Genomic DNA, 57671 nt, shown 5'->3' with positions numbered 1-57671 from the left:
CGACCGGCTACGGCGGTGACCTGGAAGTGAGCGTGATCGAGGCCGATGGCCGCCGCCGCGAATTCAAGGTGCCGTTCGGCTCGGTGCCGCAGATGCTGCGCGAAGGCGTGTCGCGCTACTCGCTGACCGCCGGCCAGGTGCGCAACAAGCTGCTGGCCGACGAACCCTGGCTGGTGCAGGGGACCTACCAGCGTGGCATCGGCAACCAGCTGACCCTGTACGGGGCCACTGCGCTGAGCGACGGCTACCTGTCGCTGCTGTATGGCGTCGGCCTGTCCACGCCGGTCGGTGCGTTCGCTGCCGACGTCACCCATGCGCGTACCTCGTTCGACCACTACGGCAGCCACACCGGCGCCAGCGTGCGGCTGAGCTACAGCAACATGATCGGCGAGACCGGCACCAATCTGACCTTGGCCGCCTACCGCTATTCGACCGAAGGCTTCTACAGCCTGCAGGATGCGCTGTATGGCCGTGATTCGGACACGCGCGGCATCGATCCGACCACCCGTGGCCGTCAGCGCAGCCAGTTCCAGATAACGCTGAACCAGCCGCTGGGACGTCGCGGCGGCGCGCTGTACGTGACCGGCTCGGTGCGCGACTTCTATGATCGTTCGGGCACCTCCAAGCAGTACCAGGTGGGCTACAACAACGCCTGGCGCTCGGTGAACTACGGCTTCTCGGCGCTGCGCACCGAAGAGGGCGTGCTCGGCCGTTCCGACACCCAGTACCTGCTGTCGATGAGCGTGCCGCTGGGCCGTGGCACTCACCCGGTATCGTTCAGCGCCGACCTGGGCATGCGCGATCGCGGTGGCTACGACAACAGCCGCGTCGGCATCACCGGGTCGGCCGGCGTCGACAACAACTTCAGCTACGGCGTGGCCCTGTCCGATTCCCGCGAGGGGGGCACCACGGCGGTCGGCAACGCCGAGTACCGCAGCCGCTACTCCGCGTTGAACGCGACCTACAGCCACTCGCGCGATTTCCGCCAGGCTTCGGTCGGTGCCAACGGCAGCGTGGTCGTGCATCCGGGCGGCTTCACCTTCACTCCGCAGCGGGGCGACACCATGGTGCTGGTGGAAGCGCCGGGTGCGCGCGATGCGATCGTCAGCAACGCCCCGGGCCTGCGCGTCGATGGCCGCGGCTACGCGGTGGTCCCGTACGTGTCGCCGTACCGCCTCAACACCGTCACCCTCGACCCGCAGGGCATGGCCCACGACGTCGAGCTGGAAAGCACCAGCCAGTCGATCGCGCCGTTCGCCGGTGCCATCAGCTACCTGCGCTTCGATACCCGCAAGGGCAACGCGCTGCTGATCCAGGTACGCAACCCGGATGGCCGCAGCATGCCGTTCGGTGCGCAGGTCAAGGATGAGCAGGGCCAGCCGGTGGGCATGGTCAGCCAGGGCGGCCGCCTGTACGTGCGCAGTGAAAAGAGCCAGGGCCGCCTGCTGGTGGAGTGGGGCGCCGGTGCAGACCAGCGCTGCACCATCGATTACCAGGTTCCGTCGGGCGCCGATGCGTCCAAGACCGGCTTCATCCCGCTGGAGGCAGCATGCCGATGATTTCTTCCCGCAGCCGCACGCTGCTTGCCGCCATGGCCGTGATGGGGGGTATCGCCGTGGCCAGCCCGGCGTTGGCGACCTGCTATATCACCCAGCAGGGCTTTGTCGCGCAGGACGTGCAGATGGACATGGGGCAGATCGTGATCCTGCCCAGCCTGCCCGTCGGTGGTGTGATCAAGGAGTTGATCGTGCCGATCAACCAGCGCGACAGCATCGGTTACTGCGATCGCTGGGGCGGTAGTGCCAACGGGCGTTTCGTCAACGCCGCACAGCAAAACGCAGTCCCGGGTTTCAGCAACGTCTATGCGACCGATGTAGCGGGAGTGGGTATCCGTGTCTATCGTGATTCGGGCACCATCCAGACCTACTACCCGCACACGCTGCAATTGGGGGGCAACCGGACGTTGACCCTCAATGGTGGCCGCTTCCGCGTGGAGCTGATCAAGACCGCCGCGCAGACGGGCTCGGGCATCATCGCGCCCAACGGCCGCTTCACCACCTACTATCTCGACGGCGACGGTCCTGGCCGTCCGGAGCTGACCTCGACGTTCAAGGGCTCGGGTACCACCGTGGTCAGCCCCACCTGCGAAGTGCAGGCCGGCAGCCGCAACATCGCCGTCGATTTCGGCAGCGTGCCCAACACCACCTTCACCGGTGTCGGCTCCAAGGCCGCTGATCGCGATTTCGAGATCCGCCTGAACTGCCAGGGCAGCAACGTGGCCGCCTACCAGAGCAAGATCGGCATCCGCCTCGACGCCGACCAGGACAGCTCGAACATGCCGGGCGTGCTCAAGCTCAGCGCGGCCAGCAACAGCGCCACGCGCATCGGCATCCAGATGGTCCAGCGCGACGGCAGCACCGAGCGAGAAGTGCGCTTCGGCCAGACCATCAACGTCGGCACTACGGCGCCGGGTACCAGCGTCATGGCGCTGCCGTTGCGCGCGCGCTATGTGCAGACCCAGGCAGGTACCGTCGGTGCCGGCACCGCCAACGGGCAGGCGACGTTCACCATCCAGTACGAGTAGCGCAGGTCTCCCATTGCTGAGTTTGGAGCCTCACCCCCCGCTCCGCGGGGGGCGTTGACTGCGTCTTGATCCCGCAGACGTGAAGATCAGGGCTATCATTGCCGTACAGACACATGAATGTGATGTGCGTCATGGAAATGATCCCCTCTCCACTGCAGCGCCCCCGCTGCCGGGCCGTCGGCCTGGGTGAGGGGCAATGAAAGGATCCGGCGTGCCAGCAACACACCTTGCCATTGCCGGACTGCCCACCGAACTGGTGGAGATGCGCAGCGGGGGCCTGTATTGGGTCGTTGCCGCGGGCAGCGCGCCGACGGATCTGCTCGGTGCCGGTGTGCTGGCCACGGCCGACGCACTGGATGAGGCCGTGCTGGTCACGCTGGGGCGGGGGGCCGAATCGATGCTGACGCTGCTGCCGGCCGATCAGGGGCCGGCCCGCCTGCGGCTGTTCCAGCGGTCGCATCACGGCATGCAGCAGGCGCTGCGCGGGCTGACCGGCGATCTGCCGCGCACCGCCTCGGTGCGCACCCGGCTCAGCGTGGTGCAGTTCCCGGTGGCGGCGCTGGACGGCTGGGATGATGCCCGGCTGGCGCGCTGGTGCCAGCAGCTGCAGGACTGGGCCGGGCAGGCGCAGCAGGTGCTGCTGTTGCTGTGCCATGGCGAAGTGGCGACCCTGGCACCGCGCCTGTTGTCATTGAACCGGAGCTGCGCCGGTGTGGCCCAGTTGCATCCGCATCGTGGTGCCCTGCAGCTGCTGCTGCACTACTGGTCCAACAGCCATGGCGTGGTGGCCCAGCGATCGTTCGGCGTCGAGCAGGAAAGCCGCGGGCTGCGCCATCTGGCCGAGGCCGATGCCGCTGGGACTGGGGTCGATGCCATCAGTGGCAGTGATCGCGATGTCTTCCTGGCCCAGACCGAAGTACTGGACGGTGCGCCGCCACTGTCGGCAGCCTGGCACCTGTATGACGGCTGGGCTGGATTGTTGCCGGCCGCGCTGCAGGCGCGCGAGGCCACCGTAGTGCTGGCCATCGACGAGAACGCCAAGGTGGATGCACTGGCCAGACTGCTGCACCGCTTGCGCCGGGAACGTGGCAATGCACTGAAACTGGTGGTGCGCGAGCTGCAGCCCTGCCTGCGCTACGCTGATGAGCGGCTGCTGATGCAGTGCGGCTGCAGCCTGGTAGTGCCGTCAGCCACGCCGTTGCCGCGCCTGCTGACCCTGCTGGAAACCGTGCAGCGTCAGCGTTGGCAGGGCCAGCTGGCTGACGATCCGGAGCCGCTGATCCGTGCGCATCGGCCGCCACCGGTAAGCGGCCTGGTCAACGCCGCACGCTTCCGCCAGATCGCCGGCGAACGCATCGACCAGGACGGCAGCGCGGTGGAAAGCGCCGTGCTGGCGTTGCAGCCGGTGGCCGGCCTGCGCGCCGAGCAGACGTTGCAGCAGCTGCGCATCCGCCGCCAGGGCGATCTGGCCTGTGTCTACCGCGGGCAGGTGCGCCTGTTCCTGTTCGGGTGCCGGCGTGATGCGGTCGAACAGGCCCTGGGCAATCTGTTCCGCCTGCCCTGGCGGGAGCTGTTCGATGGCTACCAGCGTCTGGCCGAATACGACATTGCAGCGATGAACGCCGGCAGCAGCGATCCGGAGGCCGAGGTCCTGCCCGAAGCCCCCGCCGTCCTGCCGCCGGTGGCCCCGGCGCTGGAGGCGCCTGTTTTCACTGTCCCGAAGCCGCTGCGACTGGGAGATCGCGCATGACCACCGACCAGCAACTCTGGACCCTGATCGTCGCCTGTGCGCTCGTGATGATTCCCTTCGGTGCCATGCTCGGTACGCTGTGGCGTGCGCTGCGCCGCCGTGCCGCGCGCTGGCTGCCCCCTCGCCACCTGCGCCGCGCCGGTGTACGCCTGCGTGCGCCGCGGGGGGCTGCATGAGTCCGCAGGTGGCTCCCGCATCGCCCTTCGCCTGGGCCGACCTGCGCGGGTGGAACCTGTATTTCCTGTCCAAGGTGGTACTGGCCTGGATGGGCGCGCTGGATCTGAAGATCCTGCCCAACCTGCTGTTCCTGGGCGCGCTGCTGGTTCCACTGCGCTGGCGCTGGGCACGCATCGCGCGTACTGTCGCTGCGGTACCGGTGGGCGTGGCGCTGTACTACCAGGACACCTGGTGGCCGCCGTTCCGGCGCCTGTTGGTGCAACCTGGCGTGCTGGACTTCTCGGCGGATTACTGGCTCGAGCTGGCCCAGCGCTTCATCAACTGGCAGATGGTGGCGGTACTGGCGATGCTGGTGCTGGCCTACGTACTGCTCAAGCCGTGGCTGCGCATCACCACTCTGAGCGTGCTGGGCATGCTTGGCCTGGCTGTGATGGCGATACCGATGCCGGCGGGCTGGAACTGGGGGCAGGGTACCGCCACCGCGGCCACCGCCAGCGCCGGAGGCACCTCAGGTGCCGGCCTGCCGCCGGCCAACAACGAGACGCTCAATGCATGGCTGGCCAGCTTCTACCAGCAGCAGGCCAGCCTCAAGACCAGCTTCCCCGCACCGGGCAGCGGCGCGCCGTTCGACGTCATCATCCTCAACATCTGCTCGCTGGCATGGAGCGATCTGGATGAAGTGGGGCTGCGCCAGAACAATCTGCTCGACCACATGGACGTGGTGTTCGACGACTTCAACTCGGCAACCGCCTACAGCGGCCCGGCGGCGATCCGCCTGCTGCGCGCCAGCTGTGGCCAGACCTCGCATACCGGGCTGTTCGATCCGGTGCCGGCCGAGTGCCAGCTGTTCTCGAACCTGCAGCGTCTGGGCTTCCAGAGCGAGCTGGCGATGAACCACGACGGTCACTTCGACGACTTCATCGGTGAACTGCACCAGTACGGCGGGCTGCAGGCACAGCCGATGGATATCAGCGCGTTTCCTAAAGCGCTGGTGGCGTTCGACAAGTCGCCGCTGCGCCGCGATGGCGATGTGCTGATGGCGTGGTGGAAACAGCGGCTGGCCGGGTCCAGCCAGCAGGTGGCGCTGTTCTACAACACGATTTCGCTGCACGATGGCAACCGCATCGTCGGCGCCGATGGCCGTTCGAATGCCGCCGACTACAAGGCACGTGCGGAAATGGTGTTGGGCGACATGGCCGGTTTCGTCGATGCGGTGGAGAAGAGTGGCCGCCGCGCGATGATCGTGGTGGTACCCGAGCATGGCGCGGCCCTGCATGGCGACCGCATGCAGATTCCGGGCATGCGCGAGATTCCCAGCCCGTCGATCACCCACGTGCCGGTGGGCGTGAAGCTGATCGGCATGGGCGCGCCGGCGGCCGGCGGCCCGCGTCATGTCCCCGAACCGAGCAGCTACCTGGCCGTGTCCGAGCTGGTTTCGCGCGTGTACGCGCTCAACGCCCAGTCGCCGCCGAGCGAGCGCAACTGGGACAGCCTGCTGAAGGGGCTGCCGCAGACACCGTCGGTGTCGGAAAACGAAGGCGCCAAGGTCATCGAGTACGCCGGCAAGCCCTGGCTGCAGCTGCAGGGCAGCCAGGCCTGGAGCCCCTACCCCGAGGAGGCACGCTGATGCCTGCCGACATCCTTGCCGTACCGGTCACGCTGTCCGTGGAAGAGGACGATATCGACCTGCTGCGGCGCAGCCTGGGCATGCCGGGGCTGCCCTACGTGGACTTCTCTGCCCAGCATGAGCGTGCCCAGGCGCTGGCGCGCTGGCCGTTGCTGGCCGAACTGGAGCCGCGCCGATGAGCACCGTGCTGTCGCTGCAGGGCATCCATGGCGGAACCGGTGTCACCACGGTGCTGGCCGCACTCGGCCAGGGCTTGCACGCGCAGGGCCAGCGCGTCCTGCTGGTCGAATGCAGTCCGGACCAGATGCTCGGCCTGCACCTGGGGCTGCCTGCCGACGTGGACAACGGTTGGGGGCGCGCGCAGCTGGACGGCACGGACTGGCGTGATGCCGCCTACGCCGTTGCAGCAGGACTTGCGGTGCTGCCCTATGGTCGCGTCGATAGCGAGGCCGCAATGCGCATCGAACAGCAGCTGCAACAGGCACCGGGCACCTGGGCCGAACGCATTCCGCTGCTGGAGACCCAGTTCGACTGGATCCTGTTCGACCTGCCGCAGCGCCTGCCGGCGCATGCAGCGGCCATCAACCAGCACGTGCGCTGCACGCTGCCGCTGCGCCTGGCCTGTGTCGATCCGGTCAGCCACGTGTTCCTGCAGCGGCAGCCGGAGGACACACGCCTCTTGCTGGCCAACCGCTATGACCCGGTCATCCCGGTGCAGCGTGATCTGATGCAGCTGTGGCTTCACGCGCACGGCCCGCGGCTGGTGCCGCAGCCGCTGCACGAGGATGCGCGGGTGCCCTCCGCGCTGGCCAGCAAGCAGCCACTGGGGCGCTATGCGACCGATTCGCTGGCCGCTGCCGATGTCGATGGCCTGGTGCTGTGGTGCCTGGCCGAGGCCGCACGGCGCCAGCCCGTTGCGGGGACACGCTGATGGGCGCCCGCGTCTACTACCTGGACTGGGGGCGCCTGCGCGAACGCGTGCATGCGCCTTGGCCAACCCGCTCGCTGCTGTGGCTGCTGCAGTGCGTGGGCTGGGCGTTCCTGCGCCTGGAAGGGCCGGCATGGCAGGCACAGGCCCCGCGCCTGCGCAACGCCTTCCCGCAGATCCAGGGTGACCGCCGCTGGCGCCCGGGCGATCCACTGCGGTTGTTGATCCAGGCCATGTGGCTGTCGGTGGTGCGGTTGGTACCGCAGCCCTCGCTGAGGCGGCAACGGTTGGCCCGGGCCCGTCGCGAACGCATTGCCGAACTGCGCGGTGCAGCCGGTCGCGGCCGCCTGCGCTACCTGCGCGCCATGCGCGATGCACCCAGTGAATTCTGGAACAGCCGCGTGGCGGCATGGTTCGGCCGGAAGATGGGCAGCCTGTCGCCGCGTTCGCGGCACCTGCTGACGCTGCTGGTCGGGTTGGCCACGCTGGGGCTGGCGGCGCTGTGCATCACCCAGCCGTTCACCTATCTGGCGCAGTTCGTGTTCGTGGTGCTGCTGTGGGCCATCGCGCTGCTGGTGCGGCGCATGCAGGGGCGCTATGCGACGCTGGTGCTGGTCGTGCTGTCGATCACCGTGTCCTGCCGGTACCTGTGGTGGCGCTATACGGCCACGTTGAACTGGAACAGCACCTTCGACCTGGTCTGTGGCGTGGTGCTGCTGGCGGCGGAAACCTACTCGTGGCTCGTGCTGATGCTCGGTTACGTGCAGGTGGCCTGGCCGCTGCGGCGCCGCCCGGCGCCGTTGCCGGCCGATATCCGCCAGTGGCCGACGGTGGATGTGCTGATCCCCACCTACAACGAAGACCTGGCGCTGGTGCGGCACACCGTGTACGCGGCGATGGGCCTGGACTGGCCGGCCGACAAGCTGCGCATCCACATCCTTGATGATGGCAAGCGCGAAGAATTCCGCGCATTCGCCGAGCGCACCGGGGTCAACTACATCACCCGTGCCGACAACCGCCATGCAAAGGCCGGCAACCTCAACCATGCGTTGACCCTGATCGATGGCGAGCTGGTGGCCATCTTCGACAGCGACCACCTGCCGGTGCGGTCGTTCCTGCAGATCACCTGCGGCTGGTTCCTGCGTGATCCCAAACTGGCGCTGGTGCAGACCCCGCACCACTTCTTCTCGGCCGATCCATTCGAACGCAACCTGCAGGTGTTCCGCAGCGATCCCAACGAAGGCGAGCTGTTCTACGGCCTGGTGCAGGACGGCAACGACCTGTGGAACGCGGCGTTCTTCTGCGGCTCCTGCGCAGTGCTGCGGCGCGAAGCCATCGATGCCATCGGCGGGTTTGCCACCGAGACCGTCACCGAGGATGCGCACACCGCGCTGCGGCTGCACCGCAAGGGCTGGAACTCGGCCTACCTGCGCATTCCGCAGGCGGCCGGCCTGGCCACCGACAGCCTCGGCGCGCACGTCAACCAGCGCATCCGCTGGGCGCGTGGCATGGTGCAGATCTTCCGCATCGACAACCCGTTGCTGGGCAAGGGCCTGAGCCTGTTCCAGCGCTTCTGCTATGCCAACGCGATGCTGCATTTCCTGGCTGGCATTCCGCGCCTGGTGTTCCTCACTGCGCCGCTGGCGTTCCTGCTGCTGCATGTGTACATCATCTACGCACCAGCGCTGGCCATCCTGTTGTTCGTGGTACCGCACATGGCCCACGCCAGCCTGACCAACGCACGCATCCAGGGCAAGTACCGGCGTCCGTTCTGGGGTGAGGTGTACGAGACGGTGCTGGCCTGGTACATCGCACGGCCCACCACCGTGGCGCTGTTCAGTCCGGGCCGCGGCAAGTTCAACGTCACCGACAAGGGCGGTACCCAGGCCGGCGATCGTTTCGACTGGCGCGTGGCGCAGCCCTACCTGGTGCTGGCGCTGCTGAACGTGCTGGGCCTGTGCTTTGCCGTGTGGCGCTTCGTGCACGGCCCACTTGACGAACGTGGCACGGTGATCGTGAGTTCGCTGTGGGTGCTGTACAACCTGCTGATCATCGGCGGTGCGCTGGCGGTGGCGGCCGAAGTGCAGCAGGTGCGACGCACGCATCGCGTCACCACCCGTCTGCCGATGGCGCTGCAGGTGCCCGATGGCCGCCGCCTGCGCGGCGTGCTGCAGGATTACTCCAACGATGGCGTGGGCGTCGAACTCGGCGAAGACGCACAGCTGGCCGAAGGCCAGCGCGTGCAGGTGCTGCTGGGGCGGGGTCGCCGCGAGTTCGCATTCCCGGCGCGCGTGCAACGCACGGTCGGCCAGCGACTGGGCCTGCTGCTGCTGTTCGAGGACGAGCGCCAGCGCGTCGAGTTCGCCCAATGCACCTTCGCCCGCGCCGATGCTTGGCTTGACTGGCACGCCGGCTACCAGCCCAAGAGCCTGCCGCGCAGCCTGTGGAGCGTGCTGGTCCTGGGCTGGCGCGGCTACCGGCGGATGGGTGATTTCGCACCGTTCGACCTCGACCGCCCCGCACATTGGAACCGTCGCCTGCTGCGATGGCTGGCCAGTTTTGCTCCGCAACGTCCGCTTCCTTCCCACCCGGCTGACCCAGCCGCTGATCCAGGGCTTCGTCCATGACCCGTCCGTCCTCTCTGCGTTGGCTGCTGCTGCCCCTGCTGGCCCTGCCCGTGGCGTCAGGCAACAGCGCGCCTGCCCCGGCGCCGGTTGTCCCTCCCACTACCGCGCCTGCCGCTCCGCCGGCGCCGGGGGTGCCGGCCGCGCCAGCCACCACGCCTGCCACCGGTACCGAGCCCGCGCTGGCGCAGACCTGGGCGGGCAGCGCCTGGCCCTGGCAGCGGCAGAACACCTTCGCGCAGCTGGGGCGCCGCCAGGACACGCTGCTGTCGGGCGTGCGCAATGCCACCACCTTCGAGTTCCAGGTCCGCCGTGACCGCCTGGTCCGCGATGCCGAGCTGGATCTGAGCTTCACGCCTTCACCGTCGCTGCTGCCGACCCTGTCGCACCTGCGGGTCTATCTCAACGACGCGATGATGGGTGTGGTGCCGATCAGCAACGAGCAGCTGGGCCGCCCGGTGCAGGCCAAGCTACCGCTGGACGCGCGCCTGATTGCTGATTTCAACCAGGTCCGCCTGGAGTTCGTCGGCCACTACACCGACATCTGCGAAGAGCCGACGCACAGCTCGCTGTGGGTCAATCTCTCCAGCAACAGCACGCTGCGCCTGGGCGGCCAGCCGCTGGCGATGCAGGACGACCTGGCCAACTTCCCGCTGCCGTTCTTCGATCCGCGTGATACAGCACGGCTGGAACTGCCAGTGGTGTTCGCCGCTGCGCCGAGCCTGGCACAGCAGCGGGCGGCGGCGGTGATGTCCTCGTACTTCGGCAGCCTGTCCGGCTGGTGGCGCCAGGCACGTTTCCCGGTCAGCTTCGGCACGTTGCCGGACAAGGGCCACGCGGTGGTGCTGGCGGTCAACGGCAGGTTCCCGCCGGTGATCGCCAACCATGCTCCGGTGAAGGGCCCGATGATCGAACTGATGTCGCTGCCGGAGGATCCGCAGCGAAAGCTGCTGCTGGTGCTGGGCCGCAACGATGACGACCTGCAGAAGGCCGTGGCTGCGATGGCGGCCGGCAACGTGCTGTTCCGCGGCCGCCAGGTCAGTGTCGATGAGGTCAAGCCACTGGCCCCGCGCAAGCCGTACGACGCACCGAACTGGGTGCGCACCGACCGCGCCGTCCGCTTGGCTGAACTGCTCGACTATCCGCAACAACTGCATGCCAACGGCGTGTCGCCGCAGCCGATCACGGTCAACCTCAACCTGCCGCCGGATCTGTTCATCTGGCGCAACCAGGGTATTCCGCTGAACCTGCGCTACCGCTACACGCCGCCGTTTGGCAGCGATGAGTCGCGGCTGGGCGTGGCGATCAACGACCAGTTCATCTCCAGCTTCCCGCTGGTGCGCCGCAACGGCAAGCAGGGCCTGGAGGAAATCCGCTTGCCGGTGCTGGCCGGCGATGCCGGTGCCGATGACGGTCGCCTGCTGATTCCGGCGCTCAAACTGGGCGACCGCAACCAGCTGCGTTTCGATTTCAACTTTGCCAGCGTGATGGGCAGTGCGCAGCGCGATCATTGCCAGACCGTGCTGCCGCCCAACCTGCAGGCAGCGATCGAAGACGACTCGACCATCGACTTCTCCGGATTCCATCACTACATGGGCCTGCCGGACCTGTCCGCGTTCGCGCTCAGTGGATTCCCCTTCACCCGCATGGCCGATCTGTCGGAGACTGTCGTGCTGGTGCCGCCCCAAGCCAACGAGGCACAGGTCAGCCTGCTGCTGAACCTGATCGGTGGGCTGGGCGTGCAGAGCGGCTATCCGGCCTATGGGCTGCGCCTGTCCGATGACTGGAAGCAGGCCAGCGCGCTGGATGCGGACCTGCTGATGCTGGGCGCCCTGCCGGCCGAACTGCGCGGTAGCCAGCAGCTGTCGCTGCTGATCGACGACCAGCGCACGCGCCTGCTCAATGGCCAGTCTCCGTCGCCGCAGCAGGCGATGGAACAGGCCCGCCGTGGCAGCCGCGATGGCGATCCAGCGGTGACCGAAGTGGCAGTGAGCGCGCAGGCACCGTTTGCCGCGATCATCGGCATGCAGTCACCGACGCATGCGCAGCGCAGCATCGTTTCGCTGGCCGCCAGCAATGCCGCCGACTACGGCCTGCTTCACGATGCACTCAGCGATACCGGCAAGCGCGAAGCCATCGCCGGCTCGGTGGCGATCCTGCGTACCTCGGGCATTCACAGCCAGTTCGTCGGTGATCACTACTACGTTGGCGCGCTGCCGTGGTGGCTGCTGCTGTGGTACCACCTGGCCGACCACCCGGCGCTGCTGGCGGTGCTGGCCACGCTGGTGGTGCTGATGGTCGCCTTCCTGCTGTGGCGCGCGCTGCGCTGGGTCGCGGCCAAGCGCCTGGACCCGGGGCACTGATGGCACGTACGCGGCATCCGCTGGTCACCGCGTCCGGCCTCGTCCTGTTGGGACTGGCCGGTGCCGGGCCCTGCGCGGCGCAGGCCTTGCCCGATACGCCGGGCGGAACCGTCGCCGAGCAGCGCCAGTGGCTGTTGCAGCAGGTGCGCATCGGTGAGGCCACCGGTCGCCAGAGCCTGATCGAAGACGCCCTGGCGCGGCTGCGCATGCTGGCACCGGATGATCGCGGCACCTTGGTGGCGATCCTGGAAGTGCAGCTCTCGCAACAGAAGCTGCAGGATGCCGAGGCGACCCTGAAGCGCCTGCGCGAGATCGGTACAGGTACCCGTGAACTGGCCGCCGGCGAACGCCTCTGGAGGGCCTACCGCGGTGATCTGCAGCAGGATCTGCAGCAGGCGCGCCTGTTCGCTGCCGGTGGTCGCAGCGCCGAAGCGCTGGCGATCTACCGCCGCCTGTTCAACGATGATCCACCCGGCCTGCAGCTGGGCCTGGAGTACTGGCGCCTGCGCGGCGGCCAGGCGGATGGGCGTGCACAGGCGATCCGTGCGCTGGGCGAACTGGACCGCAGTTATCCGGGCAATGTGCCATTGCTGCAGGCGCTGTCGCAGATGCTGTTCGCTGCCGGCCGCGATGCAGAGGCGCTCGCCGCGCTGCAGCGCATGGGGCGTAATCCGGAGGCCCGCGGCATGGCGGCGGACGCCGAATGGGCCTACCTGAAGGATCAGCCGGCCGACGACCGCAGCGTGCGCCGGCTGCAGGACTTCATCACCCGCAACCCAGCGTTTGCCGACATCGCGTTGGTGCGCGAGCGCTACACCGACCAGCACAAGCGGGTCAGCGACCCGGCGTGGCGCGCCGGCCTGCGCGGCCAGCAGCTGCTCGACGCAGGCCGCAATGCAGAGGCCGAGCGCGCTTTCCTGCAGGCGTTGCGCGGCTATCCGCGCGAGCCCGACCTGTTGGGGGGGCTGGGCATGGCGCTGATGCGCCAGGGCCGCCGCGAGCAGGCCATCAGCTATTTCCAGCGTGCGGTGCAGGCCACCCCGGCCGGCGACAGCAACGACAAGTGGCGCGACCTGATCGCCAGCACCCGCTACTGGCTGCAGCTGGACCAGGCCGATGCGGCGCTGGCGGCCGGCCGGCTGGACGAGGCCGAGCGCCTCTATGCGCAGGCGCATCGCCAGCAGCCCCGCGACGTCAATGCTGCACTGGGCCTGGTCGACGTGGCCGTGGCCCGCGGTGACGACGCCGCAGCCGAACGCCAGCTGCAGGTTGCGCGGCGGATGGCGCCCAACGATGCCAACGTGATCCGCAAGCTGGTGCAGCTGTACGGCCGCACCGACCCGCAGCGGCTGGAAGCCTTCATCAACGCATTGCCCGCTGCGCAACGCAGGTTGTATGCCGAAGACCTGCGCCAGCTCCAGATCAGCCGCCTGCGTGAGCGTCGCGAGCAGGCGCTGGCTGCCGGTGATGCGACCACCGCGATCACGCTGGGACAGAAGCTGCGCGGCGAACTGCCGGGCGATGCATGGCTGGCCTATGCGCTGGCCAACGAGCTGCGCGCCGCTGGCCGGCAGGACGAGGCCGACGCGGCGGTGGCCGACATGGCCACGCATAACGACAGCGCCGAAGCGCGCTACGCGCAGGCGCTCTACCTGTCGGGATCCGATCGGCTGCCGCAGGCGCTGGCGGTACTCGACGCGCTGCCGCAGGCGAAGTGGAACGACGACATCCGCGCGCTGTCGGCGCGCCTGCAGCGGCAGCAGCTGGTCGATCATCTGTGGGATCTGCGTGCGCAGGGCAGGGAGGCCGAAGCCATCGCGCTGCTGCAGCAGCAACCGCCCAGCACCGACAATGATCTGATGATGGCCGAGTGGGCGCGCCTGCGCGGCGATCACGCGCAGGCGCTGCACTACTACCAGCGCGTGCTTGCCGCACAGCCGGACAATGTGGATGCGCAGCTGGGCCAGGTCCAGGCCTGGATTGGCACCGGCGATCTGGCCAGCGCACGCCGCCAGATGCACGACGCACCGCCGGCAGTGGACGATGACGAGATCGGCCAGCAGCGTCAGCTCGCCACCATCTGGACCGACCTGCGCGAGGATACGAAGGCCCTGGCGATCCTGCGCGCGTTGCTTGCGCGCAAGACCGGGCCCGACGCACAGTCCTGGCGTGATGCGGCACGGCTGGTGCGCCGCGATGATCCGCAGCAGGCGCTGGACATGTACGCGCAGGCGATGGCCGACAACGGCGTGTTGGCTCCCGGCCAGGTCACGCCGCGCGACAACCGCGCGTTGACCCTGGCCAGCCGCGAGACAGCCGGCGATGACTGGTTGCGGCGCAGCTTGCGCAGCGATGTGGAAACCCTGTACCAGCAGGAGAATCCCACCCTGACGGTGATGCAGGACACCGGTCGCCGCAGCGATGGCACGCCGGGCATTTCGCGGCTGTCGCGCGATACCCGCATCGCGCATCTGGACGCGCCATTCGCCGGTGGCCTGGGCTGGGCGCGCATCGAGCAGGTCAGCTTCGATGCGGGCCGCTTCCAGACCGATGAGAGCGGCGCCTACGACGAGGATTTCGGCAGCTGTGACCTGGATCTGCTGCAGGCCGACGACAGCCGCCTGCGCGCACCGGGCTGCACCCGCTTCGTGCACCAGCGGCGCACCTCCGGTGCCGGCTTCGCCGTCGGCTGGCGCACCCTGGATGACCGCTGGAACGTCGATATCGGCCACACCCCGTCCAACTACGTGGTCGGCAACTGGCTTGGCGGTGTCACCCTCAATGGCGACCTCGGGCGCTTCGGCTGGGGCGCCACGCTGTCGCGGCGGCCGATGACCAATTCGCTGCTGTCGCAGGCCGGTGCGGTTGATCCGCGCAGCGGCATCAGCTGGGGCGGCGTCACCGCCAACGGCGTGACCTTCAGCCTCGGCTACGACCAGGGCGGCCGCGATGGCGTGTGGTCGAACTGGAGCTGGCATCGGCTGACCGGGCACAACGTGGTCGACAACACCCGCGCACGCGCGATGGTGGGCTGGTACCACAAGCTGATCCAGCGCCCCGACATGCGGCTGGATGTGGGTACCACCGCGATGTACTGGCGCTACCAGAAGGACCTGGGCGGCTACTCGCTGGGCCAGGGCGGCTACTACAGCCCGCAGCGCTATGCATCGCTGAGCCTGCCGGTCAGCTTTGCATGGCGCAACGACGTGTGGTCGGTGCGCCTGGATGGCTCGGTCAGTGTGTCCAGTGCGCGTACCTCGTCGATCAGCCGTTTCCCCGACCAGGCCTTGATCGAGCGCGTGATTGCACAGCTTGAGCCGCAGTACGGCCCGCTGCGGCTGGACGAGGCCGGCCTGTACACCGGTGACAGCAGCAGCACGGGCACCGGGTACCGCCTGTACGGCGCGGTGGAGCGCCGCCTCGGCGACCACTTCGTGCTGGGCGCTGCCGGCACCCTCCAGCGCAGCCGCGATTTCTCGCCGAATTCGTTCCAGCTCTACCTGCGCTACACCTTCAAGCCCTGGCAGGGAAACCTGCCGCTGCCCGTATCACCACTGGTGCCGTATGGCGAATTCCGCTGACCTGCGGCGACGGCGCCTGCTGCAGGCGGTCGCCACGCTGCCGCTGCTCGGCGTGTGCCGTGTGCAGGCCGCGCCCGCCCCGCGCTGGCCGGCGTGGCAGGTACTGCTCGACAGCAGCCTGAGCCGCGACGGGCGCATGATCGATCGCAGCCAGGACGATCAGCGCAGCACCTCCGAAGGCCAGTCCTATGCCTTGTTCTTCGCCCTGGTCGACAACGACCAGGCGCTGTTCGACCGCATCCTGGGCTGGACCCAGGACAACCTTGCCGGTGGCGACATGGGCAAGCGCCTGCCGGCCTGGCTGTGGGGACGCGATGACGCCGGCGCCTGGCGGGTGCTGGACGACAACCCGGCCTCGGACTCCGATCTCTGGCTGGCCTACGCGCTGCTGGAAGGCGCGCGGCTGTGGCGCCGTCCGGCGCTGAAGGCCATCGCGGAGGGCATGCTGGTGCAGGTGCGGGCGCGCGAGATCGTGGATCTGCCCGGGCTCGGCCCAATGCTGTTGCCAGGCCCACAGGGGTTCATTGAAGGGGACGCCACGCGGGTCAACCCCAGCTATCTGCCACTGCCGCTGCTGCGCCGCTTTGCGGCGGAGGATCGCAGCGGGCCGTGGCAGGCGCTGGCGCGCAACAGCGTGCAGTTGCTGCAGCAGAGCAGCCCGCACGGGTTCGCACCGGACTGGGCGGCGTGGAAAGGCGATCGCTTCGTCGTCGATCCGGTGCGCGGTGCGGTCGGCGGCTACGACGCCATCCGCTGCTACACCTGGGCAGGCATGACCGCATCGCGCGATCCGTTGTTCCGCGCGCAGCTGGCGGCGCTGTCCGGACCGCTGCAGCGCCTGCGCAGTGGTGCACCGATGTGGGAAAAGATCGACACCCGCAGTGGCCAGGGGCAGGGCGAAGGCAACTACGGATTCCGCGCGGCCCTGCTGCCCTATCTGATCGCGCAGGGCGAAGCGGAGCGCGCGCAGTCGCTGCGGGCCAGCCTGCCCAGCGCCGAGCAGCAGCGCGCCGATGCACCGGCCTATTACTCACAGATGCTGGCCCTGTTCGGCGTGGGTTGGGCCGAAGGACGCTGGCGCTTCGCCACCGACGGCCGCCTGCAGCCGCGCTGGTAGCTGCAGCGCTGCGGGGTCAGGTACCTACGCAGCGCAGTGGGCTCCGACCGACCCTCAGCCAGGCATCATTCCAGCGCGTAGCGCAGGGTGAACAGCACCGCCACCAGCCACACCGCCGGATGCACTTCGCGCCAGCGGCCGGTGCCCGCCTTCAGCGCGGCATAGGCGATGAAGCCGAAGGCCAGGCCGTTGGCAATGGAGTAGGTGAACGGCATTGCCAGCGCACACAGCGCGGCCGGCACCGATTCGGTCAGGTCGCTCCAGTCCACCTCCACCAGTTCGCGCAGCATCAGGCCGGCCACGAACAGCAGCGCCGGTGCGGTGGCATAGCTGGGCACCATCGACGCCAGCGGCGAGAACAGCAGCGCGGCCAGGAACAGTGCCGACACCACCAATGCGGTCAGGCCGGTGCGGCCGCCCACCTGCACGCCCGAGGCGCTTTCGGCAAAGGCCGTGGTGCTGCTGGTGCCGAGCACCGAACCGGCCACGATGGCGGTGCTGTCGGCCAGCAGCGCGCGGCCGAAACGCTTCTGCGCGCCGGGCAGCTTCAGCAGGCCGGCGCGACCGACCACGCCGTACAACGTGCCGGTGGCATCGAACACTTCCACCAGCACGAACACCAGCACCACCTGCAGCAATACGGCGATCGGCGCACCACCGTCATGGTGCAGCAGGCCCGGCAGGTCCAGCTGCAGGAAGGTCGGCGCCAGGCTCGGCGGCAGCGAAACCAGGCCCTGGTACTGCACATCGCCCAATGCCCAGCCGGCGCCGGTCACCGCCAGGATGCCGATCAGGATCGCACCACGCACGCGGCGCGCTTCCAGCACCGCGATCAGCAGGAAGCCGGCCAGTGCCAGCAGCGGCGGCGCCGTGTTCAACGGTCCCAGTGCCACCAGCGTATCTTCATTGCCGACAATCACGCCGGATTTCTGCAGCGCGATGATCGCCAGGAACAGGCCGATGCCGGCCACGATGGCCGAGCGCAGCGACGAAGGAATGCCCGATACCAGCCATGCCCGAACGCCGGTCAGTGACAGCACCAGGAACACCAGGCCGGAGATGAACACCGCCGCCAGCGCCTGCTGCCACGGCAGGCCGGCAGCACCAACCACGGTGAAGGCGAAGAACGCGTTCAGGCCCATGCCCGGTGCCATGCCGACCGGGAAGTTGGCGGCCAGCGCCATCACCGCCGAACCCAGTGCAGCAGCCAGGCAGGTGGCCACGAACACCGCGCCGGCGTCCATGCCGGTGGTGCCGAGGATCTCGGGGTTCACGAAGACGATGTAGGACATCGTCAGGAAGGTGGTGACACCGGCCAGCAGCTCGGTGCGCACGGTGGTGCCGTGCTGCTGCAGCTGGAACAGGCGCTCGAACAGGGACATGGGGAATCTCGACCCGTTGGTGGTGGGTACCGACCGTTGGTCGGTACGCCTTGAAGCGTCACCACCAACGGTGGTGACCTACCGAAAGGAGAAAGGCCGCGCGAGCGCGGCCTTTCCGGTTGCCTTACTTCAGCGCCTTGAAGCGCAGGCGCTTCGGCGCAGCGTCGTCGCCCATGCGGCGCTTCTTGTCTTCCTCGTACTCGCGGTAGTTGCCCTGGAAGAACTCCACGTGCGAGTCGCCTTCGAAAGCGATGATGTGCGTGGCGATGCGGTCCAGGAACCAGCGATCGTGCGAAATCACGAAGGTGTTGCCCGGGAACTCCAGCAGCGCATCTTCCAGCGCACGCAGCGTTTCGATGTCCAGGTCGTTGGACGGTTCGTCCAGCAGCAGCACATTGCCACCCTGCAGCAGGGTCTTGGCCATGTGCAGGCGGCCACGCTCACCACCGGACAGCGAACCGACCATCTTCTGCTGGTCCTGGCCCTTGAAGTTGAAGCGGCCGATGTAGGCGCGCGACTGGATCTCGATGCCGTTGATGTTGAGGATGTCCAGGCCGCCGGCGATTTCCTGGAAGACGTTGTGGTTGCCTTCCAGCTTGTCGCGGCTCTGGTCCACGTAGGACAGCTGCACGGTCGGGCCGATCACGATCTCGCCCGAATCCGGCTTTTCCTGGCCGGTGATCATCTTGAACAGGGTCGACTTGCCGGCGCCGTTCGGGCCGATGATGCCGACGATCGCGCCCGGCGGAATCAGCATCGAGAGGTTGTCGATCAGCAGGCGGTCGCCGAACTTCTTGGAGACGTTCTTGAACTCCATCACCATGTTGCCCAGGCGCTCGCCCGGCGGAATGAAGATTTCGTTGGTCTCGTTGCGCTTCTGGTAATCCTGCGACTGCAGCTCTTCCAGGCGGGCCAGACGGGCCTTGCCCTTGGAGCGGCCGCCCTTGGCGTTCTGGCGCGACCACTCCAGTTCCTTCTGGATCGCCTTCTGGCGGGCCTTTTCCTGGTTTTCTTCCTGCTTCAGGCGCTCATCCTTCTGCACCAGCCATTCGGTGTAGTTGCCCTTCCACGGAATGCCGCGGCCGCGGTCCAGTTCCAGGATCCACTCGGCGGCGTTGTCCAGGAAGTAGCGATCGTGGGTAACGGCCACCACGGTGCCGGTGTAGCGCGCCAGGAACTGTTCCAGCCATTCCACCGACTCGGCGTCGAGGTGGTTGGTCGGTTCGTCCAGCAGCAGCATGTCCGGCTTCTGCAGCAGCAGGCGGCACAGCGCCACGCGGCGCTTTTCACCACCGGACAGGTTGGCGATCTTGGCATCCCACGGCGGCAGGCGGAGCGCATCGGCGGCCACGTCCAGCTGGTTTTCCAGGGTATGCGCATCACCGGCGGCCAGGATCGCCTCCAGGCGCTCCTGCTCCTTGGCCAGCGCGTCGAAGTCGGCACCTTCCTCGGCGTAGGCGGCATACACCGCTTCCAGCGCAGCCTGCGCCTGCAGCACTTCGCCCACGCCTTCCTCGACCGACTCGCGCACGGTCTTGTTCGGGTCCAGTTCCGGTTCCTGCGCCAGGTAGCCGACCTTGATGCCCGGCTGCGGGCGGGCCTCGCCCTCGAAATCGGTGTCCACGCCGGCCATGATCTTCAGCACGGTGGACTTGCCGGCGCCGTTCAGGCCCAGCAGGCCGATCTTGGCACCCGGGAAGAAGGACAGCGAGATGTCCTTGATGATCTGCCGCTTGGGCGGGACCACCTTGGACACGCGGTTCATGGTGTAGATGTATTGCGACGACATGAGGTCTCCGTAGGCGCGGCCCTGCACCCGACCCGTCACGGGAACACCCCGTTGCGGCAGCGGGCACAGACTGGAATGGAATACCGCCAATTATAGCCGGAACCGGTTCCGGGCCGCGCCCGGCGCAGGGGCGCCGGCTGGCCGTGGCCTGAATACTCCGTCACAGTCCTGCAGCGGGAAGCGTTTCCAGCCGGAAACGGTTCAGATCGGTTGCGCAATATGGGCTCACCACCACCCAAACAGAGGTCTGACATGCGCATCAATCGAGTAATGGCCAGCGCCGTGGCCTCTGTGCTGGCGCTCGGTGCCGTGGCTCCCGCCTTCGCCGACAACGACCACCGTCGCGGCCACGACCGCCGCGAGTGGCGCGAGGACCGCCGCGAGTGGCGACAGGACCGCCGTGACTGGGAACGCGACCGCCGTGAGGCCCGGCGCGACTGGGAACGCGACCGCCGCGACTGGCACCGCGACCATGACCGCTACTACCGCCCGGCACCGCCGCCGCGCGTGGTCTATCGACCGGCCTATGGCCCGGGCTACGGCTGGAAGGTCGGCCACCGCTACCGCGACTACTACCGTGGCCCGATCTACGTGGTGAACGACTACCCGCGCTACCACCTGCGCCGCCCGCCGCATGGGCACCACTGGATCCGCGATGACCGCGGCAACATGCTGCTGGTGGCGGTGGCAACCGGCATCATCGCCGACTACATCATCAACAGCCGCTGAGCCGGCGGCCACGTCCACGCATGGCGTGGATCCACTGGCATGCACGGGGCCGGATTCCTTCGGAAGTGCCGGCCCCGTCCTTTTCGGCCCCGGCGGGCCGGTGCGGGGCTACAATCAGGGGCTGAGCCGTACCCCTTTCCCTGCCTGCTGGAGTACCCGATGTTCCCGCGTGACGTCCGCATCGAATCCTACGATCCCGAACTGGCCAAGGCCATTGCCGCTGAAACCCAGCGCCAGGAAGACCACGTCGAGCTGATCGCCAGCGAGAACTACACCAGCCCGGCGGTGATGGAAGCCCAGGGCAGCCAGCTGACCAACAAGTACGCCGAAGGCTACCCGGGCAAGCGCTACTACGGCGGCTGCGAATACGTGGACATTGCCGAGCAGCTGGCGATCGACCGCCTCAAGCAGCTGTTTGGTGCCGACTACGCCAACGTGCAGCCGCACAGCGGCTCGCAGGCCAACCAGGCCGTGTACTTCGCCCTGCTGCAGCCGGGTGACACCATCCTCGGCATGAGCCTGGCCCACGGCGGCCACCTCACCCACGGTGCCAAGGTGAATGCCTCGGGCAAGCTGTTCAACGCCGTGCAGTACGGCGTGAACGACCAGGGCCTGATCGATTACGACGAAGTCGAGCGCCTGGCCCTGGAGCACAAGCCGAAGATGGTCGTTGCCGGCTTCTCGGCCTATTCGCAGGTGATCGACTGGGCGCGCTTCCGCGCCATCGCCGACAAGGTCGGTGCCTACCTGTTCGTCGACATGGCCCACGTGGCCGGCCTGGTCGCCGCTGGCGTCTACCCAAGCCCGCTCGAGCACGCCCACGTGGTGACCTCCACCACCCACAAGACCCTGCGCGGCCCGCGTGGCGGCATCATCATCGCCAAGGGCGCCGACGAAGACCTGGTCAAGAAGCTGCAGTCGATCGTGTTCCCGGGCATCCAGGGCGGTCCGCTCATGCACGTCATCGCCGGCAAGGCCGTGGCCTTCAAGGAAGCGCTGGAACCGGCCTTCAGGACCTACCAGCAGCAGGTGGTGAAGAACGCCCAGGCGATGGCCAACACGCTCATCGCGCGCGGCTACAAGATCGTCTCCGGCGGCACCCAGAACCACCTCATGCTGGTGGACATGATCGGCAAGGACGTGTCCGGCAAGGACGCGGAAGCCGCGCTGGGCAAGGCCCACATCACCGTCAACAAGAACTCGGTGCCGAACGACCCGCGTTCGCCGTTCGTGACCTCGGGCCTGCGCCTGGGTACCCCGGCGGTGACCACCCGTGGTTACGTCGAACAGGACTGCGTGGACCTGGCCAACTGGATCGCCGACGTGCTGGACGCGCCGAACGATGATGCTGTCATTGCCCGCGTGCGCGACGCCGTCAGCGCGCAGTGCCGCAAGTACCCGGTCTACGGCTGATCGGGTTGGGGTCGGACCTCTTCCCGCAGGGAAGGGCTCTGACCCCGGCATTGCAGCGATCGCGCATGGATGAGCGCCGCCTCAAATACCTGTACGCCACCCTGGCCGTGCTGTTCGGCCTGCCCAGCCTGGTGGCCGGCGGCGTTGCGGCACTGATGCTGCTGCTGACGGGGCTGGGCCAGTTCGGCCATGGCACGCTGGCTGCGGTGACCGTGATGCCGCTGTGGGGCCTGGCCGGCATTGCCGGCTGCCTGGCTTGGTTGTGGCTCAGCGCCGGGTATCTGCTGCAGGGGCGTGCCGGGCTGCAGGTGCATCGCCTCTGGTGGTGGATGCTGCTGGCCGGCGGTCTTGCCGCCGTGCCCCCGCTGGGGCTGGCGCTGTGGTGGAGCAGCACCGTCCACGCCGAAGGCATCGCCCTGCTGCTGTTGGGCCCGTCGATGCTGGTGCCGGCTGCGATGCTGGTGTGGATCAAGCGCCGGGCATGACGTGGCCCATGGAAGGACATCGAACGCATGGATGAGCGCCTGCACAAGCGCGGGATGGCCATTGCTGGCCTGCTGGTGGGCCTGCCCACCGTGGCGGCAGGCGGTACGGGTGCCGTGCTGGGGCTGATGGCCGTATGGGACGGCAAGTACCTGACGGGCGACGAGTACACGCTGTTGCTGCTGTGGTCGTCGGCCGGCATCATCGGCCTGCTGTCGTGGCTGTGGCTGAGCGGGCTGTTCCTGTGGCGCGGTGTTGCCGGCCTTCGCCAATCACCGGTCATGGCCTGGGTCGGCCTGGCGTTGGGTGGCTTGGCCGCGTCGGGCGTGGTCGTCGCCACGCTGTACTCCACGATCAGCAATGGCGAGATCTCGACATTGGGCTTCCTCGGGTTTGGCCCGCCGCTACTGGTGATGTCCGGGCACTTGGCGTGGCTGCGCTGGGCACGCATGGCATCGCCGCCACCCGCACCCGGTTGAGCCGGGCATCCGACCTCGCCGGACACGCTGGGTAGCCAGAATGCAGGCGCTTCCGCGCAGGCAGCATTTGCTGCGGCGCCCTTTCTCAGGTACCTTTGCGACGCTGCCATGACCATGGCAATTGCTCCCTGAGCCAGGCGTTCCATGCATTGCCCCTTCTGCCAACATGCCGATACCCGGGTCATCGACTCGCGCGTCTCTGAAGACGGCGCGACGATTCGCCGTCGGCGGGAATGCGAAGCCTGCGGCGAGCGCTTCAGCACCCTGGAAACGGTCGAGCTGAAGCTGCCGGCCATCGTCAAGAGCGATGGCACCCGTGAAGCGTTCGACCAGCGCAAGGTCCGCGCGGGGTTCGATCGCGCGCTGCAGAAGCGCGCGGTGCCCGAAGAAAAGATCGAAGCAGCGGTACGTGCGGTGGTGCACCAGCTGCGTATCAGCGGCGAGCGCGAAGTGCCCTCGATCAAGGTTGGCGAGTTCGTCATGAACGAACTGCGCAAGCTCGACCACGTGGGCTACGTGCGCTTCGCTTCGGTGTACCGCAGCTTCGAGGACGTGGCCGATTTCCGCGAGGAGATCGAGAAGCTCGAGCGCGAGCTGCCGGCCAGTACCGAACAGCTGCAGCTGCTGGGCGATGTGATTGCCCTGACCAAGAAAAAGAAAGGCTGACTGCCTCTGCCTTGGGGGTGCCAACCTTGGGGGGCACCGGTGGCCGCATTCACTGGTGGGTGCCAACCGTTGGTTGGCACTGACGGCATGGATCCACACCGGCGGCGTTACCATGGCCGCATGACCACCCCGTTCTCCGCCCTCGACCACCTGCACATGGCCAACGCGCTGCGCCTGGCCGTGCGCGCTGCCTACACCACCCGTCCCAACCCGATGGTCGGCTGCGTGATCGCCCATGGCGAACGCGTGGTCGGGCAGGGCTGGCACCAGCGCGCCGGTGGCCCGCATGCTGAAGTGTTCGCGCTGCGCGAGGCCGGCAGCGACGCCCGTGGCGCCACCGCCTACGTCACCCTGGAACCCTGCGCGCACTACGGGCGCACGCCACCGTGTGCGCTGGCACTGATCGAAGCGGGCGTGTCGCGTGTGGTCGCGGCGATGCGCGATCCGTTCCCCAAGGTCGATGGCGGTGGCTTCGATCTGCTGCGCAATGCCGGCATCGACGTCGCCGAAGGGCTGATGGCGGCACAGGCGCGCGAGCTCAACAAGGGTTACCTGTCGCGCGTGGAGCGCAACCGCCCGTGGCTGCGGGTGAAGCTGGCCGCCAGCCTCGATGGCCGCACCGCGATGGCCGATGGCAGCTCCAAGTGGATTACCGGGCCGGCCGCGCGCGAAGACGTGCAGCACTGGCGCGCACGTGCGGGTGCAATCCTGACCGGCGCCGACACCGTGATTGCCGACGACCCGATGCTGACCGTGCGCCTGGCCGATACCGAGGTGATGCCACCGCTGCGCGTGGTGCTCGATTCGCGCCTGCGTTCGCTCGAATGCAGCCGCGTGCGCGAAGGCGGGGCCCCGACGCTGTACCTGCACGATGCGGCGGTGAGCGCGCCGGATGCGGCCGACGCCGAATTCGCCAGCGTGCCCAGCGCAGAGGGACGGTTGGATCTGGGCGCGGTGCTGGCCCTGCTGGCCGAACGCGGTATCAACGAAGTGCATACCGAAGCCGGCGCGACGCTGGCCGGTGCCTTGCTGCGCGGCGGCTGGGTGGACGAGCTGCTGCTGTACCAGGCCCCCACACTGCTGGGCGACGGCGGACGCCCGTTGCTGACCGGCCTCGGCATCGATGGCATGGACCAGCAGCGCCGCCTGCGGGTGGTTGACCAGCGCCAGGTCGGCGAGGACATCAGGCTGCTGCTGCGGCCGTGAGGGAATGGCGGTATCTCCGGCGTCGTCAGGTGCCCTTGTCCTCGTCCTCGTCTTCGTAGGCGGGGCACTGTTCTTTCCACTGCTGCTTCCACAGCACGTGCAGGTCGCGGCAGTAGGCACTGAGCGCTTCCCCCGCCAGCTCTGTCGACTTCGACCGTAGTCTGCGGCGGCTGATGCCGTCGTCGTACTCGTCCGGCAGGACCGTCGGTGCACATCGATCGTGGTACTGCAGGAAGGCGCGGCAGTCGTCGTTCTCGCTCAGCTGTGCATCGATGTCCCTGTCACGTAGCTGGTTCGACTCGAAGGCAACCGATGGACGGACGATGAAGGTCTTGGGTCTGTACGCTTCGGCCTGCCCACTCACCATCAGCGCCAGCAGCATGACGGTAGTCGACGTCGTACGATGTTTCATGCGGTTGCCCCGGTGGAAGAGGGCAACAGCATTGACCATGCGGGCCGCGCAAGGCCATGCAACGGTTCTGAAAGTGCGCTCGCCGTTGCCGCAGGTAACGATGAGCCGAGCGTGGACCCGGCTCTAGCTCGCGCTTACGCGCATTCGTCGGTCCACATCATTTCGGCGATCGGGCGCAGCGCCTTGCACTCCTGCGTCATCTCATCGGCTGACTTCACCTGCGCCTTGGCCTTCAGTTCCTCGGCCATCGCATCCACGCCGCTGATCTGGTCCGGCGCGATCTTCGCCACGCAGGCGCGGTGCTGCTGCAGCAACAGGTCGCAATCCGGAACGCCGGTCACCTTCGGCGCGTTGGCCGCCTGCGCGTCCTGCATCCAGTCCTCGAACGGCGCCAGCGCACCGGCTACGGTGCCCACCAGATCGTCAAAATTACCGCTGTACCAGTAGCCGTTGTCCTTGGCCGGGTACAGGGTGAAGGTGCCGTTGACCGGCACGCGCATGCCACTCAGCAGTGCCTGGGTATAGGCATCGGTGAACTGCTTGCGCGCGGCCGGGCTGGCATCGTCGGCCAGGCTGGCGGCGAACAGCGGGCGGACCTTGCCCAGGTCGGGCACCTGGCAGCTGTAGCTGATCCGCGCCAGCTTCTGGTCTTCAACGTATTCGTTGTCTTCGATCACGCTCTTGGTCGCGCGGCACTTCGAATCGCGCAGCGCCTTGGCATACAGCGCTTCGGTGCCCGCAGCGTCGACCTTGGCGCCGGTGCTGGCCAGTACCGTCTGCCAGGGTTCGGCCAAGGCCTTGGCCAGCGCACCCGGGTTGGGGGTCACGGCATCCTGGCCCTCGAACGCCGGCTTCAGTGCGTCGTTGAGCGTGCGCGTGGCGGTGGCATCGTCCTCCAGCAGCACGCGCGCATACAGGTCGAAGGCCTGCTCGGGTGCCAGTTGGGCCGGTGCAGCGCTGGCAATCAGCGGGGCGCACAGCAGCACGCTGGCCAGAAGGGTACGGGTGGGGGTCTTCATGACGGTGTTTTCCTGTTCCAGAGGCGCGCAAGCCTAGCGCATCCAGCACTACTTTCGATGGCGGCCAGAGGTCACATGGCGGTGTACCCCGGCCAAAAAAACGGGCCCCTTGCGGGGCCCGTTCGATCGCACGACGAGGAGCGATCGTTGGATCAGAAGCTGGCGCGGACGCCGGCCGAGTACTGGGTGACGTCGCGGTAGCCGGAGATCTCGCCCACCAGACCCCAGGTCCTGGTGAAGTTGATCTGGCCGCCGACGGTGCCGACCCAGGTGCCCTTGAAGTTGTTGCCGCCGTCCATGTAACCGGCCTTGACCCAACCTTCGGTCATGCGCGACGGCTTGCCACGGATACCCAGGGTGACGCGGCCCAGGTTGGTGTGGTCCTTCTGGCTGAAACGCAGGCCGTCGTAGCGGACGGTGGCTTCGGCGTTCTGGCGCACCCATGCGGCATCGGCGGTGAAGTCCAGGCGGTCGGTCCACGGCATGTGGTAGCCGATGCCGAGCTCCGGCTGGTTCAGTTCCAGCTTCAGCGAATCATTGCCGTAGTGATTGGTCTTGCTGGTGCGCGACCAGCCACCGAACACGTAGACCTGTTCGGCGATGGCCACGGAGCCACGCAGGTAGCCGCCGTCGACCTTGGGGTCGTCCAGTGCGTTGTCGTCAACCTTGACCTGCGTCCAACCGCCTTCGACGTAGGTGTAGCTCAGGGCGTCGGCCGAGGCCGAGAGCGGGGCGGCGGCCAGCAGGGCGGCCACGATCAGCATCTTGCGCATGGGAATTCCTGTGAATTTCAGTCCATTGGCGGGCCAGCCCTCTCGGCTACCCGTGGGCGACCTCATGTCGTCCGCTGCGAATTTTAATGAAAGTTTTACAAATTGCGAGCGACGGCCGTCACAGCTGTGGCATCCAGCCCCGTTCAGCCCGGGCTGGTACACTGGCCACGCCGGTTCGCCGGTACACAAACGTCTTCAGGGCGGGGTGCAACTCCCCACCGGCGGTAGGTGCGCAAGCACGAGCCCGCGAGCGCTCCGGCCCACGGCCGGGGGTCAGCAGATCCGGTCCAATGCCGGAGCCGACGGTCATAGTCCGGATGAAAGAAGACGGTGCCACAGGGCCTTCGCGGCCCTGCGCCCGCCTGTTTGCCTTGCGGCGTTTTTCGCTCACTTTTCGCGGAGAACGTTTCTTGTTTACTGGAATCATCGAAGGCGTCGGCCGTCTGGCCGCACGCGAATCCATCGGCGGCGATGTCCGCTTCACCTTCAATGTCGGAAACCTGCCGTTCGACAACGTGCAGATGGGCGAGAGCATTGCCATCAACGGCGTCTGCCTCACCGTCATCGCATTCGACGCCAGCAGCTTCCAAGCCGATGCCTCCACCGAAACCCTGGGCCTGACCACGCTGGGCCAGCTGGGCGAAGGGGCGGTCATCAACCTGGAGCGCGCCATACGGCCGACCGACCGCCTCGGCGGCCATCTGGTCAGCGGCCACGTCGACGGCCTTGGCCAGGTCCTGTCCATCCACGAAGACGCGCGTGCCCAGCGTTGGCGTTTCGCCGCGCCGGCCTCGCTGCGCCGCTACATCGCCAGGAAGGGCTCGATCTGCGTGGACGGCGTCAGCCTCACCGTCAACGAAGTGGACGATGAGGGTTTTGAAGTCGCCCTGATCCCCCACACGGTAGCCAACACCGCCTTCTCCGCCACCGGCGTGGGCAACGCGGTCAATCTGGAAATCGATCTGGTCGCCCGTTACGTGGAGCGGCTGATCAGCGTGCCGACCAACGGTCAGCACCCCCAGGGAGACGTCGCATGAATTTCGCCCCGATCCCGGAAATCCTGGAAGACATCCGCCAGGGCCGCATGGTGGTCATCGTCGATGACGAAGACCGCGAGAACGAAGGCGACCTGATCATGGCCGCCGAGCTGGTCAAGGCAAGTGACATCAACTTCATGGTCACCCACGGCCGCGGCCTGGTGTGCCTGCCGCTGACCCGCACCCGCGCCGCCGACCTCGGCCTGGCGCCGATGGTGCAGGCCAATACCGCGCAGTTCCAGACCAACTTCACGGTCAGTATCGAGGCCGCCGAGGGCGTCACCACCGGCATTTCGGCACATGACCGCGCGCACACCATCCGCACCGCGGTGAAGCCCAACGCCAAGCCGTCGGACCTGCACCAGCCGGGCCACATCTTCCCGCTGATCGCCCAGCCGGGCGGCGTGCTGACCCGCGCCGGCCACACCGAAGCCGGCGTTGACCTGGCCATGCTGGCCGGGCTGGAGCCGGCTGGCGTGCTGGTGGAGATCCTGAACCCGGATGGCAGCATGGCGCGCCGCCCGGAGCTGGAAGTGTTCGCCCGCGAGCACGGCCTGAAGATGGGCTCCATCGCCGACCTGATCGCCTACCGCCTGGCTACCGAAAAGACCGTTGAACGTGTCGACGAGCGCGAGATCGACACCGAATTCGGCCCGTTCAAGCTGGTGACCTACCGCGACCGCATCGCCCACGACCTGCATTTCGCTCTGGTCCGCGGCACCCCGGACGCGGACACCCCGACCCTGGTACGTGTGCAGGTGGAAAACCCGCTGGCCGACCTGCTGCACTGGCGCCGTGACGACTTTGGCGTGGCGGCCACCGATGCCCTGCGTGCGATCGATGCCGAAGGCGCGGGCGTGATGGTGGTGCTGTCGGCCCCACGCGACGGCGAAGCCCTGCTGGCCCGCCTGCGCCAGCAGCCGGCACCGGTGGTGCCGGGCAAGGACAAGGATGTGGGCCAGTGGCGCCGCAACGGTGCCGGCGCACAGATCCTGTCCGACCTGGGCCTGGGCAAGCTGCGCGTGCTGGGCACCCCGCGCCGCCAGATCGGCCTGGCCGGGTACGGCCTGGAAGTGGTGGAGACGGTCACTCTGTAATGGGTAGTGCCGACCATGCCCTACCTCGGGTGGGTGCCGACCGTTGGTCGGCACAGCCCTGGGCCTCCGCCAGCCACGGCCGGGGCCCATCCACGCTAGAATTACCCCCTTATCGAGTCCCCAAGCCGCATATGAGCCACTTCGAAGGCGATCTTCGCACTCCCGAATCGGCGCGCTTCGCCATCCTGGCCAGCCGCTGGAATGCCCGCATCACCGACACGCTGGTCGCTGGCGCCCGTCAGAGCCTGGCCGGCAACGGCATCACCGAAGCCAACATCGACGTGATCCGCGTGCCGGGTGCCTGGGAGCTGCCGCTGGTGGCCGCGCGCCTGGCCGCCGCCCACGAACACGCCGCCATCCTCACCCTGGGTTGCGTGATCCGTGGCGATACCCGTCATTACGAACACGTGGCCGACCGCTGCGCCGAAGGCCTGATGCGCGTGCAGCTGGATTTCGGCGTGCCGGTGCTGAACGGCGTGCTGGCGGTGGAACGCGTTGAAGACGCCGAGGCCCGCGCAGGCGGCAGCCACGGCAACAAGGGCGAGGAAGTCGCACTCGCCGCATTGGAAATGGTCAATCTTCTGGAGCAGCTGCCATGAACAAGAACACCCAGGGCAAGCCCTCCGGTAAACCCGTCCGTCGCGATGGCGTCGATCCGGTGCTGCGCTCGCGCGCCCGCCGTCGTGCCGTGCAGGCCATCTACGCCTGGCAGATCTCCGGCGGCAACGCACAGTCGCTGATCGCCCAGTTCGCCCACGAGCAGGCCCGCGAAATTGCCGACCTGGCCTACTTCGAGGCGCTGCTGCACGGGGTGCTCGACAACCGTCGTGACATCGACGAAGCCCTCGGCCCGTACCTGGACCGCGGCATCGAAGAAGTGGACGCGATCGAACGCGCGGTGCTGCGCCTGGCCGCCTACGAGCTGCGCTACCGCCTGGACGTGCCGTACCGCGTGGTGATCAACGAAGCCATCGAATCGGCCAAGCGTTTCGGTTCCGAACATGGCCACACCTACGTCAACGGCGTGCTGGATCGTGCCGCCGTGGAATGGCGCAAGGTCGAATCGGGTCACTGACCCGATTCCTGTAGAGCCGAGCCATGCTCGGCTCACCGTGCAGCGCACGGTTGCGTCCGGCAGTGCGGCGCGTGATCGAACTGCAGCCGAGCATGGCTCGGCTCTACATGAAAGTAGAACGCCCCATGTCCCTGGCCGAATTCGCCCTCATCGACCGCATCCGCGCCCGTACCCTCGAGCGCGACGACATCCTGCTCGGCATCGGTGACGACGCCGCGCTGCTGCAGCCGCGCGCCAACGAGCAACTGGTGGTCACCGCCGACACGCTCAACAGCGGCGTGCACTTCCCGGTGGAAACCCCGGCCTTCGACATCGGCTGGAAGACCCTGGCGGTCAACCTGTCGGACCTGGCCGCGATGGGCGCGCGCCCGGCGTGGTGCACGCTGGCACTGTCACTGCCGGAAGCGTCTGAAGACTGGATCGAGGCCTTCGCCGATGGCTTCTTCGCCCTGGCCGACCAGCACGACATCGCGCTGATCGGTGGCGACACCACGCGCGGTCCGCTGTCGCTGTCGGTGACCGCGATGGGCCAGGTCGGGCGTGGCCAGGCCCTGCGGCGCGACCGCGCACAGGCAGGCGATGACATCTGGGTGAGTGGCACGCTGGGCGATGCCGCCGGCGCGCTGCGCCTGTGGCAACAAGGTGCGTTGAGCATCGCCACCGCCACGCTGCTGGCCGACTACGAAAGCCTGCGCCTGCGCCTGCTGCGGCCGACGCCGCGCGTCACCCTCGGCCTGCGCCTGCGTGCCTTCGCGCATGCAGCGGTGGATGTCTCCGATGGCCTGCTGGCCGATCTGGGCCACATCGCCACGCGCAGCAACCTGGCCGCACACGTCGATGCCGATTCGCTGCCGATCTCGCACGCGCTGCGCGATCTGCTCGGCCGCGACGGTGCGCGTGACTGCGCATTGCGCGGTGGCGATGACTACGAGCTGTGTTTCACCGCCGCCGCCGATCAGCGCGACGCGCTGCACTACCTGGCCGAATCGCTGGACGTGCCGCTCACCCGCATCGGCCGCATTGCCGAAGGCCAGGGTGTACACGTGGATGGCGAAGCCGCCGACGGCGGCTACCAGCACTTCGCCTGAGCGAAGACGCCGGGCATGGCCCGGCGCTACCGCGCTGCTGTGGTAGATGCCAACCTTGGTTGGCGTTACTCCGTATCGACCAAGGTCGACACCTAACAAGGCGGGGCCGTGGCGAACGGGAACGCAGGGCATTGCCCGGCGCCCCCCTTAAACGTGCGGAACGGGCTTGCCAAACCGGTTATCACCCGGCGTGCTGGGCAGCAGCATGAACACCAGCACGGCCAGGCCGGCAATCGGCACGAGCCCAAGCAACAACCACCAGCCCGAACGATCGGTATCGTGCAGCCGGCGAATGGTCACCGCGATCAGTGGCAGCGCCAGCGCCAGCCAAACCACCAACATCAGCCCGGACGAAACCAGCGCCAGCGATGTGGAGTTGGTGTACCCGGCGATGAAGCCCAGCACGTTCAACGGAATGGTGAACATCATCATGAACAACTGGAACCACCAGTACTCGCTGCGGCTGGCGCGTCCACTGAACTGCGTATAGCGCTTCAGCGGAACCATCATCTTGTGCATCGGTACACTCCCTGAGAAGAAGTGCGAACTATCCGCGCCAGCGCGATAGGTCGGCCATCAGATTTGTTGTAATCGCGAACCGTGCAATACGGAACTGAGCGCTCTTCCGCAGTTCAGAACGCGCGCTGCTCAAGTCGCGTGCAACTGGACATCCACATACTCGGCCAACCCGCGGCAGGCCAGCAGCAGCCCTTCGCGCACGTCGTCGCCTACCTGCTGATCTTCATCGCCATCCACGCGCACGCGTTCGGTGGCATGCAGCAGTTCCAGTAGCAACGTCAGGCCGGCATTGGCGCGGTTGGCGCGGGCCATGGCCATGCGCTGTCCGGATGTGCGGCCCTTCTCTGGCCAGGGCTGGCCGTCGGCGGCATCCACTTGGCGGATGCGCTGCAGGCACGCCAATAACGAGGTGCTGGCCGGCACAGTGTTGCCGTGCGTGGCGCTCAGCGTGGTCTCCAATGCGCGCGCGACGGCTTCGGGCAGCACGTTGGCGGCCTCGCCGAGGGTGGCGAACAGGAACGGGTAGTGTGTGGCAGTCATGGCGGCTTCCTTGTGCATGTGACGAAGGAGCCACCCCGCTTAACAGCGAGGGTGGCGGACGGTGCATGGTTCCAATACCGGAGGTCGATGTAGAAGCGCCGGCGGGCACGAGGCCCCCACGCACCGCCCGCCATGTAAGCGCGGACAGAATGCCTGCCGACGCCACCCAACAAGGAAAGAGCGACGCCGGCAGGCAAGCGTAACCAACACATCAACCTAACGGGATTGGAAGCCCGTGCCACCCGTTGTCGGTGGCGGTCCATCATTTGCACGCAGCGCCAATGCTGCCAATGAGAAAAGTTGGAAAGTAGAAAAAATACGAATGTTTGCGGCGACGCGGCGAAAGCCGTCAATGCGTGCAGACCGCGACATCACCTGTAGAACCGAGCCTATGCTCGGCTTGTCACGTGCAGCCGAGCGTGTACCCGGCTCTACAAAATACGAAAACGGATCTAGCGTGGTGCTGGTCCATAAAGGTTATCGCCCTCCTGACCAGGGCGAAGCATTTGAAGCAGTACAAAGGCGGGTCCGACGGCAGGGATCATCAATGTAAGGCACATCCACCCAGATTGTCCGAGATCCCGAAATCTGCGCGCGACAAGCGCGTAGAACGGGACGAGGCTGAACACGATGTAGCCAAACCAAACGTATGCAAGCAGATCGTTCAATCGCATGCCTTCTCCCAGGGCGCCAGGCGGAAATCGGCGGGAGCTGTATGCGGCGATACCGATGATCGACAGGCTAACCATGACCTGAAGAAGAAAGAAGAACCAGAACTCGCGTCGTGATGATCGCCCTTTGAAACAGGCGAAAAGACGAAAGGGGCGTAGTGCAAGACTGATCATATTGAAGATGGATGATGGGCCGGTCGCCGAGCGTATCGACCCTGTCTTGAGCATGCGATGCAACAAGTTGCATATTGACCCGTCTTCAACGCCGTCGGGCCGATTGGTGAATCGGTCCTAGCGACGGGTGGGATCGCTTGTCGTGAGCTGGATCTTCTCTGACTTGGCAAAGGCGTCCTGGGCGTCACTCAGCTTCTGAAGATTTGTATCCATGCGCTCGATGGCGGGTTCCAAGCGAGCGAGAATCGATGTGGATTGCTCGGTGGTGTAGCCTTCTGGCAGCTCTGCCATGGTCACCATGATCGAGAACATGTCTTCGACACTCTGCAGTGATGTGAGTAGATGCTGGTGCAGATCCGCTGCCTCGGAGCGATGTGTCATGCGTTCTGCAGCGGTTCGCCTCTCAATGGCGTCCTTGTGTGCATTCTGAAGTCGAAAGCGAAACTTGGAGAGATCATCCCCGTTATCGATTGCTTCATAGAACTCTTCCGCCCATGGGCCGTCGTTCCACGTGTTCACCGTGCCGACCGTGCTGTTCCACTTCGCTACGTTTTCCTCCAGATAGCGGTCATTTGGATAAACGTAGCCGCGCGTATGCGGGCGGGCATCGCATGCCGTAAGAAGGCCAATAGATAGAAGCAGGAAGAGGCTGGTCGCGCATTTCATGTGAGGTACCAGTGGCTAGGGAAGATGGCTGAAGCCTGGCGTGGATAGATGGGCCAAGAAGTGCTGCGATGCACGACTCCGCACTCGGGGATCCAGTGGGACGCGAGTCTATGAGCGGAGACGTGCGGCGCTCAAGGTCAGAAGCGACAGTGGGTTGTTGTCGCGGTTGAATCGTGGGCATCCCCAGAGGCGGGCTATGAGTCATGGCCTCTCTCACGCGTAGGGGGGGCGCTTCAGGCGAAACGTTGACGTCATGTGATCACTGAGGAAAGTGTGGCTCCCCGTCGGCAGGAGATGGCCTGAGGGCCTTTCAATCCAAGTCCGGTGCCGAAATACAAGAACGGCGCCGGAATCATCCGGCGCCGTGCATGTTTCTACATTACCAGCGGTACGACATGCTCAGATTGGCCGTGGCTTCGCGATACCCATGGTCACCCCGCATCACGCCGAAGCCACCCCACGCACTCAGCCCGGAACGGAAGTCCACGCGCGCGCCGGCATTCAACTCGTAGCGGTTGCGCGGCACGCTGGCCTTCAGTGCTTCATCATCAAACGCCATGCCGTTGCTGGCGCCGTCGCGGTACCAGTTGGCCACCACATACGGGCTGACCGACGCACCGGCGGCACTGCGGCCTTCGCCCTGCAGGCGCAGGCCCACGCGGCCGGACAGGCCGCTGTCGCCCAGGCTGCGCACCACCGTGCCGTTGGTTTCCTCGTGGCGGTCGGTGTTGGCATCGGTGTAGACCAGCTGCAGTTCCGGCTGCAGGCTCAGCACGGTATTGCCGATCTGGCCGATGCCGAACCGGTAGCCAGCTTCCAGCGACGACTGCCAGATGTCCGAGTCGTAGCGCTCTTCGGCCAGGCCTTCGCCCTGCACGCGGTTGCGGAACTGGCCGCGCTGCACGCTGGCATCCACATACAGTGCATCGGTGCTCCAGTTGCCGTACACGCCCAGCGCACCGCCGTTGACCTTGCCGCGTGCGCTGTAGCCGGTCAGCTGCGAACGCGAAGTGGCATCGGACTTGGCCAGCGTGCCCATCACGCCCACGCGGCCCTGGCCGCTGTCGAACACACCGATGTCGGCGCCCAGCTGCAGGCGCGAGCGGTCCACGCGCAGGTCCAGCTGGTCTTCCACGGCAGACAGTTTGCTCTGCGTGCCGTCCACGCGGGCCCAGCCACGCACGCCATCAACGGCGGAGGTGTTGCCGCCCTGGCGGTCGCGCCAGCCGTGGCGCAGCATCTGGTCCATCACGAACTGGTTGGCCAGGTAGGCGCCGGCTTCCGGGCGCAGCACTGGCGTGGGGTCAACCGGATCGACCGGGTCCACCGGATCGACCGGCGTGCACTCCGGCAGTGTGGGGTCCACCACGCACGGGTCCGGCGTGCCGGCCAGCTCCGAGCGCAGGTACCAGCCGCCGTTGGTCGCGTCCTTGAACAGGAAGTACTCGTACTGCCCGCCCACCGCACGGCCCTGCAGGTCGAACCGCGCATTGGACGCACCGCCCACGCGGATCAGTTCGATGCCCTTGTCGGTCTTCGCACCGGCACCGCCAGCGTTAAGCACGCGCACGTTGGCCTGGCCGTTGGCATCGCCCTTGATGATCAGTCTGTCGGTGGCCGAGCTGTCGTCTCCCAGCTGGGTGTTGAACAGCAGGGTGCCGCCGGCGCCATCGAAGGTATCCACGGTAAGGGTGTTGAACGTGCTGCCATTACCCAGCGCGGCGGTGCCGGTGTTGCCCAACGCCAGATGGCCGACAGTGCTGTCGCCGGTCATCAGCCAGGTGCTGTCGCTGTCGATGCTGGCCGAGGTAACGTTGATGAAGCGGCCGTCGATCTGTGCCTTGTTGCGCAGGAAGACGTCGAGGCTGCCAGTGACGCTGGTGGGTTCGAAGTTCACGTTGCCGGCCAGGCGCGCGTCGTCTACGTTGAAGGTGACATCGGCTCTTGCACTCATCGCGCCGGTGGCCGTACGCACGTCGAGCAGATTTCCATTGCCGCCTGCCAGCTGTGCGCCGTTGGCTACGGTGATCTCGTAGTCCGCTTCATAGCCACCAGGCATCACCCAGACGGCGGCATGGTTGCCAGACTGCACCACGCTGTCATCAATGCGCACCGCAATGGGCCTGTTCACTCCAGAAACCGCCGACAGAAGGACACCCGCGTTGTCCGCACGGATGCTCGACCCATTGCGGATTTCCGCTTGGCCCTGCATCAGGCGCACGCCGTGGCCGTTGTTGAGGATGGGGGCACCGGAAACCTCATCCACATCGATCAGGGTATTGTCGATGTAGGCGCGTGCATCGTCAGAGGCATAGCCAAATACATTAGACAGATCCACACCCCAGCTCCCTCGATCGCCAGGTTGAATTGCCGCGCCCCAGCGCACGATGATCTGGCTGTTGCGGATGGTGGCGCTGGCGTGTTCCGTGATCGACAAGCCCGTGTTGAACACACTGGTGTTGGCCGTGAGCGTGGAGCTGCCGTCTAGGCGAACACCCACAGGTGCGGACTCAGCGGGACCCCGGTTGACCGTAGCCTGCTCCAGTTCGATGGTGGAGTCCGTGGCATCAATTTGGTAGCTCGCTGCGCCGTCGCGCAGCGTCAGCTTCGAGCCATTCCTCAGCGTCCAGGCTTCCACAGGATCACCTGCGGTCACTTCGGCCTGCTGGTTGTCCAGGTCGCCTGCAAAGGCAGCAGCCATCGGTGCGGTGGCCAGGGCCAGCAGCAGGCTGCGGGCCAGCGGTCGCAGCGACGGAGTACGGTCGGGTGAATTGCGCATGGTGAGTCCTCGGGATCGAAAGCGGATGGGACTGCGCACTGCGATGACCTGGATCCCCCGTTCAGGTTGATGGCGTATACGCCAACGTTGTGTGAAGGCGGGGTGATCCGGGCTAATTGCGACAGTGCGTGTCTGGAACGGAGCCCAGTGTTCCAGCCACGCCCGGGCGATCCCATGCAATTTGTTGCAAAGCTCGCTTGACCTCCGGCGTGCGGCGGGGGGCCGTTCAGGCAGGCTCCTCGCAGCTGCTACGAACCGCCGCACCTGTGGCGGAACGCAACGAATTCGATAGCCCCGGGGGTGTGGCGTCCCGAGCATATCCGGCACTTTTTCCGGAGCCTTGCCATGCACTTTCCGCTTCCGCGCCGCAGTACCCTCGCCCTGGCGCTGGCCACCGTACTTTCCACAACAGCGCCGGTGCTGGCGCAGCAGGTGGTTGCCGACGGCGACGAGCAGACGCCCGCTGCCGGTGATTACAGCACCACCGAGCCGGTGGACGCGGGCAGTACCGCGGGTTATGCCTTCCATGCGCTCAATGGCGGCAGCATTCTTCCCGCCGGTGAGGTCAATCTGCGCACGGAAGGCAATGGTGCGGCCGCGGCGAGGGCGCAGGGTGCGGGTAGTCTGATCCGCTTGGACGGGGGCACCATCACCACCCTGGGCAGCAGTGCTGCAGGTGTGTCGGTGGTGGACGGCGGCCGGGTCGAACTGAGCGGCACCCAGATCGAGACCCTCGGGCGGTCGTCAGTGGGCATCGCGGCGTCCCGGGCCAGCGTGTCCGCGACGGGGGTCGGCATCGTCACTCATGGCGCCGGCAGCCACGGCGTGCAGGTGAGCAATGGCGACCTTGCGCTGCGCGACAGCCATCTGCAGATCAACGGCGATGCCAATGGCATCCATATGCAGGGCAGCACCGTGACGGCTGAGAACCTGCGCATCGAACAGAACGGCGCGGGCCACGCGCTGTGGATTGCCATGGGTTCGGACGCGGTACTGCGCAACGTCCAGATCAGTGCCAGTGGCGCGGGCGCGAACGGTGCGCTGGTGGCGATGGGCAGCAAGGCGGTGTTCGAAGATCTGCGGATCGATCTGGGTCATGAGCGCTCCGGCATCGGGTTGGATGTGGGAGGCGACGTCGAAGTCCATGGCGGCGCCATCCACGCGCGCGGTGAGTACGCCAGCGCAGTCAGTTTCGCCACGGGAGGTGGAGGTACGCTGCTGCTGGACGGTGTTGATCTGTCCGGGCATTTCGGCATCAACATGACCGAAGGTTCTGAACTGACCCTGCGCAACAGCCAGCTGGTCAGTGAGAGCACCGGCATCGACATCAACCAACGTGATGGCGAGGCCAGCGTGGAAGGATCGGTCATCACCGCGCGCGATGGCATCGCCGTGCGTCTGATGAATGAAGGCAAGCTCGACATCGAGCGCTCGCAGATCACCGCCGAGGGCGACCGTTGGCAGGCGGTTGCGTTGTACGCGGGTACCACGCAGATCGGCGCCAGCCAGCTGCGCACACTGGGCCTCAATGGGCATGGGCTGTATGTGCAGGGCGGGCCTGGGCAACGGCCATTGGCTGAGGTCAGCGGCAGCGACATTCTGACCGAAGGCGATGGCGCCATCGGTGCAATTGCGCGCCTGGGTGGCACCGTGCATTTGGCCGACAGTGTAGTGCGCACCACCGGCATCAATTCACACGGTGTGCTGTCTGGCGGCACGGGCGAAATGACGCTGAGCAACACCCATGTGCGCACCGAAGGCGAGGGCGCGTGGGCGGCGGTGATCAATGACAACGGGCGGATGCGCATCGACGGTGGTTCGCTGGTGAGCGCCCAGCATGGCGGTGTATGGCTGCGCAGCAGCCGCGATGCAGGCCTGACCCTGTCCAATGGCGCGCTGGTATCGGGCGGCAACGGCATCGCGCTGGCACTGGATGCCGCAGTGGCCGGACGCTTCGATGTGGTGCTGGAGAGCGGCTCGCAGATGGAGGGCGACATTGTCATCACGCCGGAGGATGAGGACGCGGGATTGCCGCCACAGTCCGACGTGCACGTGCGGCTGGCGGATGGATCGCTCTGGCAGGGTTCGTCGGGTCTGGTGCAGACGATGGCGATCGAGAGCGGCAGCCAGTGGACACTGGCCGGTGATGCCACGGTGGGCGAGCTGCAGGTGCTCAACAGTGGCGTGGCATTGTCCGACGGCAGTGGCCGATTCAACACGCTCACCGTGGACGGCGATCTGCACAGCGAGGGCGCGACGTTCCTGTTCCAGGGCGCGCTGGCCGGCGACGACAGCGCGATGGACCGCCTGCACGTGCGCGGCGACACCTCCGGCGATGCGCTGATCGCGGTGAAGAACATCGGTGGGGTGGGTGCGCAGACAAAGGATGGCATCCAACTGATCGAGATCGACGGTGCATCACTGGCGAGCTACGCACTGAGCGGCCGCGCGGTGGGCGGATCGTACGAGTATTTCCTGTTCAAGGGGGGCGTGACGGATCCCACCGATGGCAACTGGTATCTGCGTTCGCAATGGTTCGATGTCTGCCAGGACAACCCGGCTGCGCCGGGGTGCGCGGTCGATCCGGGCCCGGATCCGATCGACCCGACGGATCCGGTGGATCCAATCAATCCGATCCTGCCGCCGCCGGTACTGCGCCCGGAAGCCGGTGCCTATCTGGCAAACCAGTCAGCAGCCATCAACATGTTTTCCCATCGTATGAACGACCGCATCGGGGCCGTATCGCTGGATGAAGGCCGTGCCGCGTGGGCGCGTGTGGGCCGGCAGCAGGCGGACTTCAGCGCGGTCGGCGGTCAGCTGTCGATCGACGGCAACACCTCGGTGCTGCAGATCGGCAGTGACCTGGTTCGCCGAGGCAATGCAGCGTTCGGCGTGATGTTGGGCACGGGGCGTGCTGACAGCAGTGCAGTGTCCGATCTGACCGGCTACAGCGCCAAGGGGCGGGTGCGTGGCAGCGCGGTGGGTGTGTACGGCACCTGGTTGCAGGCGGCTGACGGCACGCAGGGCGCGTACATGGATGCGAACCTGCAGTACGGCCGCTTCGATAACCGGGTGCAGGGCATCGGCCTGGCGCCGGAGCACTATGATTCGCGCATGGCCAGTGTGTCGCTGGAGACCGGCTACACCTTCAACGTGTGGCAGGGCAGCGCCAGCGCGCTGTACGTGCAGCCGCAACTGCAGCTGAGCCATGTCGATTTCCGCGCCGATCGCCACGTGGAGAGCAACGGCACGGTGATCGACCACGCCGATGCCGGTGGCCTGAGCGGGCGCCTGGGCGTGCGTGTGTTTGGCCATGGCACTGCAGCCGACAATGCCGTGCAGCCGTACCTGGGCGTGAACTGGCTGCGTGGCAGCGGCGCCAGCACGTTTCAGTTCAACGGTGACACGCTGGGCGCGGACGTGCCACGCAACCGTTACGAGGTGCAGGCCGGTGCCGAGCTGAAGCTGGGCCAGCGCTGGGGTGCGTGGGGTGGCCTGTCCGTGCAGCGCGGCGACCACGGTTACCGCAACGTGGGCGGCCAGCTGGGCCTGCGCAAGGCCTGGTAAGCGGGCGTGCAGCGGGGTCGGATCCCATTGCCTGGGCAATGGGCTCTGACCCCGCTGCTGCTGTAGAGCCGAGCCCATGCTCGGCTCAACGCGATGTGGACGAAGGGCAGCCGAGCAGGGCTCGGCCCTGCAGTGGCCCACAGGCTGCATCGAACCTAAACACACACCCGCCCTGTCGCGATCGTCCATTGAATGATTGCGCAAACGGTGGCGATGCTGCCGGATCGCTCGCTGCCGGTCACCCGCATGTCCCCTCCCGAACGTTCCCACAATGCGGCCATTGACGGCCTGCGTGCATTGGCGGTGCTGGCCGTTGTCCTGTTCCACACCAACGCCACATGGCTGCCCGGCGGCTTCACCGGCGTGGACCTGTTCTTCGTGGTGTCCGGCTTCGTGATCAGCCAGTCGTTGGCGTCGCGCACCAACGCATCACTCGGCGCACTGCTGCTCGACTTCTACCGTCGACGCGTGCTGCGCCTGTTGCCGGCGCTGCTGGTAATGCTGATGACCACCTTCGTGCTGTCGGCGCTGTTCATTCCCCGCGCGTGGCGCAACGAGCAGTTCGACCAGACCGGCTGGGCCGCGCTGGTCGGCTTCAGCAACATCGTGCTGGCTGGGCAGCAGGACGACTATTTCTCACCCGGCGCCGAACTCAACCCGTTCCTGCACACGTGGACGCTGGGTGTGGAGGAGCAGTTCTACCTGGTCTTCCCGCTGCTGTTCTTCGTCTGGCTGCGCGGACGTGAGCGCTGGCCGTGGTCGCGTTGGCTGTTGCCGGTGCTCACCGCGCTGTCGCTGGCGTGGGCAGGTTGGCAGGCGCAATCGGCACCAGCGGCAGCGTTCTATCTGCTGCCTGCGCGGTTCTGGGAGCTGGCCGCAGGCGCGCTGCTGTACCAGTGGATGCGCATGCGCACGCCGGGCCAGAACGCTGACATGGTCGCAGTGGTCGGTCTGGCGCTGCTGGCCGCAGGTGCGCTGATCGCCCCGCAGCTGGCGATGCCGGTGCCGGGTGTGCTGGCGACCGTGGCCGGTACCCTGCTGCTGTTGGCGAGCGTGTCGACAGCGGGGTCATCGCGCATCGCCCGCGCGCTGGGCTGCGCACCGCTCGCCTACCTGGGGCGCTTGTCCTATTCGCTGTACCTGTGGCATTGGCCGTTGCTGGTGCTGCTGCGCTGGACCTACGGCCTGCACGGTGCTGCGCTGTGGCTGTATCCGGTACTGCTGCTGGCGGTGTCGGCCGCGTCCTACCACTTCGTCGAACGCCCATTGCGCCGTGCAGCGCCCGTGCTGCGGCTGGCACCGGCCAAGGTGCTGGCGATGGCGTTGCCGGTGGTGGCGCTGTGTGGCGCGGGTGCCTGGGCCACCGTGGAGTACCACGAGCAGGTCTCGCTGAGCGTTACCCGTGACGGCTATGCATGGCAGGCGCGGCGCTACCCGGCATGGCGTCCGCTGGAGCCGGTGAGCGCGCCGGCGCTCGAAGGGCGGCGGCTGTTCGTGGTGGGGGATTCGCACGCGGCGGCGTATCGCACCATGACCAGCATGGTCGCGCGCCAGACCGGCATGGAGGTGCGCCAGCAGGATCGCGGCGGCTGCAGCTTCGTCAACCTGCTGCGGGCCAGCCCGTACGACTGCCAAGGCTTCATTGAGGACGCGTTGTCGACCATCGAGCGCGAGGCGCGCCCGGGTGACATCGTGGTGCTGGCGGCCTTGCGCATGCCGGAGCTGCGCGGATTCGACTGGCAGCGGCAGGATGCACAGGAAATCTATCGTCAACTGCTTGCCGAGCGCACCCCGACCAATGCGCAGGCCGCGCGTGATGAGGCTGATCGTGTTCTTGGACGTCTGCAGAAGCTGGGCGTGCATGTGGTTTTGGATGCGCCGCTGCCGTTGTTCAAGGCCGGTGCGTACCGCTGTTCGGACTGGTTCAACCGCCGCAACCCGGCTTGTGCCGGGGGCCTGAGCATGCCGCGCGCTGATCTGGAGAGGCTGCGAGCGCCGCAGATGGCGTTGCTGTCCGAACTGGCAGCGCGCTATCCATCGCTGACGGTGTGGGATCCACTGCCGCTGCTGTGTGGGCCGCAGACCTGTTCGGCCGTGGAAGAGGGCGGACCGTTGTTCTTCGACAACGATCATCTGAGTGGGCATGGCAACCGCGTGCTGCTGCCCAGCTTCCGGCAGACCCTGAGCGATATCGCGAACGACAAGCCTTTGTAGAGCCGAGCCCACGCTCGGCTGCTCTTCGTTCCGCAGGCGGGAAGTCCGCGCTGCGCGCGGTGAGCCGAGCATGGCTCGGCTCTACAGGAGTGCGCGCGATCTATGCCGGCGGCAGCACCTTGCCCGGGTTGAGGATGCCATCCGGGTCCAGCGCGGCCTTGATCGCACGCATCGTCACCAAGGTAGCCGGGGTGAGGGCCTGCGCCATGAAATCGCGCTTGGCCAGGCCGATGCCGTGCTCGCCCGACAGCGTGCCGCCCAGTGCCAGGGTCAGCTCGAAGATCTTCGGCAGCGCGGCATGCGCGCGCGCGTTTTCGTCGGCATCCTCCGGATGGTAGAGGATGTTGACGTGCAGGTTGCCGTTGCCGGCATGGCCGAAGGTGACGATGGTGAGTCTGTAGTCACGCGCCAATGCCTGCACGCCAGCCACAAGCTCTGGAATGCGCGACACCGGCACCACCACGTCTTCATTGATCTTGCCCGGCGCGACGCTGCGCAGTGCCGGCGACAAGGCCTTGCGTGCGGCCCACAGCTGGTCGCGTGCGCGCCCTTCCATCGCCACGTCCAGTTCGATCATGCCGTCGCCTTCAGCGGCGCTGGCCAGCGCCTGCAGCAGATAGGGCAGGGTGTCGTAGTCACCATCGGCTTCCACCAGCAGCATCGCGCCAGCGTCGGGTACTTCCGCACCGTTGAGACGTAGCAGCTCAAGGCTGCGGGCATCCATGAATTCCAGGCGCGTGGGTACCACCGGCTGCGACATCAGCCGTGATACGGCGGCCGCGGCCGCATCGGCATCGCGGTACAGCACACGCAGGCCGGCCTGGCTGACCGGCAGCGGGGTGAGCTTGAGGGTGGCTTCCACGATCAGTGCCAGCGTGCCTTCGCTGCCGACCAGCAGGTGGGTGAGGTCGTAGCCGGTGGAATCCTTGGTGTAGGCACCACCGCAGCGGATCACCTCACCGGTGCCGGTCACCGCCACCAGGCCGAGTACGTTGTCGCGGCTAGTGCCGTACTTCACCGCGCGTGGGCCACCGGCGTTGCAGGCCAGGTTGCCGCCCACACTGCAGATCTCCGCGCTGGACGGGTCCGGCGCCCAGAACAGGCCATGCGGGGCCAGCGCCTGCTGCAGGGTTCCATTGAGCACGCCCGGCTGCACCACCGCGCAGCGATCACCGGCGAGGATCTCCACGATGCGGTCCATGCGGGTGAACGACAGCACGATGCTGCCCGGCAACGGCACGGCCGCGCCGGTGGTGCCGGTGCCCGCGCCGCGCGCGACCAGTGCCACGCCATGCGCACGGCAGGCACGCACCAGCGCCTGCACCTGTTCGATGCTGGCGGGCAGCGCGACGGCGGCAGGGCGCTGGTGGCGCCACGAGTTGTCCTGTGCGTTCGCCTCCAGCGCGTTGTCATCCATGCGCCAGCCATCGGCACCCAGCAGGGCGGACAGTTCGGCAACCAACGCGGCGGGCAGGACAGTACTCATGATGGATCTCGCGGGACAGCAGGGGCGGGTTGGATCAGTTTCCAGGCAACAACGGCGCCGGCCAGCGGCAGCCAGACCCAGCGCAGTTCAGAGAGCAGGGTGGCGATGCCGCGCGCGCTGAAGAACTGTGGCGCGAACGGTGACACGCGGATCGGTCGCCACGGTGCGAAGAAGCGTTGTTCGCTCCACGGCCAGGCGAGGGCAACGCCGAGGCCACCGGAGGTCATCGCATCCAGCAGTGGATGGCTGGCGGCGCAGACGAAGACGAATGCAGCGGCTTGTACGGTAGATGCCAACCTTGGTTGGCACAGAAGCGCCGACCAAGGTCGGCGACTACCGGAGCTGTGCTGCGCCGACCATGGTCGGTCGCTACCAAAGAACGCCAACACCGCGGCCAATGCAGCCAGCACGCCGGCAAACAGCAGTGAATGACTGGCGCCACGATGGCCGAACGCATCGGCGTAGGGAATGTGCAGCGCGAAGGCCAGTACATCGGCATCGGGCAGCATGGCGGCGATCACGCCGGCCGCAAGCAGGCGCGGCGGGATGCGGCCACGATCAGCGGCGCACCACAGCGCCAACGGCACAGCGGCATGGGTGATGATCGAAGGCATCAGTCACGCACCATGGTCGTGCCGGCCAGGCTGCGCGCTGGTAGGTGCCAACCTTGGTTGGCACAGAAGCGCCGACCAAGGTCGGCCTCTACCAAAGCGGACGGTAGCCATCAGCAATCATCCAACCGGAACGCATCGCGCAGCCACTGCAACTGCGGCGGCTCGCCCGTAGCTTCCACCACATCAAAGCGGCACGGCGCATCGGCCAGCGCGGGATTGTCCTGCAGGTACAACAATGCGGCATGTGCCAGGCGCCGACACTTGCGCACATCCACCGAGGCCGCGCCGCCACCGAAATCGGATCGCGCGCGATAGCGCACTTCCACGAACACTACGGTGCCGGCATCGTCCATCACCAGGTCCAGTTCACCGCCGCGATAACGCACGTTGCGCGCACGCGGCCGCAGTCCGGCCCGTTGCAGATGCTGCTCGGCGGCGGCTTCCACCGCCGAGCCACGTTGGCTGCGCTCAGCGACCACCGACGATCGGCATCGGCCGGCCGCCATTGAAGGTCGACCAGGCCGGCTGGCGCAGGATGTTGCCATTGCTGTCCAGGAACAGGGTGCCGGTGGCACCGTCCAGGCCGCCTTCGTTGGACAGCTTGTCCAGGTAGGCGGTGATCTTCCAGGCATCGGCGCCGAAGGCGAACAGGCGGCCGGCCGCACCGCGTGCGCTGGGCAGGGTGCTGGCGACCTGGCTGGCCGAGGGCAGGCCGGACACGCTGCGCACGTTCCAGGCTTCGTTCGGGTAGACGATGCCGTCCAGCGCCACGTCTTCTTCCACCTTGCCGCTGCCGACGGTCAGCTGCGAGGTGCCAACGCGGGTGGCGCCACCGGCACCGGCCAGCGCCAGCTGCGGCGCCAGCAGGCGGGCCTGCGGCGCGCGCACGGCGAGGAACACGGCATCGACCTGGCCGGCATTGCGCACCTGCGCACCGACATCGCCAACCGCGTCGCTGACGCCGACGGTGGCCACCACCTGGCCACCGCGCTGCGCGAAGCGCTGGGCGAAGGCGGCGGCGGCACGGCGGCCGGTATCGTCGGCGCTGTTGATCACCAACGCCTTGCCGCGCTCGCGGCCGCGCAGATATTCGGCAGCGACGATGCCGTCGTCTTCCGGTGCCAGCGAGAAGCCGGCGCTGCCGGCCGGCGGCGCGTCCTTGCCACGGTTCAGGGCCAGCACCGGCACCTGCAGCTGCTGGCGGCCGTACACGGCGTCCACTTCGTCGCGGCCCAGCGGACCGACTACGAAGTCGGCACCGGAGGCGACGGCCTTGTCATAGGCGGCCAGGGCGCCGGCCGGGGTGCCGGCGGTGTCGAAGAAGTTGATGTCCGGGCGGCGGCGGCTTTCACCGTAGTAGGCGCTCAACAGGCCATCGCGCACCGGCTGTGCGGCAGTGGCCAGGCGGCCGCTGAGCGGCAGCAGCACGGCCAGCTTGGCCGGCGGGCGGTAACCGTCGCTCATCGCCGGCGGGCGCTTGCTGGTGTCGAACTGGGCGGCGCCATCGCGGTCGAACGGGCGCGGCAGCGGCAGGCCGCGCGCGATCAGTGCGCGGCCGGCGAAGTTGTACAGCGGGTCGTTGGCCGGCAGGGCAGCGGCACGGCTGCGCAGGGTGGCATCGTCAAGCGTACCGAGCAGACCGGCGATGGCGGCCTGGTTCTCGCTGCGCGCGCTGCCGGTCAGGCTGGCGTGGGCGCGGGCGCGCTCGGTGGCGGCACCGAAGGCATCGCCGGTGCCCTGCAGCGCGTTGGCGCGGGCTACGTGCCAGCGCGTGCGCAGCGCGGGGAAGACGTTGTCGCCCTGTTCCTTCAGCAGGGCCAGGGCCTGCGTCGGCTGCTTGTCGGCCAGTGCCAGCTCGGCGCCGGTCAGCTGGTAGCGCTGCAGGCTGGCGCCGGACAGCTGGCGGGCGGTGAGCTGGCCAAGCAGGCTGCGCGCGCGGGCACTGTCGCCGGCCAGGTGCCAGGCCCAGGCGGCATCGGCCAGGGCGTTGCTGCGGGCGCCACCTTTCAGGGTTGCGGCCAGCGCTTCCAGCTGCAGGGCGGCGTCGCGCGGTTTGCCTTGTTCGATCAGCGCCAGCGCCTGGCTCTGGGCCGGCGATTCGGGCGCGCTGGTCAGGCTGGTGGTGGCACAGCCGGCCAGCAGCATCAGCGATAACGACAGGGCGGAGATCCGTGCGGCGGGCTTGTTCATGATCGGGTCCATGCGATGAGGGCAGCGGCCTTGGCCGGGTACACGCTACGATTCTACCCTTGCCCCGTGAGTACCGCTGAAATGAGTGTGCCAACCCTGTACGTCGTCGCCACCCCGATCGGCAACCTGGCCGATCTGAGCCCGCGCGCGCAGGAGGTGCTGCGTTCGGTGGCGGCCATCTGTGCCGAAGACACCCGCCGCAGCGGCCAGCTGCTGTCCCATTTCGGCATCCAGCAACCGCTGGTGGCCCTGCACGAACACAATGAAGAGGCCCTGGCGCAGCGCCTGGTTTCGCGATTGCAGGCCGGCGAGTCGCTGGCGCTGGTCAGCGATGCCGGTACCCCGCTGGTCAGTGACCCCGGTTTCCGCCTGGTGCGTGCCGCGCGCGCGGCGGGTATCAAGGTCAGCCCGGTGCCCGGTGCCTGCGCCGCCATCGCCGCGCTGAGCGTGGCCGGCCTGCCCAGCGACCGTTTCAGCTTCGAGGGTTTCCTGCCGGCCAAGGCCAGCGGCCGCCGCGACCGCCTGCAGGCGCTGGCCGGCGAAGTGCGCACGATGGTGTTCTACGAATCCTCGCACCGTATCGCCGAGTCGCTGGCCGACATGGCGGCGATCTTCGGCGGCGAGCGCCCGGCGGTGCTGGCCCGCGAGCTGACCAAGCTGTTCGAGACCGTGCTCGACGGTGACCTGGCCGGCCTGTTGGCGAAGGTGGAAGCTGACGAGAACCAGCGCAAGGGCGAGTTCGTGGTGATGGTGCAGGGCGCCGGCGACGATGAGGAAGCGCTGCTGGCGCATGGCCGCCGCGTCTACGCCAAGCTGAGCGAGCATCTGCCGCCGTCGACCGCCGCGAAGCTGGCCGCGGAACTGACCGGTGCGCCGCGCAAGGCGTTGTACGGCAGTTGATCGATCGTGCGGACCAAGGTCCGCACCCACCAGAGCGGAATCCGCACCCACCAGGGCAGCGGCATCGGTAGATCCACGCCACGCGTGGATGGATGAACCGGACGCCGCGATCGGCACGGCAGGAAAGGCGTGCGTACGCTAGAATGCGCGCTGGCGGAGTCGGCCAGACAGTCGCGTCATCCCTTCGGGGGTGCCGAGGAAAGTCCGGGCTCCATAGGGCAAGGTGCCAGGTAACGCCTGGGCGGCGCAAGCCGACGGAAAGTGCAACAGAAAGATACCGCCTACGTCTTCTTCGGAAGGCCGGTAAGGGTGAAATGGTGCGGTAAGAGCGCACCGCGAGTCTGGCAACAGACCGGCACGGCAAACCCCACCTGGAGCAAGACCAAATAGGGATCCTTTGGCGCGGCCCGCGTTGGATCCGGGTAGGTTGCTTGAGCGTTGCGGTGACGTAACGCCTAGAGGAATGACTGTCCACGACAGAACCCGGCTTATCGGCCGGCTCCGCCTCTTTCTTCTTCCATGCATGGCGTGGATCTACCGTGATTGCGGGGTCGGATCCCTTTCCGGAGGAAAGGGATCCGACCCCATGCCTTGCTCAGCCCGGCGTACGGTACTGTCCGGCGGAAATGAACTGCGAGAAGCGCTCGCACCACACCACTACGGTGGTGTAATCGTCCACGTTGACGCTTTCAGGCACGTCCACCAGGAAACGGTTGAAGGTCTTCACCTCGCCGATGCGCTGGGCCTGCGCCTTGACCTTCAGGAAGTCGGCCTTGTTGTCGACGAAGTCGCGGACCAGGTACACCTTGTAGTCAGGGCCCGGGCCCATCTTGCCGTCAAAAGCGACCTGACCCGAGCTGACGCTGATCTTGCCTTCCGCCCAATGCACTGCATCGCTGCCCTTGAGGTCTCGGCGAAACGTGGTGCGGTAGGGGGCCTCATCCATGGCGGCCTGCACCTGCGCGACTGGTGGATCATCGGGGGCGATCAGGATCGGCAGGAAGTAGACGCCCAGGCCGAAGCCCAGGCCGAGGGCGAGCAGGTGGGTGGCGAGCAGGATGAGGATGCGGCGCATGGGGCCTCCTTGGGGTTGCGGTCGATCGCGCGGCGGGGTGCCGGGCGCGACCACCCTGGGAGGTCAGGGCCGACATTTATAGACACAGTGCCGAATGCGAAAAGGGCACAGTGGGCGGGCTGCGATACCGAGCCCCTGTGGCACGGGCGGATCGCGGTCGCGGCTGGAAGCTGAATGACGTTTCAGGCCCGCTGCGATGACGGCTGCCGTCGCGTGGATCGCGACAGCGCGCTGTGGGTAGTGCCGGCCGCTGGCCGGCAGCTTCATGGCGAATCCGAGCATCCAAAGGTTGCCGGCCAGCGGCCGGCACTACCCCGCTGGCAAGAGAATCCGCCCAGTGGCCGGGACGGCCGGGTCAGAAAATGACGTGGCTTTGTCCGCTCGGTGCACCCTGCGGGCCGAAACGGCGTTCGTGGATCTCGCCGTGGCCGTCGGCGTCGATCAGCAGCACCGTGCTGGCGCGGGTGCCATAGTCGTCGCCGCGGATGAAGGCCGGGCTCAGCCAGCGCTCGCGTTCCAGCCCGATGCCGGTGTCGGGCAGGTCGCTGTCGGCGGGGCGATGTTCGTCCGCCAGGGCGGCCCAGAGCGGGGTCAGGTCCTCATCGCCGGCCTCGAACCAGGCTTCAAGCGCAGCCATCAGCCGCCGGGTCTTCGGCCAGGGCGCGTCCAGCGCGCCGTTGGACATGCCATGCACGCCCGGGCCCAGGCGCTGGCGCTCGGCAGGGTGGTTGCCCAGGAACTCCAGGCTGTTGCTATCGGCCAGCAACAGGTTGAAGGGCGCATACGCGCCCGCAACGGTCGCCAGCCGGTCGATATGCACGGCGGCCGGGTCGCGGCCGCGCAGGAAGTCGGCCACCAGCGCGCCCCGGGAAGGACCGGTCTGGGCGGCCAGCGGATCACGGACATTGGTGACCACGGCCATGCGTCCGCCCGCACCGACGCCGGCCCAGCCGCCGCCGGAGCGCAGGTCGCGCCCCCCGATGACGGAGGTCTCATCTTGCCAGGGGGCCAGCGCCGCTGTCGGGCGGGCGTGGAACTCATCACGGTTGCCGGTCATTACCAGCCGCCAGCGCGGGTGGTGCATCCAGCCAAGAGCGAGCAGGCACATGGCCTCATTGTGCACGGTTTGCGCAGTCTGGCGCCGCTTCCTGCCCGTCCCGGATGAATGCGCGAGCGATGTTTCACGCTCTGTCCACACCCCTGAACTTCCGTTCAATCTCAAAAATTGAGACGGATCAGCAACTTGTGGATAAGCCTTGAACAATTCTCTAAAGGTTGTTGCAAGCCATTGATGCGGCTGGCGATTTCCCCGCTGAAAAGTTGTTGACAACCCTTCGCCCGCTGCTAAGGTGGGCATCAGAGGGAAATCCGGGTGTTTTGTGGGTTTTCGTGGTTCAATGTTTCACCGGGCGAAGGATAGGTGCACGCGTCGTGTTCCAGGGCGAGACGGCCATCACAGTTGACGATAAAGGGCGCATGGCGGTTCCCACCGCTTACCGCGACCTCGTCGCGCGCGCCAGCAACAACCGTCTCGTGCTGACCTACAACCCGTTCGAAGCCGGCTGCCTGTGGCTGTATGCAGAGTCGGAATGGGAGCGGGTCCGCGACGACGTCATGTCCAAGCCCAACACCCAGCGCGTCGTGCGCCTGTTGCAGCAGAAGCTGGTCGGCTCGGCCGCCCATCTGGAACTGGACGGCAACGGTCGCATCAGCATCCCCGCCAGCCACCGCGGTGCGGTGGGCATTGAAAAGAAGGCGGTATTGCTCGGTATGGGCGACAAGTTCGAATTGTGGAGCGAGCAGGCGCATCGGGCCCTGATCCAGCAGACGTTGTCTGACGAGGATCTGGGTGATGGGTTGCTCGACCTGAAGTTGTGAGCCGGGGTGCCCGGATGCGCCCAGAAGCGCAGACCGGTCACCTTCCGGTGTCGCAGTCGCCGGCGGTGCACCTGCCGGTCCTGTACACCCAGGTCCTTGAAGGCCTGAGGGTGATCGAAAACGGACGTTATCTGGATGGCACGTTCGGTCGTGGCGGTCATGCACGTGGCGTGCTCACCCAGCTCGGTCCCGAGGGGCGCCTGCTGGTCATGGACAAGGATCCGGAAGCCATCGCCGTTGCCGAGCGCGATTTCGCGCCGGACCCGCGCGTGTCCATCTTCCGTGGCAGCTTCGCCCAGCTGCTGCAGTGGGATGCGACGGCCGAAGGCCTGGACGGCGTGCTGTTCGACCTCGGCGTGTCGTCGCCGCAGCTGGACGTGGCCGAACGTGGCTTCAGCTTCGGCAAGGACGGCCCGCTGGACATGCGCATGGATCCGGACAGTGGTGAAAGCGCCGCGCAGTGGATCAACCGCGTGGAAGAGCGCGAGATCGCCGATGTGCTGTGGACCTACGGCGAAGAGCGCCAGAGCCGCCGCATCGCCCGTGCCATCGTGGCCCGCCGTGAGAAGCAGCCCTTCTCCCGCACCGCCGAACTGGCCGAGCTGATCGCCTCGGTGATGCCGCGTGGGAAAGACAAGATCCACCCGGCCACGCGCAGCTTCCAGGCCATCCGCATCCACATCAACCGCGAGCTGGCCGATCTGGAGGCCGGGTTGGATGCCGCCGTGGAACGGCTCAAGCCCGGTGGCCGCCTGGCGGTGATCAGCTTCCATTCGCTGGAAGACCGCATCGTCAAGCAGTACATGAACCGCCTGGCCAAGGCGCCGCCGGCCAACCGCCGCCTGCCCGAGGCGGTCGCGTTCGTGCCGACGCTGGACCTGATCGGCGGTGCCATCAAGGCCACCGACGAAGAGCTGGCCGCCAACCCGCGTGCCCGCAGCGCCGTGCTGCGCGTGGCGCAGAAGCGGGAGGCCGACGCATGAGCCGGTTGCTGCTGATCATCCTGCTGGCTTCCACCGTGGCCTCGGCGATCGGCGTCGTGTTCGTGCGTCATCGTCACCGGCAGACGTTCATCGAACTGTCGCGCGCCGAGCGCAAGCGCGATGACATCAACCTGGAGTTCGGTCGCCTGCAGCTGGAACAGGCCACCCTGGCCGAAGCCAACCGTGTCGATCGCATCGCCCGCGAGAAGCTCGGCATGAAGTTCCCCGAGGCCGCCGACATCGTGGTGGTGCGGCCATGAGCAAGACCGGCCGCAACCGCCCGCGCAACGCCTTCAACCTGCGCCAGCGCCTGCGCTGGGTCGCGCTGGCGCTCGGCCTGTGCTCGGTGTCGCTGGTCGGTCGTGCCGCCTACGTGCAGATCATCAACAGCGACTTCTACCAGCGCCAGGGCGAGGCCCGTTACCTGCGCGAGCTGCCGATCAAGACCTCGCGCGGCATGATCACCGACCGCAACGGCGAGCCGCTGGCGGTGTCCACCCCGGTCGCCTCGATCTGGGTCAATCCGCAGGACCTGCTGCGTTCGCCCGAGCGCATTCCGGAGCTGGCCCAGGCGGTCGGCATGTCTGTGGATGAGCTGAGCAGCCGCCTGTCGCAGAAGTCGGACAAGGAATTCATGTACCTGCGTCGCCGGATCAATCCGGACGAGGCAGAAAAGGTGGTCGCGCTGAAGATTCCGGGCGTGGCCGCGCAGCGCGAGTTCCGCCGCTTCTACCCGCAGGGTGAGGCGATGGCGCACGTGCTGGGCTTCACCAACATCGACGACCGCGGCCAGGAAGGCCTGGAGTTGGCGTTCGACGAATGGCTGCGCGGCAAGGCCGGTGCCAAGCGGGTGATCCGCAACCGCAAGGGCGAGACCGTCGAAAGCGATCTGCTGCGCGCCGCCGAACCGGGCAAGGACCTGACGCTCAGCATCGACCGCCGCATCCAGTACCTGGCGTTCAAGGAACTGCGCAACGCGCTGGTGGCCAACAAAGCGGCCGGCGGTTCGATGGTGATCATGGACGTGAACACCGGCGAGATCCTGGCCATGGTCAACCTGCCCACCTACAACCCGAATTCGCTGACCGGCGCGCTGCCCGATGCGCGCCGCAACCGTGCGGTGACCGACCTGGTCGAGCCGGGTTCGACGATGAAGCCGTTGACGATTGCCACGGCGCTGCAGGCTGGTGCGGTGACCAAGGACACCATCATCGATACCAACCCGGGTTACATGCAGGTGGCCCGCTTCACCATCCGCGACGTGCCGCGCAACAACGGCGTGCTGAACGTAACCGGCGTGATCACCCGCAGTTCCAACATCGGCGCGGCCAAGGTCGCGGCAAAGATGCCGGACCAGGTGTTCTATGACGGCGTGCGCCGTTTCGGCTACGGCTCGGTGCCGCACAGCGGGTTCCCGGGTGAATCCGGTGGCGTGGTGCGGCGCCCGGCCAACTGGGACGGTGCCACCAAGACCACCATGTCCTACGGCTACGGCCTGAACGTGACACCGCTGCAGATCGCCACCGCCTACTCGGCGCTGGCCAATGGCGGCAAGTTGATCGCGCCGACCTTCGTCAAGGGCCAGCGCAACGAAGCGCATCAGATCATCGACGAGAGCGTCGCCAGGCAGGTGGTGGCGATGATGGAAACGGTGGTCACCCAGGGCGGCGCCAAGCAGGCAGCGGTGCTGGGTTACCGCGTAGCCGGCAAGACCGGTACCGCGCGCAAGACCGGCCCGGGTGGTTACGAGCGTGGCCATTACAACGCGCTGTTTGCCGGTGTGGTGCCGGCCACCAACCCGCGCTTCGCCACCGTCATCGTCATCAACGATCCGCAGGCCGGCAAGTTCTACGGCGGCCTGGTGTCGGCGCCGGTCTATCACAACGTGATGGAAGGCACACTGCGCCTGATGGACGTGCCGCTGGATGACCTGCAGTCGTGGCTGGCCGCACAGCAGTCCGGCAAGGTCGGCCACTCGGCCTCGATCCTGCCCGCGCCGCCGGCCGAGACCGCGCTGCCGGTGGATGCCGCCGCTGAATTCGATGCTGCGCTGCCGAGCGCGCACGCCCAGACGCCCCCCGTTACGGGAGGCACGCAATGAGTCCTTCGATGTTGCTTTCGCAGTTGCTTCCGGACGTGGCCCTGGCGGGCCATGATCCCGTTCTGACCGGGCTGGCGCTGGACAGCCGCGCCGTGCGTCCCGGCAATGCCTTCGTCGCCATCGCCGGTTTCGGCGCGCATGGCCTGAACTTTGTCGAGCAGGCCCGCGCGGCCGGTGCCAGCGCCATCCTGTTCGAGCCCCCGGCACCGGCCGAACTGCCGGCGCCAGCCGATGCGATCGCCGTGCCGGGCCTGCGCGCACGCATGGGTGCGATGGCCGACCAGTTCCATGGCGCGCCGTCGCGGGCGATGGCGATGGTGGGCGTGACCGGCACCAACGGCAAGACTTCCACCGTGCAGCTGCTGGCCCAGGCCTGGCACCTGCTCGGAACGCCCAGTGGCAGTATCGGCACGTTGGGCGCCGGACTTTATGGTGCGGTCGAGCCGACCGGTTTCACCACGCCGCTGGTGCTGCAGATGCATGCGCTGCTGGCACAGCTGCGCGACGCCGGTGCGCGCGCGGTGGCGATGGAGGTCAGCTCGCACGCACTGGACCAGGGCCGCGTCGATGCCGTGCACTACGACGTGGCGGTGTTCACCAACCTCACCCGCGATCACCTGGATTACCACGGCGACATGGCCAGCTACGGCGCGGCCAAGGCGCGGCTGTTCCATCGCCCGGGCCTGAAGGCAGCGGTGATCAATCTGGACGACGCCTTCGGTCGCCAGCTGTTCGCCGTCCTGCCGGTGGGCGTGCAGCCGATCGGCCTGAGTTCGCGTGGTGCCAGCGATGCCAGCGTGCGCGCCGAAGCGTTGCAGCTAGATGGTCGTGGCATTGCGTTTGAACTGGTCATCGACGGCCAGCGCGCGGCCGTGCATTCGCCGCTGCTGGGCCGCTTCAATGTGGACAACCTGCTGGCGGTGGCCGGTACCCTGCATGCGCAGGGCCAGCCGCTGCCGCGCATCGCCGAGGTGCTGTCGGCGCTGCAGCCGATCCGCGGCCGCATGAACCGCCTCGGCGGCGAGAATGGCCTGCCGACCGTGGTGGTCGACTATGCACATACCCCGGACGCGCTGGAACAAGCGCTGGGCAGCCTGCATGGTCACTTGCAGGGTACGCTGTTCTGCGTGTTCGGCTGCGGCGGCGAGCGTGACACCGGCAAGCGTCCGCAGATGGCCGCGATCGCCGAGCGCCTGGCCAACCAGGTCATCGTCACCGACGACAACCCGCGTGGCGAAGACGGTGACGTGATCGTCGCCGACATCCTGGCCGGCTTCCAGAATGCCGATGCCGTGACCGTGCAGCGCAGTCGCGCGCGTGCGATCGGCCTGGCGGTGAAGCGTGCCGGTGCCGGCGACATCATCCTGATTGCTGGCAAGGGCCACGAGCCGTACCAGGAAGTGAACGGTGTGCGCCATGACTTCGACGACACCGAGGTGGCTGCCGCTGCACTGGCGGCCAAGGCCGGTGTACTAGAGGCGCAGGCCGGGGAGGGTGCCGCGTGAAGCGCACTCTGCTTTCGCTGATCGCCCACTGGGCCGGCGGTGAGATCCACGGCGACGACGTGGCCATCGACGCGGTCAGCAATGACACCCGCAGCCTCGGTCCGGGCAGCCTGTATGTGGCGCTGCGCGGCGAGCGCTTCGACGGCCATGACTTTGCCGCCGACGCACAGGTGCGCGGTGCCAGCGCGCTGCTGGTCGAGCGCCTGCTGCCGGTCGAGCTGCCGCAGGTGCTGGTGGCCGACAGCGAGCTTGCACTGGCGAAGATCGCCACCGGCATGCAGCGTGACCGGGACACCGAGGTGTTCGCGATCACCGGCAGCAACGGCAAGACCAGCGTGAAGAGCCTGCTGCTGTCGATCCTTCAGCAGGTGGCCCAGCACGCCCACAAGGTGGTCTACGCCAACCCGGGCAACCGCAACAACGAGATCGGCCTGCCGCTGGCGGTGATCGATGCGCCGGAAGATGCCGACTACGCCGTCTACGAGATGGGCGCCGGCAAGCCGGGTGATATCGCCTACCTGACCGAAATCGCCCGCCCGCGCTATGCCCTGGTCAACAACATCGCCCCGGCACACCTGGAACGCATGGGCAGCCTGCTTGGCGTGGCGGTGACCAAGGGCGCAATCTATGCCGCACTGCCGGCCGATGGCGTGGCGGTGATCAACGCCGACGATGCCTACGGCCGCTGGTTCGAACAGCATTTCGTCGGTACCCCGGCACGCTGCCGCGTGCTGCGCTACGGCCTGGAACATACTGCTGATGTGACCGCGCGCGACATCCGCGCAGGTGCGCAGGGCAGCCAGTTCACCCTGGTCTCGCCGGCCGGCCAGGCTCGCGTGGTGCTCGGCCTGCCGGGTCGCCACAACGTCAGCAATGCGCTGGCTGCCGCCAGCCTGGCGCTGTCCGCCGGTGTCGATCTGTCGCTGATCGCGGCTGGCCTGGCCGAGGCGCAGCCGGTACCGGGCCGCCAGATTGCCCATCTGCTGCGCAATGGCGCGGTGCTGGTGGACGACAGCTACAACGCCAATCCCGGTTCGCTGGCCGCGGCCATCGACGCCCTGGCCGCCGCGCCGGAAGAGGGCTGGCTGGTGCTGGGCGACATGCGTGAGCTGGGTCCGGACGCCGGAGCGCTGCACGCGCAGGCCGGGGTCCGCGCGCGGTCGGCCGGCCTCAAGCGCCTGTATGCGCTGGGCCCGCTCAGCGCCGCTGCCGCTACCGCTTTCGGCGAAGGCGGCCGTCATTTCGCCACCCATGACGCGCTGTCGAAGGCGCTGAAGGACGAGCTGCACGCCGGCGTGCGCTGCCTGGTCAAGGGTTCCCGTGGCAGCGCCATGGACACGATTGTCAAAGCGCTGCTGGCGCAAGGAGAGGAATCCCCGCATGTTGTATGAACTGGCTCGATGGTTGCAGCAGTTGGAGAGCCTGTTCGGGCTGTTCAACTACCAGACGTTCCGCGCCATCCTTGCCGCGCTGACGGCCCTGTTCCTGTCGCTGTGGCTCGGCCCGGCGATGATCCGCAAGCTTGCCCAGTTCAAGGGCGGCCAGCCGATCCGCAAGGACGGTCCGCAGACCCATTTCTCCAAGGCCGGTACGCCGACCATGGGTGGCTCGCTGATCCTGCTGACCGTCACCCTGTCGGTGCTGATGTGGGCCGACCTGCGCAACCGCTACGTGTGGCTGGTGCTGGCAGTGATGCTGTGCTTCGGTGCCATCGGCTGGTATGACGACTGGATCAAGATCGTCCGCCGCGACCCGAACGGGCTGAAGTCGCGCTGGAAATACCTGTTGCAGTCGATCTTCGGCCTGGCTGCTGGCCTGTTCCTGTTCCATACAGCCGACGTGCCGGCAGCGCTGACCTTCTACATCCCGATGTTCAAGTCGGTGGCGCTGCCGCTGGCCGGCATCGGCTTCGTGGCCATCGCCTACTTCTGGATCGTCGGCTTCTCCAATGCGGTGAACCTGACCGACGGCCTGGATGGGCTGGCGATCATGCCGACCGTGCTGGTGGCCTGCGCGCTGGGCGTGTTCGCCTACGCCTCGGGCAACGTAGTGTTCGCCAACTACCTGCAGATCCCGCAGATCCCGGGGGCCGGCGAACTGGTCATCATCTGCGCGGCCATCGCCGGCGCGGGCCTGGGCTTCCTGTGGTTCAACACCTATCCGGCCATGGTGTTCATGGGCGACATCGGCGCGCTGGCGCTGGGCGCGGTGCTGGGCACCATCGCGGTGATCACCCGCCAGGAGCTGGTGCTGGTGATCATGGGCGGCGTGTTCGTCATCGAGACGCTGTCGGTGATGATCCAGGTGGCCTCGTTCAAGCTGACCGGCAAGCGCGTGTTCCGCATGGCGCCGATCCACCACCATTTCGAACTGAAGGGCTGGCCGGAGCCGCGCGTGATCGTGCGCTTCT

At 67.2% G+C, this 57671-nt stretch carries 48 protein-coding genes, 1 other RNA gene and 1 riboswitch (2 of these 50 running past the window's edge); of the genes, 33 read left to right on the top strand and 16 right to left on the bottom strand.

Going from position 1 to position 57671, the window contains the following annotated elements:
- The 11 genes from O0J15_RS00480 to bcsZ all read left to right on the top strand — a co-directional run.
- Positions 1-1559: the 3' portion of a fimbria/pilus outer membrane usher protein gene (locus O0J15_RS00480; protein ID WP_308304904.1), read on the top strand. The gene continues 1006 nt to the left of window position 1, outside the view; the window shows 1559 of its 2565 coding nt (coding positions 1007-2565); the start codon falls outside the window, past its left edge; its stop codon occupies positions 1557-1559.
- Entirely contained in the window at positions 1550-2584 is a 1035-nt protein-coding gene (locus tag O0J15_RS00475) for a fimbrial protein (protein ID WP_021203174.1), read from the top strand. Before O0J15_RS00480 ends, O0J15_RS00475 begins: the two co-directional genes overlap by 10 nt.
- Before the next feature lie 211 nt (positions 2585-2795).
- A complete protein-coding gene (locus tag O0J15_RS00470; RefSeq protein ID WP_308304897.1) occupies positions 2796-4334 on the top strand; it encodes a BcsE family c-di-GMP-binding protein in 1539 nt (512 codons plus the stop codon).
- On the top strand, positions 4331-4510 hold the full coding sequence (gene bcsF, locus O0J15_RS00465) for a cellulose biosynthesis protein BcsF (RefSeq protein ID WP_019661022.1): 180 nt from the start codon (positions 4331-4333) through the stop codon (positions 4508-4510). Before O0J15_RS00470 ends, bcsF begins: the two co-directional genes overlap by 4 nt.
- Positions 4507-6138: a cellulose biosynthesis protein BcsG gene (gene bcsG, locus O0J15_RS00460; RefSeq protein WP_167692778.1), complete on the top strand. Its 1632-nt coding sequence runs from the start codon at positions 4507-4509 to the stop codon at positions 6136-6138. The genes bcsF and bcsG overlap by 4 nt, the downstream gene beginning before the upstream one ends.
- Positions 6138-6317, top strand: a complete 180-nt coding sequence (bcsR, locus tag O0J15_RS00455) for a cellulose biosynthesis protein BcsR (RefSeq protein ID WP_021204328.1) — start codon at positions 6138-6140, stop codon at positions 6315-6317. Before bcsG ends, bcsR begins: the two co-directional genes overlap by 1 nt.
- A complete protein-coding gene (gene bcsQ, locus O0J15_RS00450; RefSeq protein WP_021204329.1) occupies positions 6314-7069 on the top strand; it encodes a cellulose biosynthesis protein BcsQ in 756 nt (251 codons plus the stop codon). The genes bcsR and bcsQ overlap by 4 nt, the downstream gene beginning before the upstream one ends.
- Positions 7069-9693 (top strand): UDP-forming cellulose synthase catalytic subunit, encoded by a 2625-nt coding sequence (bcsA, locus tag O0J15_RS00445; protein ID WP_019661026.1) that lies wholly within the window; start codon positions 7069-7071, stop codon positions 9691-9693. Before bcsQ ends, bcsA begins: the two co-directional genes overlap by 1 nt.
- Positions 9690-12053 carry a cellulose biosynthesis cyclic di-GMP-binding regulatory protein BcsB gene (bcsB, locus tag O0J15_RS00440; RefSeq protein WP_026347130.1) on the top strand — a complete coding sequence of 788 codons (2364 nt, stop codon included), beginning with the start codon at positions 9690-9692 and terminating at the stop codon, positions 12051-12053. Before bcsA ends, bcsB begins: the two co-directional genes overlap by 4 nt.
- Entirely contained in the window at positions 12053-15634 is a 3582-nt protein-coding gene (gene bcsC / locus O0J15_RS00435) for a cellulose synthase complex outer membrane protein BcsC (RefSeq protein WP_308304896.1), read from the top strand. The genes bcsB and bcsC overlap by 1 nt, the downstream gene beginning before the upstream one ends.
- Positions 15618-16751: a cellulose synthase complex periplasmic endoglucanase BcsZ gene (gene bcsZ / locus O0J15_RS00430; protein WP_134731600.1), complete on the top strand. Its 1134-nt coding sequence runs from the start codon at positions 15618-15620 to the stop codon at positions 16749-16751. Before bcsC ends, bcsZ begins: the two co-directional genes overlap by 17 nt.
- A 65-nt stretch (positions 16752-16816) precedes the next feature.
- On the opposite strand, the gene O0J15_RS00425 is transcribed toward bcsZ, so the two are convergent.
- Together O0J15_RS00425 and ettA are read right to left on the bottom strand one after the other, a co-directional pair.
- On the bottom strand, positions 16817-18133 hold the full coding sequence (locus tag O0J15_RS00425) for an NCS2 family permease (protein ID WP_019661030.1): 1317 nt from the start codon (positions 18131-18133) through the stop codon (positions 16817-16819).
- Between the two features lie 124 nt (positions 18134-18257).
- Positions 18258-19922, bottom strand: a complete 1665-nt coding sequence (gene ettA / locus O0J15_RS00420; protein WP_005415249.1) for an energy-dependent translational throttle protein EttA — start codon at positions 19920-19922, stop codon at positions 18258-18260.
- Positions 19923-20174: 252 nt separating this feature from the next.
- Here ettA and O0J15_RS00415 point away from each other — a divergent pair, with 252 nt between their 5' ends.
- The 6 genes from O0J15_RS00415 (at position 20175) to ribD (ending at position 24898) form a co-directional block, all read left to right on the top strand.
- Positions 20175-20651 (top strand): RcnB family protein, encoded by a 477-nt coding sequence (locus tag O0J15_RS00415; RefSeq protein WP_019661032.1) that lies wholly within the window; start codon positions 20175-20177, stop codon positions 20649-20651.
- Between the two features lie 159 nt (positions 20652-20810).
- A complete protein-coding gene (gene glyA / locus O0J15_RS00410; protein ID WP_019661033.1) occupies positions 20811-22064 on the top strand; it encodes a serine hydroxymethyltransferase in 1254 nt (417 codons plus the stop codon).
- Positions 22065-22129: 65 nt separating this feature from the next.
- The gene (locus O0J15_RS00405; RefSeq protein ID WP_111098850.1) at positions 22130-22549 is read left to right on the top strand and encodes a hypothetical protein; all 420 of its coding nucleotides are present in this window, start codon (positions 22130-22132) and stop codon (positions 22547-22549) included.
- A 27-nt stretch (positions 22550-22576) separates the two neighbouring features.
- Positions 22577-23026 (top strand): hypothetical protein, encoded by a 450-nt coding sequence (locus O0J15_RS00400; protein ID WP_308304895.1) that lies wholly within the window; start codon positions 22577-22579, stop codon positions 23024-23026.
- A 144-nt stretch (positions 23027-23170) separates the two neighbouring features.
- Entirely contained in the window at positions 23171-23692 is a 522-nt protein-coding gene (nrdR, locus tag O0J15_RS00395) for a transcriptional regulator NrdR (protein ID WP_019661036.1), read from the top strand.
- Between the two features lie 120 nt (positions 23693-23812).
- The gene (gene ribD / locus O0J15_RS00390) at positions 23813-24898 is read left to right on the top strand and encodes a bifunctional diaminohydroxyphosphoribosylaminopyrimidine deaminase/5-amino-6-(5-phosphoribosylamino)uracil reductase RibD (RefSeq protein WP_164144873.1); all 1086 of its coding nucleotides are present in this window, start codon (positions 23813-23815) and stop codon (positions 24896-24898) included.
- 25 nt (positions 24899-24923) lie between these two features.
- Here ribD and O0J15_RS00385 read toward each other — a convergent pair whose 3' ends face one another.
- The 3 genes from O0J15_RS00385 to O0J15_RS00375 all read right to left on the bottom strand — a co-directional run bounded on the left by O0J15_RS00385 (position 24924) and on the right by O0J15_RS00375 (position 27102).
- Entirely contained in the window at positions 24924-25310 is a 387-nt protein-coding gene (locus O0J15_RS00385) for a hypothetical protein (RefSeq protein ID WP_171953417.1), read from the bottom strand.
- A gap of 134 nt (positions 25311-25444) precedes the next feature.
- Complete coding sequence (locus O0J15_RS00380; RefSeq protein ID WP_171953418.1) at positions 25445-26329, bottom strand: hypothetical protein; 885 nt, start codon at positions 26327-26329, stop codon at positions 25445-25447.
- Between the two features lie 152 nt (positions 26330-26481).
- Entirely contained in the window at positions 26482-27102 is a 621-nt protein-coding gene (locus O0J15_RS00375) for a hypothetical protein (RefSeq protein WP_021204340.1), read from the bottom strand.
- A gap of 187 nt (positions 27103-27289) precedes the next feature.
- Positions 27290-27435: riboswitch (FMN riboswitch) on the top strand.
- 77 nt (positions 27436-27512) lie between these two features.
- Here O0J15_RS00375 and O0J15_RS00370 point away from each other — a divergent pair.
- The 5 genes from O0J15_RS00370 to thiL all read left to right on the top strand — a co-directional run bounded on the left by O0J15_RS00370 (position 27513) and on the right by thiL (position 31399).
- Positions 27513-28139, top strand: coding sequence for a riboflavin synthase (locus O0J15_RS00370; RefSeq protein ID WP_308304894.1), 627 nt, complete (start codon positions 27513-27515; stop codon positions 28137-28139).
- Entirely contained in the window at positions 28136-29236 is a 1101-nt protein-coding gene (gene ribB, locus O0J15_RS00365; protein WP_021204342.1) for a 3,4-dihydroxy-2-butanone-4-phosphate synthase, read from the top strand. Before O0J15_RS00370 ends, ribB begins: the two co-directional genes overlap by 4 nt.
- 131 nt (positions 29237-29367) lie before the next feature.
- Complete coding sequence (gene ribH, locus O0J15_RS00360; protein ID WP_005408061.1) at positions 29368-29835, top strand: 6,7-dimethyl-8-ribityllumazine synthase; 468 nt, start codon at positions 29368-29370, stop codon at positions 29833-29835.
- Entirely contained in the window at positions 29832-30311 is a 480-nt protein-coding gene (nusB, locus tag O0J15_RS00355) for a transcription antitermination factor NusB (RefSeq protein WP_005408062.1), read from the top strand. The genes ribH and nusB overlap by 4 nt, the downstream gene beginning before the upstream one ends.
- A gap of 125 nt (positions 30312-30436) precedes the next feature.
- Positions 30437-31399 carry a thiamine-phosphate kinase gene (gene thiL / locus O0J15_RS00350; protein ID WP_308304893.1) on the top strand — a complete coding sequence of 321 codons (963 nt, stop codon included), beginning with the start codon at positions 30437-30439 and terminating at the stop codon, positions 31397-31399.
- Between the two features lie 147 nt (positions 31400-31546).
- Here the strand turns inward: thiL and O0J15_RS00345 are convergent, their stop codons facing one another.
- The 5 genes from O0J15_RS00345 to O0J15_RS00330 form a co-directional block, all read right to left on the bottom strand.
- A complete protein-coding gene (locus O0J15_RS00345) occupies positions 31547-31918 on the bottom strand; it encodes a DUF805 domain-containing protein (protein ID WP_021204583.1) in 372 nt (123 codons plus the stop codon).
- A 129-nt stretch (positions 31919-32047) separates the two neighbouring features.
- Positions 32048-32458 (bottom strand): hypothetical protein, encoded by a 411-nt coding sequence (locus O0J15_RS00340; RefSeq protein ID WP_021204584.1) that lies wholly within the window; start codon positions 32456-32458, stop codon positions 32048-32050.
- Between the two features lie 452 nt (positions 32459-32910).
- On the bottom strand, positions 32911-33303 hold the full coding sequence (locus O0J15_RS21905) for a DUF805 domain-containing protein (protein WP_369431842.1): 393 nt from the start codon (positions 33301-33303) through the stop codon (positions 32911-32913).
- 117 nt (positions 33304-33420) lie between these two features.
- Positions 33421-33969: a hypothetical protein gene (locus O0J15_RS00335; RefSeq protein ID WP_155028946.1), complete on the bottom strand. Its 549-nt coding sequence runs from the start codon at positions 33967-33969 to the stop codon at positions 33421-33423.
- A gap of 379 nt (positions 33970-34348) precedes the next feature.
- A complete protein-coding gene (locus tag O0J15_RS00330; protein ID WP_308304892.1) occupies positions 34349-36748 on the bottom strand; it encodes an autotransporter outer membrane beta-barrel domain-containing protein in 2400 nt (799 codons plus the stop codon).
- Between the two features lie 345 nt (positions 36749-37093).
- Here O0J15_RS00330 and O0J15_RS00325 point away from each other — a divergent pair, with 345 nt between their 5' ends.
- Both O0J15_RS00325 and O0J15_RS00320 read left to right on the top strand, forming a co-directional pair.
- Positions 37094-40315, top strand: coding sequence for an autotransporter outer membrane beta-barrel domain-containing protein (locus O0J15_RS00325; protein WP_308304891.1), 3222 nt, complete (start codon positions 37094-37096; stop codon positions 40313-40315).
- Positions 40316-40507: 192 nt separating this feature from the next.
- On the top strand, positions 40508-42529 hold the full coding sequence (locus tag O0J15_RS00320; protein WP_308304890.1) for an acyltransferase family protein: 2022 nt from the start codon (positions 40508-40510) through the stop codon (positions 42527-42529).
- Between the two features lie 100 nt (positions 42530-42629).
- Here O0J15_RS00320 and O0J15_RS00315 read toward each other — a convergent pair whose 3' ends face one another.
- The 4 genes from O0J15_RS00315 to O0J15_RS00300 form a co-directional block, all read right to left on the bottom strand.
- A complete protein-coding gene (locus O0J15_RS00315) occupies positions 42630-44015 on the bottom strand; it encodes an FAD-linked oxidase C-terminal domain-containing protein (RefSeq protein ID WP_308304889.1) in 1386 nt (461 codons plus the stop codon).
- Positions 44012-44629 carry a metal-dependent hydrolase gene (locus tag O0J15_RS00310; RefSeq protein ID WP_155028952.1) on the bottom strand — a complete coding sequence of 206 codons (618 nt, stop codon included), beginning with the start codon at positions 44627-44629 and terminating at the stop codon, positions 44012-44014. Before O0J15_RS00310 ends, O0J15_RS00315 begins: the two co-directional genes overlap by 4 nt.
- A gap of 110 nt (positions 44630-44739) precedes the next feature.
- Positions 44740-45108, bottom strand: a complete 369-nt coding sequence (locus O0J15_RS00305) for a YraN family protein (RefSeq protein WP_171953429.1) — start codon at positions 45106-45108, stop codon at positions 44740-44742.
- On the bottom strand, positions 45098-46819 hold the full coding sequence (locus O0J15_RS00300; RefSeq protein ID WP_308304888.1) for a penicillin-binding protein activator: 1722 nt from the start codon (positions 46817-46819) through the stop codon (positions 45098-45100). The genes O0J15_RS00305 and O0J15_RS00300 overlap by 11 nt, the downstream gene beginning before the upstream one ends.
- An 81-nt stretch (positions 46820-46900) precedes the next feature.
- On the opposite strand from O0J15_RS00300, the gene rsmI reads away from it, so the two are divergent.
- Entirely contained in the window at positions 46901-47719 is an 819-nt protein-coding gene (rsmI, locus tag O0J15_RS00295) for a 16S rRNA (cytidine(1402)-2'-O)-methyltransferase (RefSeq protein WP_308304887.1), read from the top strand.
- Positions 47720-47874: 155 nt separating this feature from the next.
- Positions 47875-48226: RNase P RNA component class A (rnpB, locus tag O0J15_RS00290), an RNA gene on the top strand.
- 88 nt (positions 48227-48314) lie between these two features.
- Here rnpB and O0J15_RS00285 read toward each other — a convergent pair.
- Both O0J15_RS00285 and O0J15_RS00280 read right to left on the bottom strand, forming a co-directional pair.
- Entirely contained in the window at positions 48315-48794 is a 480-nt protein-coding gene (locus O0J15_RS00285; RefSeq protein WP_164143945.1) for a DM13 domain-containing protein, read from the bottom strand.
- A 355-nt stretch (positions 48795-49149) separates the two neighbouring features.
- The gene (locus tag O0J15_RS00280) at positions 49150-49902 is read right to left on the bottom strand and encodes an NRDE family protein (protein ID WP_308304886.1); all 753 of its coding nucleotides are present in this window, start codon (positions 49900-49902) and stop codon (positions 49150-49152) included.
- A 323-nt stretch (positions 49903-50225) separates the two neighbouring features.
- Here O0J15_RS00280 and mraZ point away from each other — a divergent pair, with 323 nt between their 5' ends.
- The 7 genes in view from mraZ to mraY are tightly spaced (at most 14 nt apart) and all read left to right on the top strand, a layout consistent with a single transcriptional unit that may run on beyond the window.
- Entirely contained in the window at positions 50226-50672 is a 447-nt protein-coding gene (gene mraZ / locus O0J15_RS00275) for a division/cell wall cluster transcriptional repressor MraZ (RefSeq protein WP_004143635.1), read from the top strand.
- A 14-nt stretch (positions 50673-50686) separates the two neighbouring features.
- Complete coding sequence (rsmH, locus tag O0J15_RS00270) at positions 50687-51655, top strand: 16S rRNA (cytosine(1402)-N(4))-methyltransferase RsmH (RefSeq protein ID WP_012479154.1); 969 nt, start codon at positions 50687-50689, stop codon at positions 51653-51655.
- Positions 51652-51915 (top strand): cell division protein FtsL, encoded by a 264-nt coding sequence (gene ftsL / locus O0J15_RS00265; protein WP_005412242.1) that lies wholly within the window; start codon positions 51652-51654, stop codon positions 51913-51915. The genes rsmH and ftsL overlap by 4 nt, the downstream gene beginning before the upstream one ends.
- Positions 51912-53756 carry a penicillin-binding protein 2 gene (locus O0J15_RS00260; protein ID WP_019661067.1) on the top strand — a complete coding sequence of 615 codons (1845 nt, stop codon included), beginning with the start codon at positions 51912-51914 and terminating at the stop codon, positions 53754-53756. The genes ftsL and O0J15_RS00260 overlap by 4 nt, the downstream gene beginning before the upstream one ends.
- Positions 53753-55261: a UDP-N-acetylmuramoyl-L-alanyl-D-glutamate--2,6-diaminopimelate ligase gene (locus O0J15_RS00255; RefSeq protein WP_021203427.1), complete on the top strand. Its 1509-nt coding sequence runs from the start codon at positions 53753-53755 to the stop codon at positions 55259-55261. Before O0J15_RS00260 ends, O0J15_RS00255 begins: the two co-directional genes overlap by 4 nt.
- The gene (gene murF / locus O0J15_RS00250) at positions 55258-56652 is read left to right on the top strand and encodes a UDP-N-acetylmuramoyl-tripeptide--D-alanyl-D-alanine ligase (protein ID WP_308304885.1); all 1395 of its coding nucleotides are present in this window, start codon (positions 55258-55260) and stop codon (positions 56650-56652) included. Before O0J15_RS00255 ends, murF begins: the two co-directional genes overlap by 4 nt.
- Positions 56642-57671, top strand: the 5' portion of a protein-coding gene (gene mraY / locus O0J15_RS00245) for a phospho-N-acetylmuramoyl-pentapeptide-transferase (protein ID WP_019661070.1). It continues 56 nt past the right edge of the window; the window shows 1030 of its 1086 coding nt (coding positions 1-1030); it begins with the start codon at positions 56642-56644; the stop codon falls past the right edge of the window. Before murF ends, mraY begins: the two co-directional genes overlap by 11 nt.

The organism is Stenotrophomonas sp. Sm10 (genome assembly GCF_030985515.1).
In the GTDB taxonomy this organism is placed as follows: Bacteria; Pseudomonadota; Gammaproteobacteria; order Xanthomonadales; family Xanthomonadaceae; genus Stenotrophomonas; species Stenotrophomonas hibiscicola.
Note: the sequence above shows the minus strand (reverse complement) of the source record. Positions and strands in the feature narration are given on the sequence as shown.

Coding starts and splice junctions, on each gene's coding strand:
- O0J15_RS00255 (WP_021203427.1), top strand. CDS start 53,753: ATGAGTCCTTCGATGTTGCTTTCGCAGTTGCTTCCGGACGTGGCCCTG.
- O0J15_RS00325 (WP_308304891.1), top strand. CDS start 37,094: ATGCACTTTCCGCTTCCGCGCCGCAGTACCCTCGCCCTGGCGCTGGCC.
- bcsR (WP_021204328.1), top strand. CDS start 6,138: ATGCCTGCCGACATCCTTGCCGTACCGGTCACGCTGTCCGTGGAAGAG.
- ribH (WP_005408061.1), top strand. CDS start 29,368: ATGAGCCACTTCGAAGGCGATCTTCGCACTCCCGAATCGGCGCGCTTC.
- O0J15_RS00335 (WP_155028946.1), bottom strand. CDS start 33,969: ATGAAATGCGCGACCAGCCTCTTCCTGCTTCTATCTATTGGCCTTCTT.
- ribD (WP_164144873.1), top strand. CDS start 23,813: ATGACCACCCCGTTCTCCGCCCTCGACCACCTGCACATGGCCAACGCG.
- thiL (WP_308304893.1), top strand. CDS start 30,437: ATGTCCCTGGCCGAATTCGCCCTCATCGACCGCATCCGCGCCCGTACC.
- ftsL (WP_005412242.1), top strand. CDS start 51,652: ATGAGCCGGTTGCTGCTGATCATCCTGCTGGCTTCCACCGTGGCCTCG.
- bcsF (WP_019661022.1), top strand. CDS start 4,331: ATGACCACCGACCAGCAACTCTGGACCCTGATCGTCGCCTGTGCGCTC.
- O0J15_RS00310 (WP_155028952.1), bottom strand. CDS start 44,629: ATGCCTTCGATCATCACCCATGCCGCTGTGCCGTTGGCGCTGTGGTGC.
- ettA (WP_005415249.1), bottom strand. CDS start 19,922: ATGTCGTCGCAATACATCTACACCATGAACCGCGTGTCCAAGGTGGTC.
- O0J15_RS00320 (WP_308304890.1), top strand. CDS start 40,508: ATGATTGCGCAAACGGTGGCGATGCTGCCGGATCGCTCGCTGCCGGTC.
- ribB (WP_021204342.1), top strand. CDS start 28,136: ATGAATTTCGCCCCGATCCCGGAAATCCTGGAAGACATCCGCCAGGGC.
- nusB (WP_005408062.1), top strand. CDS start 29,832: ATGAACAAGAACACCCAGGGCAAGCCCTCCGGTAAACCCGTCCGTCGC.
- bcsC (WP_308304896.1), top strand. CDS start 12,053: ATGGCACGTACGCGGCATCCGCTGGTCACCGCGTCCGGCCTCGTCCTG.
- nrdR (WP_019661036.1), top strand. CDS start 23,171: ATGCATTGCCCCTTCTGCCAACATGCCGATACCCGGGTCATCGACTCG.
- O0J15_RS21905 (WP_369431842.1), bottom strand. CDS start 33,303: ATGATCAGTCTTGCACTACGCCCCTTTCGTCTTTTCGCCTGTTTCAAA.
- glyA (WP_019661033.1), top strand. CDS start 20,811: ATGTTCCCGCGTGACGTCCGCATCGAATCCTACGATCCCGAACTGGCC.
- O0J15_RS00280 (WP_308304886.1), bottom strand. CDS start 49,902: ATGTGCCTGCTCGCTCTTGGCTGGATGCACCACCCGCGCTGGCGGCTG.
- O0J15_RS00300 (WP_308304888.1), bottom strand. CDS start 46,819: ATGAACAAGCCCGCCGCACGGATCTCCGCCCTGTCGTTATCGCTGATG.
- O0J15_RS00475 (WP_021203174.1), top strand. CDS start 1,550: ATGCCGATGATTTCTTCCCGCAGCCGCACGCTGCTTGCCGCCATGGCC.
- rsmH (WP_012479154.1), top strand. CDS start 50,687: ATGCGCCCAGAAGCGCAGACCGGTCACCTTCCGGTGTCGCAGTCGCCG.
- O0J15_RS00315 (WP_308304889.1), bottom strand. CDS start 44,015: ATGAGTACTGTCCTGCCCGCCGCGTTGGTTGCCGAACTGTCCGCCCTG.
- bcsG (WP_167692778.1), top strand. CDS start 4,507: ATGAGTCCGCAGGTGGCTCCCGCATCGCCCTTCGCCTGGGCCGACCTG.
- O0J15_RS00285 (WP_164143945.1), bottom strand. CDS start 48,794: ATGCGCCGCATCCTCATCCTGCTCGCCACCCACCTGCTCGCCCTCGGC.
- O0J15_RS00405 (WP_111098850.1), top strand. CDS start 22,130: ATGGATGAGCGCCGCCTCAAATACCTGTACGCCACCCTGGCCGTGCTG.
- bcsB (WP_026347130.1), top strand. CDS start 9,690: ATGACCCGTCCGTCCTCTCTGCGTTGGCTGCTGCTGCCCCTGCTGGCC.
- O0J15_RS00260 (WP_019661067.1), top strand. CDS start 51,912: ATGAGCAAGACCGGCCGCAACCGCCCGCGCAACGCCTTCAACCTGCGC.
- O0J15_RS00380 (WP_171953418.1), bottom strand. CDS start 26,329: ATGAAGACCCCCACCCGTACCCTTCTGGCCAGCGTGCTGCTGTGCGCC.
- rsmI (WP_308304887.1), top strand. CDS start 46,901: ATGAGTGTGCCAACCCTGTACGTCGTCGCCACCCCGATCGGCAACCTG.
- bcsA (WP_019661026.1), top strand. CDS start 7,069: ATGGGCGCCCGCGTCTACTACCTGGACTGGGGGCGCCTGCGCGAACGC.
- O0J15_RS00400 (WP_308304895.1), top strand. CDS start 22,577: ATGGATGAGCGCCTGCACAAGCGCGGGATGGCCATTGCTGGCCTGCTG.
- O0J15_RS00385 (WP_171953417.1), bottom strand. CDS start 25,310: ATGAAACATCGTACGACGTCGACTACCGTCATGCTGCTGGCGCTGATG.
- O0J15_RS00375 (WP_021204340.1), bottom strand. CDS start 27,102: ATGCGCAAGATGCTGATCGTGGCCGCCCTGCTGGCCGCCGCCCCGCTC.
- O0J15_RS00425 (WP_019661030.1), bottom strand. CDS start 18,133: ATGTCCCTGTTCGAGCGCCTGTTCCAGCTGCAGCAGCACGGCACCACC.
- O0J15_RS00345 (WP_021204583.1), bottom strand. CDS start 31,918: ATGCACAAGATGATGGTTCCGCTGAAGCGCTATACGCAGTTCAGTGGA.
- bcsZ (WP_134731600.1), top strand. CDS start 15,618: ATGGCGAATTCCGCTGACCTGCGGCGACGGCGCCTGCTGCAGGCGGTC.
- bcsQ (WP_021204329.1), top strand. CDS start 6,314: ATGAGCACCGTGCTGTCGCTGCAGGGCATCCATGGCGGAACCGGTGTC.
- O0J15_RS00340 (WP_021204584.1), bottom strand. CDS start 32,458: ATGACTGCCACACACTACCCGTTCCTGTTCGCCACCCTCGGCGAGGCC.
- O0J15_RS00415 (WP_019661032.1), top strand. CDS start 20,175: ATGCGCATCAATCGAGTAATGGCCAGCGCCGTGGCCTCTGTGCTGGCG.
- O0J15_RS00330 (WP_308304892.1), bottom strand. CDS start 36,748: ATGCGCAATTCACCCGACCGTACTCCGTCGCTGCGACCGCTGGCCCGC.